This window comes from Eilatimonas milleporae (genome assembly GCF_003688555.1).
Lineage (GTDB): Bacteria > Pseudomonadota > Alphaproteobacteria > Sphingomonadales > Kordiimonadaceae > Eilatimonas > Eilatimonas milleporae.
This window is the reverse complement of the sequence record NZ_REFR01000015.1, coordinates 113,977-171,647: the sequence shown is the minus strand read 5'-3', so window position 1 is coordinate 171,647 and position 57,671 is coordinate 113,977. Positions and strand designations below refer to the sequence as shown.

54 protein-coding genes (2 of these 54 only partly in view) are annotated in these 57,671 nt (G+C 60.2%); 31 read left to right on the top strand and 23 right to left on the bottom strand.

The genetic code is table 11. The features are described from left to right. The 4 genes from BXY39_RS17015 to BXY39_RS19410 all read right to left on the bottom strand — a co-directional run. On the bottom strand, window positions 1-385 hold the 5' portion of the coding sequence (locus BXY39_RS17015; RefSeq protein ID WP_170163927.1) for an RES family NAD+ phosphorylase. The gene continues 215 nt to the left of window position 1, outside the view; 385 of the gene's 600 nt are visible here — the first part of the coding sequence; it begins with the start codon at window positions 383-385; the stop codon falls past the left edge of the window. After that, complete coding sequence (locus tag BXY39_RS17010) at window positions 382-936, bottom strand: excisionase family DNA-binding protein (RefSeq protein ID WP_121940088.1); 555 nt, start codon at window positions 934-936, stop codon at window positions 382-384. The genes BXY39_RS17015 and BXY39_RS17010 overlap by 4 nt, the downstream gene beginning before the upstream one ends. A gap of 120 nt (window positions 937-1,056) precedes the next feature. Then, entirely contained in the window at window positions 1,057-2,415 is a 1,359-nt protein-coding gene (locus BXY39_RS17005; protein ID WP_121940087.1) for a tyrosine-type recombinase/integrase, read from the bottom strand. Further along, complete coding sequence (locus tag BXY39_RS19410) at window positions 2,345-2,842, bottom strand: hypothetical protein (RefSeq protein ID WP_170163926.1); 498 nt, start codon at window positions 2,840-2,842, stop codon at window positions 2,345-2,347. The genes BXY39_RS17005 and BXY39_RS19410 overlap by 71 nt, the downstream gene beginning before the upstream one ends. Window positions 2,843-3,245: 403 nt before the next feature. Here BXY39_RS19410 and BXY39_RS17000 point away from each other — a divergent pair, with 403 nt between their 5' ends. From BXY39_RS17000 to BXY39_RS16965, 8 genes are all read left to right on the top strand, one after another. Continuing rightward, entirely contained in the window at window positions 3,246-4,634 is a 1,389-nt protein-coding gene (locus tag BXY39_RS17000; RefSeq protein WP_170163925.1) for an MFS transporter, read from the top strand. A 36-nt stretch (window positions 4,635-4,670) separates the two neighbouring features. Next, complete coding sequence (locus BXY39_RS16995; protein WP_170163924.1) at window positions 4,671-5,594, top strand: alpha/beta hydrolase family protein; 924 nt, start codon at window positions 4,671-4,673, stop codon at window positions 5,592-5,594. Between the two features lie 8 nt (window positions 5,595-5,602). After that, window positions 5,603-7,036, top strand: coding sequence for an FAD-dependent oxidoreductase (locus BXY39_RS16990; protein WP_121940084.1), 1,434 nt, complete (start codon window positions 5,603-5,605; stop codon window positions 7,034-7,036). A gap of 121 nt (window positions 7,037-7,157) precedes the next feature. After that, window positions 7,158-8,372, top strand: a complete 1,215-nt coding sequence (locus BXY39_RS16985) for a serine hydrolase domain-containing protein (protein ID WP_170163923.1) — start codon at window positions 7,158-7,160, stop codon at window positions 8,370-8,372. A gap of 17 nt (window positions 8,373-8,389) precedes the next feature. Further along, entirely contained in the window at window positions 8,390-9,550 is a 1,161-nt protein-coding gene (locus tag BXY39_RS16980; protein ID WP_121940082.1) for a serine hydrolase domain-containing protein, read from the top strand. 133 nt (window positions 9,551-9,683) lie between these two features. Then, window positions 9,684-10,886: an FAD-dependent oxidoreductase gene (locus tag BXY39_RS16975; RefSeq protein ID WP_121940081.1), complete on the top strand. Its 1,203-nt coding sequence runs from the start codon at window positions 9,684-9,686 to the stop codon at window positions 10,884-10,886. A gap of 15 nt (window positions 10,887-10,901) precedes the next feature. Then, a complete protein-coding gene (locus BXY39_RS16970; RefSeq protein WP_211332314.1) occupies window positions 10,902-11,693 on the top strand; it encodes a maleate cis-trans isomerase family protein in 792 nt (263 codons plus the stop codon). A 1-nt stretch (window position 11,694) separates the two neighbouring features. Beyond that, window positions 11,695-12,594 carry an isocitrate lyase/PEP mutase family protein gene (locus tag BXY39_RS16965; RefSeq protein WP_121940080.1) on the top strand — a complete coding sequence of 300 codons (900 nt, stop codon included), beginning with the start codon at window positions 11,695-11,697 and terminating at the stop codon, window positions 12,592-12,594. Between the two features lie 63 nt (window positions 12,595-12,657). Here BXY39_RS16965 and BXY39_RS16960 read toward each other — a convergent pair whose 3' ends face one another. From BXY39_RS16960 to BXY39_RS16945, 4 genes are all read right to left on the bottom strand, one after another. Continuing rightward, complete coding sequence (locus tag BXY39_RS16960) at window positions 12,658-13,578, bottom strand: polysaccharide deacetylase family protein (RefSeq protein ID WP_121940079.1); 921 nt, start codon at window positions 13,576-13,578, stop codon at window positions 12,658-12,660. Beyond that, a complete protein-coding gene (locus BXY39_RS16955; RefSeq protein WP_121940078.1) occupies window positions 13,579-13,893 on the bottom strand; it encodes a hypothetical protein in 315 nt (104 codons plus the stop codon). A 25-nt stretch (window positions 13,894-13,918) separates the two neighbouring features. Next, a complete protein-coding gene (locus BXY39_RS16950) occupies window positions 13,919-14,986 on the bottom strand; it encodes a class I SAM-dependent methyltransferase (protein WP_170163922.1) in 1,068 nt (355 codons plus the stop codon). A 165-nt stretch (window positions 14,987-15,151) separates the two neighbouring features. After that, window positions 15,152-15,937 carry a helix-turn-helix domain-containing protein gene (locus tag BXY39_RS16945; RefSeq protein WP_121940076.1) on the bottom strand — a complete coding sequence of 262 codons (786 nt, stop codon included), beginning with the start codon at window positions 15,935-15,937 and terminating at the stop codon, window positions 15,152-15,154. 204 nt (window positions 15,938-16,141) lie between these two features. On the opposite strand from BXY39_RS16945, the gene BXY39_RS16940 reads away from it, so the two are divergent. The 4 genes from BXY39_RS16940 (at window position 16,142) to BXY39_RS16925 (ending at window position 20,399) form a co-directional block, all read left to right on the top strand. Continuing rightward, window positions 16,142-17,263 carry a class I SAM-dependent methyltransferase gene (locus tag BXY39_RS16940; protein ID WP_170163921.1) on the top strand — a complete coding sequence of 374 codons (1,122 nt, stop codon included), beginning with the start codon at window positions 16,142-16,144 and terminating at the stop codon, window positions 17,261-17,263. Then, window positions 17,260-17,568 (top strand): hypothetical protein, encoded by a 309-nt coding sequence (locus tag BXY39_RS16935; protein WP_121940074.1) that lies wholly within the window; start codon window positions 17,260-17,262, stop codon window positions 17,566-17,568. The genes BXY39_RS16940 and BXY39_RS16935 overlap by 4 nt, the downstream gene beginning before the upstream one ends. Window positions 17,569-17,576: 8 nt before the next feature. Next, the gene (locus tag BXY39_RS16930) at window positions 17,577-18,830 is read left to right on the top strand and encodes an MFS transporter (protein ID WP_121940073.1); all 1,254 of its coding nucleotides are present in this window, start codon (window positions 17,577-17,579) and stop codon (window positions 18,828-18,830) included. Between the two features lie 84 nt (window positions 18,831-18,914). Next, on the top strand, window positions 18,915-20,399 hold the full coding sequence (locus BXY39_RS16925; RefSeq protein WP_170163920.1) for an aldehyde dehydrogenase family protein: 1,485 nt from the start codon (window positions 18,915-18,917) through the stop codon (window positions 20,397-20,399). Between the two features lie 83 nt (window positions 20,400-20,482). Here the strand turns inward: BXY39_RS16925 and BXY39_RS16920 are convergent, their stop codons facing one another. Both BXY39_RS16920 and BXY39_RS16915 read right to left on the bottom strand, forming a co-directional pair. After that, window positions 20,483-21,157 carry a PAP/fibrillin family protein gene (locus BXY39_RS16920; RefSeq protein ID WP_121940071.1) on the bottom strand — a complete coding sequence of 225 codons (675 nt, stop codon included), beginning with the start codon at window positions 21,155-21,157 and terminating at the stop codon, window positions 20,483-20,485. Between the two features lie 85 nt (window positions 21,158-21,242). Then, window positions 21,243-23,603 (bottom strand): TonB-dependent receptor, encoded by a 2,361-nt coding sequence (locus BXY39_RS16915; RefSeq protein WP_170163919.1) that lies wholly within the window; start codon window positions 23,601-23,603, stop codon window positions 21,243-21,245. 403 nt (window positions 23,604-24,006) lie between these two features. On the opposite strand from BXY39_RS16915, the gene leuC reads away from it, so the two are divergent. Together leuC and leuD are read left to right on the top strand one after the other, a co-directional pair. Further along, entirely contained in the window at window positions 24,007-25,434 is a 1,428-nt protein-coding gene (leuC, locus tag BXY39_RS16910) for a 3-isopropylmalate dehydratase large subunit (protein WP_245999404.1), read from the top strand. Continuing rightward, complete coding sequence (gene leuD, locus BXY39_RS16905; RefSeq protein WP_121940068.1) at window positions 25,431-26,042, top strand: 3-isopropylmalate dehydratase small subunit; 612 nt, start codon at window positions 25,431-25,433, stop codon at window positions 26,040-26,042. The genes leuC and leuD overlap by 4 nt, the downstream gene beginning before the upstream one ends. A gap of 107 nt (window positions 26,043-26,149) precedes the next feature. Here leuD and BXY39_RS16900 read toward each other — a convergent pair whose 3' ends face one another. The 4 genes from BXY39_RS16900 to BXY39_RS19205 all read right to left on the bottom strand — a co-directional run bounded on the left by BXY39_RS16900 (window position 26,150) and on the right by BXY39_RS19205 (window position 29,957). Then, a complete protein-coding gene (locus tag BXY39_RS16900) occupies window positions 26,150-26,920 on the bottom strand; it encodes an SDR family NAD(P)-dependent oxidoreductase (RefSeq protein ID WP_121940067.1) in 771 nt (256 codons plus the stop codon). Between the two features lie 3 nt (window positions 26,921-26,923). Next, window positions 26,924-28,243 carry a histidinol dehydrogenase gene (gene hisD, locus BXY39_RS16895; RefSeq protein ID WP_121940066.1) on the bottom strand — a complete coding sequence of 440 codons (1,320 nt, stop codon included), beginning with the start codon at window positions 28,241-28,243 and terminating at the stop codon, window positions 26,924-26,926. Between the two features lie 18 nt (window positions 28,244-28,261). Beyond that, window positions 28,262-29,209 (bottom strand): 3-hydroxyacyl-CoA dehydrogenase, encoded by a 948-nt coding sequence (locus BXY39_RS16890; protein ID WP_211332313.1) that lies wholly within the window; start codon window positions 29,207-29,209, stop codon window positions 28,262-28,264. Between the two features lie 457 nt (window positions 29,210-29,666). Beyond that, entirely contained in the window at window positions 29,667-29,957 is a 291-nt protein-coding gene (locus BXY39_RS19205; RefSeq protein ID WP_147453618.1) for a hypothetical protein, read from the bottom strand. A gap of 327 nt (window positions 29,958-30,284) precedes the next feature. Here BXY39_RS19205 and BXY39_RS16885 point away from each other — a divergent pair, with 327 nt between their 5' ends. Continuing rightward, window positions 30,285-30,617, top strand: a complete 333-nt coding sequence (locus BXY39_RS16885) for a helix-turn-helix domain-containing protein (RefSeq protein ID WP_121940065.1) — start codon at window positions 30,285-30,287, stop codon at window positions 30,615-30,617. A gap of 491 nt (window positions 30,618-31,108) precedes the next feature. Here the strand turns inward: BXY39_RS16885 and soxR are convergent, their stop codons facing one another. Next, entirely contained in the window at window positions 31,109-31,552 is a 444-nt protein-coding gene (gene soxR, locus BXY39_RS16880; protein WP_170163918.1) for a redox-sensitive transcriptional activator SoxR, read from the bottom strand. A gap of 95 nt (window positions 31,553-31,647) precedes the next feature. On the opposite strand from soxR, the gene BXY39_RS16875 reads away from it, so the two are divergent. The 4 genes from BXY39_RS16875 to BXY39_RS16860 all read left to right on the top strand — a co-directional run bounded on the left by BXY39_RS16875 (window position 31,648) and on the right by BXY39_RS16860 (window position 35,711). Continuing rightward, a complete protein-coding gene (locus tag BXY39_RS16875) occupies window positions 31,648-32,940 on the top strand; it encodes an MFS transporter (protein ID WP_170163917.1) in 1,293 nt (430 codons plus the stop codon). Between the two features lie 236 nt (window positions 32,941-33,176). After that, on the top strand, window positions 33,177-33,575 hold the full coding sequence (locus BXY39_RS16870; RefSeq protein WP_121940063.1) for a MerC domain-containing protein: 399 nt from the start codon (window positions 33,177-33,179) through the stop codon (window positions 33,573-33,575). 2 nt (window positions 33,576-33,577) lie between these two features. After that, on the top strand, window positions 33,578-34,261 hold the full coding sequence (locus BXY39_RS16865; RefSeq protein ID WP_121940062.1) for a DUF1826 domain-containing protein: 684 nt from the start codon (window positions 33,578-33,580) through the stop codon (window positions 34,259-34,261). Window positions 34,262-34,916: 655 nt separating this feature from the next. Next, window positions 34,917-35,711, top strand: a complete 795-nt coding sequence (locus tag BXY39_RS16860) for a hypothetical protein (protein WP_211332312.1) — start codon at window positions 34,917-34,919, stop codon at window positions 35,709-35,711. 20 nt (window positions 35,712-35,731) lie between these two features. On the opposite strand, the gene BXY39_RS16855 is transcribed toward BXY39_RS16860, so the two are convergent. Continuing rightward, on the bottom strand, window positions 35,732-36,577 hold the full coding sequence (locus BXY39_RS16855) for a LytTR family DNA-binding domain-containing protein (protein WP_170163916.1): 846 nt from the start codon (window positions 36,575-36,577) through the stop codon (window positions 35,732-35,734). Between the two features lie 112 nt (window positions 36,578-36,689). Between BXY39_RS16855 and BXY39_RS16850 the strand changes: the two genes are divergently transcribed. The 8 genes from BXY39_RS16850 (at window position 36,690) to ptsN (ending at window position 44,664) form a co-directional block, all read left to right on the top strand. After that, window positions 36,690-37,457, top strand: coding sequence for an outer membrane protein (locus BXY39_RS16850; protein ID WP_170163915.1), 768 nt, complete (start codon window positions 36,690-36,692; stop codon window positions 37,455-37,457). A 280-nt stretch (window positions 37,458-37,737) separates the two neighbouring features. After that, window positions 37,738-38,367: a ribonuclease D gene (locus BXY39_RS16845; RefSeq protein WP_121940059.1), complete on the top strand. Its 630-nt coding sequence runs from the start codon at window positions 37,738-37,740 to the stop codon at window positions 38,365-38,367. A gap of 20 nt (window positions 38,368-38,387) precedes the next feature. Beyond that, a complete protein-coding gene (locus tag BXY39_RS16840; protein WP_121940058.1) occupies window positions 38,388-39,161 on the top strand; it encodes a hypothetical protein in 774 nt (257 codons plus the stop codon). A 39-nt stretch (window positions 39,162-39,200) separates the two neighbouring features. Further along, window positions 39,201-39,758 carry an LptA/OstA family protein gene (locus BXY39_RS16835; RefSeq protein ID WP_170163914.1) on the top strand — a complete coding sequence of 186 codons (558 nt, stop codon included), beginning with the start codon at window positions 39,201-39,203 and terminating at the stop codon, window positions 39,756-39,758. 476 nt (window positions 39,759-40,234) lie between these two features. Then, window positions 40,235-41,029 (top strand): LPS export ABC transporter ATP-binding protein, encoded by a 795-nt coding sequence (gene lptB / locus BXY39_RS16825; RefSeq protein ID WP_425458915.1) that lies wholly within the window; start codon window positions 40,235-40,237, stop codon window positions 41,027-41,029. Between the two features lie 78 nt (window positions 41,030-41,107). After that, window positions 41,108-42,745: an RNA polymerase factor sigma-54 gene (rpoN, locus tag BXY39_RS16820; protein ID WP_121940055.1), complete on the top strand. Its 1,638-nt coding sequence runs from the start codon at window positions 41,108-41,110 to the stop codon at window positions 42,743-42,745. A gap of 392 nt (window positions 42,746-43,137) precedes the next feature. Next, window positions 43,138-43,761, top strand: a complete 624-nt coding sequence (hpf, locus tag BXY39_RS16815; RefSeq protein WP_211332311.1) for a ribosome hibernation-promoting factor, HPF/YfiA family — start codon at window positions 43,138-43,140, stop codon at window positions 43,759-43,761. 441 nt (window positions 43,762-44,202) lie between these two features. Beyond that, window positions 44,203-44,664, top strand: coding sequence for a PTS IIA-like nitrogen regulatory protein PtsN (ptsN, locus tag BXY39_RS16810; protein ID WP_121940053.1), 462 nt, complete (start codon window positions 44,203-44,205; stop codon window positions 44,662-44,664). Between the two features lie 81 nt (window positions 44,665-44,745). Here ptsN and truA read toward each other — a convergent pair whose 3' ends face one another. The 4 genes from truA to BXY39_RS16790 all read right to left on the bottom strand — a co-directional run bounded on the left by truA (window position 44,746) and on the right by BXY39_RS16790 (window position 48,033). After that, on the bottom strand, window positions 44,746-45,486 hold the full coding sequence (gene truA / locus BXY39_RS16805; RefSeq protein ID WP_121940199.1) for a tRNA pseudouridine(38-40) synthase TruA: 741 nt from the start codon (window positions 45,484-45,486) through the stop codon (window positions 44,746-44,748). A 19-nt stretch (window positions 45,487-45,505) separates the two neighbouring features. Continuing rightward, complete coding sequence (fmt, locus tag BXY39_RS16800) at window positions 45,506-46,444, bottom strand: methionyl-tRNA formyltransferase (RefSeq protein WP_121940052.1); 939 nt, start codon at window positions 46,442-46,444, stop codon at window positions 45,506-45,508. A gap of 33 nt (window positions 46,445-46,477) precedes the next feature. Continuing rightward, window positions 46,478-46,996 carry a peptide deformylase gene (gene def / locus BXY39_RS16795; RefSeq protein ID WP_121940051.1) on the bottom strand — a complete coding sequence of 173 codons (519 nt, stop codon included), beginning with the start codon at window positions 46,994-46,996 and terminating at the stop codon, window positions 46,478-46,480. Window positions 46,997-47,109: 113 nt separating this feature from the next. Further along, window positions 47,110-48,033: a LysR family transcriptional regulator gene (locus BXY39_RS16790; protein ID WP_170163912.1), complete on the bottom strand. Its 924-nt coding sequence runs from the start codon at window positions 48,031-48,033 to the stop codon at window positions 47,110-47,112. Window positions 48,034-48,230: 197 nt separating this feature from the next. Between BXY39_RS16790 and BXY39_RS16785 the strand changes: the two genes are divergently transcribed. Then, on the top strand, window positions 48,231-48,758 hold the full coding sequence (locus tag BXY39_RS16785) for a tetratricopeptide repeat protein (protein ID WP_170163911.1): 528 nt from the start codon (window positions 48,231-48,233) through the stop codon (window positions 48,756-48,758). A 211-nt stretch (window positions 48,759-48,969) separates the two neighbouring features. Here BXY39_RS16785 and BXY39_RS16780 read toward each other — a convergent pair whose 3' ends face one another. Further along, entirely contained in the window at window positions 48,970-49,308 is a 339-nt protein-coding gene (locus BXY39_RS16780; protein WP_170163910.1) for a DUF1491 family protein, read from the bottom strand. A gap of 148 nt (window positions 49,309-49,456) precedes the next feature. Beyond that, window positions 49,457-49,828 carry a PilZ domain-containing protein gene (locus BXY39_RS16775; RefSeq protein ID WP_170163909.1) on the bottom strand — a complete coding sequence of 124 codons (372 nt, stop codon included), beginning with the start codon at window positions 49,826-49,828 and terminating at the stop codon, window positions 49,457-49,459. Between the two features lie 276 nt (window positions 49,829-50,104). Between BXY39_RS16775 and BXY39_RS16770 the strand changes: the two genes are divergently transcribed. Beyond that, a complete protein-coding gene (locus BXY39_RS16770; protein ID WP_121940046.1) occupies window positions 50,105-51,586 on the top strand; it encodes a sigma-54-dependent transcriptional regulator in 1,482 nt (493 codons plus the stop codon). Window positions 51,587-51,754: 168 nt separating this feature from the next. Here BXY39_RS16770 and BXY39_RS19970 read toward each other — a convergent pair whose 3' ends face one another. Beyond that, complete coding sequence (locus tag BXY39_RS19970; RefSeq protein WP_121940045.1) at window positions 51,755-54,055, bottom strand: NADP-dependent malic enzyme; 2,301 nt, start codon at window positions 54,053-54,055, stop codon at window positions 51,755-51,757. Window positions 54,056-54,481: 426 nt separating this feature from the next. On the opposite strand from BXY39_RS19970, the gene mutS reads away from it, so the two are divergent. Beyond that, on the top strand, window positions 54,482-57,283 hold the full coding sequence (gene mutS / locus BXY39_RS16760) for a DNA mismatch repair protein MutS (RefSeq protein WP_211332310.1): 2,802 nt from the start codon (window positions 54,482-54,484) through the stop codon (window positions 57,281-57,283). Then, a protein-coding gene (locus BXY39_RS16755) for a [protein-PII] uridylyltransferase (RefSeq protein WP_121940044.1) crosses the window boundary here: on the top strand, window positions 57,280-57,671 show its 5' end (the start). Its footprint extends 2,425 nt past the window's final position; only the first 392 of its 2,817 coding nucleotides appear in the window; it begins with the start codon at window positions 57,280-57,282; its stop codon lies beyond the right edge, outside the window. The genes mutS and BXY39_RS16755 overlap by 4 nt, the downstream gene beginning before the upstream one ends.

Below are 57,671 nucleotides of genomic sequence, written 5' to 3'. Positions count from 1 at the left end.
CGTGGTTGCGGGCGTTGACTGCATCGGTCGGTGCGCCGAGGCGCGTGCAGCCATCCTTGCGGAGATCAACGAGCGAGAGCTTGGTGCGCGGCTTCGGCGAGATGAGCGCGGTGGACCGGAGCGTCACTTCCTTGAGCGCGATCTCGCGAACCTTCGTCCTTGTGAAGCGGTCGCGTACCACCACCTCGATGAACGCCGTTGCGAAATCGGGCGAGGCATAAAGGATCTTAAATCCCGAGTTGGCCGTGCAGAATCGGGAATCTGCGGGCGCCGTTCCGAGCGGCGTCTTGGCATGCCGTGTCGGAAATATCCGATAGCTGGGTGGAAGCTTGATCTGCGTCAGGAGCGCTTCCACCCGATCTTCGGGGTAGGAAGTCTTGGTCACGTAGTGGCTGTGCCGTAGGACGCGGCGGAACCGAGCACTTCTTCCACACGACCGTCCTTCAGCATATCGATCGGACGAGCGGTCCGATCGGCGAACGGGCCTTCGACGCTCAGGAATTCCCAAGCGAGCTCGGGATCCCCGATGATGTCGATCACTCCGTCGATCCCTTCAACGACGCGGCCTTCGCCAAGAATCTGTTCGGCCGGGATCGTCAGGCCCCGCTTGGTTCCCCGCCAAGCGAGGAGCGTGCCCTTCTCCGCCCAATCATAGACGGTGGTCCGTGAGACATTCAGCCGGGAGGCGGCTTCCGAAACGCCGATCAACTCGGTTCCGCGCGGCTTGACGACCACGAAGGGCTTGAGCGCGTCGGGCACGCCTTCGGTGTTCGCGGACTCGTCGAATTGGCTCGCCGCGGTCTCCAAGGCGACCTTGACGGCAAGCTCCGCCCGGTTGGGGTGCTGTTTGAGGAAGCGAGTGGCGGTCCGTGAGAGGCCGCTGAGGCCCTTGATCTGGAAGGCGCCATCCTGCTGCTTTGCTGCTGTTTCTGCCATATCGCTAACCCGTCTCTATGTGCCTTGCATCATATAGGCATAATGTTCAGTTTGTCCAGTATGTAGGGTGGCGGCGTAGGCGCCTTGCGTTGCTCGGCGGTCACGAAAAGGCGCCAGCGTCTATGCTGCTCGGCGCGAACTGACCTGGCCCTCACTCTCGCTCTCGCCCATCGCCTTTTGAAGGAACTGGGATAGGGCGGCTTTCCGGGAGGTCCGGTCGAAAGCGTAGGCGGTCTGCTTGAACTCGGCTCCGTCAAGGAGGCCTTGAATGTAGCCGGCAATCGTGTCCGCGGCCATGATCAAGACGGTGTCGAGCGTATGGATATACTTGCTGGTGATCGATCCCGTCGAATGGCCGACGAGGGCGGCAATCGTGCTCTCGGTGAAGCCGAGATCGTTTGCGAGGCTCGCGAAGCTGTGCCGCAGGACGTGGGCCGTGAAGTCGGGCAATTCGGAGCCGGAGAAAATCTTCGGCCACTGATTGGGAAAGCTGCCGAAAAACTCCGCGCCGCGTGTGCCGGGGAAGACGGCTTCTGTCGTCGCGGTTTCCTGAAGTTCTTCCAGCAACTCGATGACGGGCAATCCTATCGGACGGACGGACGCGCCCTCCTTGGAATCCGACAGCCGCAGACAGCTATTCTCGAAATCGACGTCGCTCCATTTGAGCGAGATGATTTCCCCGCGGCGGCATCCCGTAAGGGCCAGCAAGCGTGTGATGGCGATGGTCGCCGCAAGCTCGGGATCGTCGCTTGCCGCCTCAAGGGCTTTGCCGAAAATCCGATATTCCTCTTCGGTTAGCCGACGGTCGCGCACCTGATCCTTGGGCTTCCTTATTCCGTGCGCGACGTTGTGCTCGATGAGTCCCAGGCTGATCGCGTAGGTGAGCATGGAGCCCGTGAGGCCGACGCATTTGCTCGCCGTGCCGCGGCCGCCTCGCAGTATCGACTTGCCGCGCTTTTTCCCGGTCTTGCGAACGGCCTTCGTCTTCCCGGCGATGACATCATTCATCATCTTCGTGACATCGGCTTTGGTCAGTTCCTGGACGCGCCGCTTGCCGATCAGAGGAACGATATGACCGTGGATCTGGCCGATGTTGACCTCGATCGTCGAGGGTCGCTTCGGGCGTCCGCCTTTGCCGAGGATGAGACCGGCTTCCATCGCCTTGATGTACTGATCGGCCAGTTGTTTGACCGTCATGGCGTTGCGATTGAGCTGACGCTCCTCGGTGGGATTCTCTCCTTGTGCGACTTTTCCGAGTTGGACCCGCGCCTCCTTCCGGGCCGTTTCGGGTGTCCAGACCCCGTGCAACCCGATCGCGTAGCGCCGTGACCGGCCGGCGGATCGGTACTGGATGACGTAGCTGCGTTTGCCCGAGGCGAAGACGCGCAGTCCGAAGCCGGGCAGTTCGTCATCCCAGACGACGTAGTCTTTGTCGCGGATTTCGACCGCATCCACGAAGCGTTTGGTGAGCTTTGCCATCGGAAGGCAGACCTTTCCGGCCGGCCTCCGCGTAAGCCTCACGTAAGCACCACGTAAGCAGCCGGGCGGAAACTGCGGCCTGTTTCTGGATAGAAGCGTCGGCGCGCCGCCTTGAAAAAGCAATGCCAATCAGGGACTTATCGTGCTCCGGCGCGTTCTGTCGCGTTATTCGGAAAGGTGTTAGTAATTCCTCCGAAGGCAGAGGCCAGAGGTTCGAATCCTCTCGGGTGCGCCATTCCCGGTCAGAAAAGCGAACGTCATTCGGCGTGCAGTCCTTGGCCTGCATGGCGGCTGCAAGGGCGGCTTTCGAACCGGTGATGCTGATCTCGCTTGGGCTGACCTCAATCCTGTCGATCAGCAGTTTCAGATAGGCTTTGCGGAAAGCGGTAGGGCCTGATTTCAGAGTGTCACGGATAGCTTCCGCCATACGCTCAATCTGTTCATTGCTCAGCCGTTTCAGGGGCAGGGTTCAGGGGCAGGACCAGTTCCGCAGCACCACCCAGCCGCTTGCCAATCGCAATGTCACGCGCAGGGTCCGGTATCCGATGCCGGAGAATTCCGGGATGAAGGCAAAGCACCCTTGTCAAACCCGTCACAGTGCCGACACGCTTTGGTTTGCTTCAGATATTTGACGGCAGCACGGGCAACTTTGCCCTGGCCCGGATTTCCCTGGTCCGGTGTGCACCGTCAGCCATACACCGCATGCGCCGGTCGAGCGCCTGTTCACCTGTCGAAAAACGCAGGATTTCTCAACGCGACATCAAGAACCGTACCGTAATAATAGGATGGTGGGACAATCACCCAGCGTCCAGTGCATCGAGGGGGCACGTGTGAGCCAAGAGAAAGTTGAAAAGTTACCGGTCTCATTAAAGGCGGGCTGGGGTGTCGGCGCGCTCGGTGTCTCGGTTCTGATGAACGGTGTCGCGGGCGTCATCCTGTTTTATCTTGTCTCCATTGTGAAAATGGACCCGGCGGTCGCGGGCACCCTGATTTTTTCTTTTAAAATTCTCGATGTTATCACCGACCCTCTTATGGGGCGCATTTCGGACCGGACGGTGTCCGGCATGGGGCGCAGAAGACCGTACCTGTTGCTCGGATGCTTTGTATCAACCATTTCAATGCTGGTGCTGTTCAATGTGCCCGACTGGAACAGCGGCAATGCCGTGCTGGCCTATGTCTCCTTCGGGCTCCTGATTTACACGCTGGGCTACACGATTTTCAATGTGCCCTACATCACCATGCCGGCCGAGATGACGGACGGCTATCATGAACGGTCCTCCATTCATGGATACCGGGTCGTTTTCATTTCGCTTGGGTCCACTGTCGGCGGCGCGCTCGGCCCGATTTTGCTGCAAATGTACGGGCAGACGCGGGAAACATACTCGCTTATCGCGTCGCTCAAGGCGGTGATGATATTTGTAAGCATGCTGGCATGCTTCTATCTCACCAAAAAAGCCCGCAGCATCGTCCGCACCGAAGTGACGCCGAAGTTTTTGCAACAGGTTGCGCACATGCGCAAAAACCAGCACTTCCTGAAAATCCTGGCCGCCAAGCTGATCCAGCTGATCGGTATTTTCGCGACGCAGGCAGCGCTGTTCTTTTTCTTTCTGAATGCCCTGCAGGTGCCTGAGACCTACATTGTCGTCTACGGCATTTCGATGACGGTATCGTCCATCATATTCGCCCCGCTGCTCGTCCGCCTCTCCAAAAGGATCGGCAAGCCCAATGCGTACATCGTGTGCGGCGTCATCTATTCTCTGAATTGTTTAAGCTGGTATTTCTCCGGACCTGGCGAGAGTGTTTGGCTGATCGGACTGCGCGGCTTTATCACCGGTATCCCGTTCGCCGGCAACATCATGCTTGCCATGTCCATGCTGACGGACACGATTGAGTATGACGCGCGCAAAAACGGTGTCCGGCAGGAGGGTATTTTCACGGCAATGTACAGCTTTGTCGAAAAGTTTGCCGGTGCCTTCGGACCCCTGATTGTCGGGCTGTTGCTCTCTTTCGCGGGCTTTGACAAAAGCCTTGCGCCCAATGCCGGCCAATCGCCCGAGGTTGTCTCCGCGTTGTTGCTTGGCATGGCGGCCATTCCCGCGCTGACATCCTTCCTCAGTGTGTTGATCATAAGGACCTACACCCTTGACGAAGGGGCGATCGAGGCCGTCGCTCAGGGTGATGCCGGGCCGGCGAAACCGCTGGCCAGTCCGGCTGAATAATACATGCCTGCGGTGAGGCAACCGGACGCCGGTCTCATGAGGCTCACATGTGTGCTTCTCGTTGCTGTGTTTGCTTTTGCGCCGCGCGCCACAGCGTCCGACAGCCGATACCGGACCGTTTCTCTGTCCCTGGAAAGCGGCAGAACGGTCCTGTTGACGATTGGATCGCCAGCCGGTGCCCCGACAAGGCCAAAGGCGTCCATTGTCTTCTCTCACGGCGCGAATGCCGCACCGCTGAGATACAAGCGCCTGTTCGACCATTGGCTCGATGCCGGGTTCAGGATTATCGCACCGCTTCACCTGGATTCAGAAGAGTATCCGGGTGGCCCGTCCAAAGACCGGCCCCTGATTTTGCGCTCCAGACTGGAGGATTACGGCCAGTCCCTTGACTATGCCTTCGGCCCTGATGCGGAAAGCCCCGATCCTGAAACACGGGAACGGGGCAACGCAGCCACCCTCCCCGTTTATGCCGCGGGTCACAGCTATGGCGCTTACATTGCTCAGCTTGCCGGAGGCGCCACCATTGTCGTGGGCGACGCGAAACAGACCATAAAAACAACACGCGCCGTTGCCGGCGTTATCGCCATGTCCCCGCCCCCCGGTTATCCGGGCTTTTCGCCAAAAGGGTCCTGGTCATCCATGACGGCACCCATGCTGATACAGACCGGCACGGCTGACATTCTGCCCCCTTTTGTCGACAATTGGCGGCTGCGGCTTGACAGCCACGCGGAACGCCCGGCCGGCAAAAGCCATGCCGCCATCTTTTCCGGCGTTGATCATTATTTCGGCGGGGCGATCGGCCGTACCGGACCGGACCCGGCGCCAGCCATGCTGAACGCTCTTTCCGATTTTGTCGCGATCAGCACCGCCTTCATGAAATGGGGCGCCGCGGGCACCCCGGAAACGTTCGAACCGTCCGGGCACACACGCTTTACAGCGCTTGTACCGGTTCCCGAATGAGAGATTTCATGCGTGTAGAGGAACAACCCGCCAGCAGTTTTGACTATGCATTCCCGGTCGTTGTGGTCGGCGGCGGCGGATGCGGCCTGTCCGCCGCGCTGGCCGCGCGCGATCAGGGTACGGACGTCCTTGTCATCGAACAGGACAACCGGCTTCTCGGAACCACGTCCATGTCGACGGGGCTCATTCCTGCCGCGGGCACCAAAGAACAGACGGACGCCGGCATTGAAGACAGCCCTGAGCTGTTTGCCTCGGATATCCTGCGCAAAACCAACGGGGAAACCGATCCCGAAATCGCCGCGCATCTGGCCCGGGAATCGGCGGACACGGTGGCATGGTTGAGGGACAGGCACGATGTTGCCCTGTCCCTGTTGACCGACTTTCTGTATCCGGGTCATTCCGCCATGCGGATGTATGGCATGCCCAACCGATCCGGGGAAGAACTGATGGGGGCGTTGGAGTTGGCGGCCCAAAAAGCAGGCGTCGATTTTCTAACCGATGCCCGCGTGGAGACCCTTTTTCATGACGGACAGCGCATCACCGGAGTCGGCATCGAGCGGCCCGACGGCAGTACCGAACAGCTGGGCTGCCACGCGCTTGTCCTTGCCTGTTGCGGTTTTGCCGGCAACCGGCAGATGGTCGCGGACCTTATCCCCGAACTCAAACATGCGACATTTCACGGGCATCCCGGCAACAGGGGCCATGCCGTCAAATGGGCCGAAAAACTCGGTGTAAAACTGGCGGACATGCGGGCATACCAGGGCCACGGCGGTCTGGCCTACGGTCAGGGGGTGCCAATTCTGTGGCCCCTCATCATGGAAGGGGGCTATCAGGTAAACCGGCTGGGCCAGCGCTTCTCAAACGAAGCCGCGGGCTATAGCGAGCAGGCCGTGAAGGTTCTGGACCAGCCCGGGCATGTGGCCTGGATGATTTTTGACCGGAAGCGCTATGACCTGATGATGAAGTTTGACGATTTCCGTCAGGCCGTTTCATCGGGTGCCGTTGCACAGGCAGACAGTCTTGGCGCACTCGCCAACATACTGAACATCGACCCCTATGCATTGGGCAAGACAAACATGCATGTGGATCGGCTGCGCGGCAGCGATGACGCGGACAGCTTTGGCAGAAGGTTTTTCGGGACACTGCCGCTGGTGGCGCCTTATTACGGTGCAAAAGTCACCGGGGCCCTGTTCCACACCCAGGGCGGGATCGTGGTTGACCGGCACGCAAGGGCAATATCCCTGGATGGAACCGTGAAACCGAACCTTTATGCGGGCGGGGGGGCCGCACGCGGCATTTCCGGTTCCGGGGCAAGCGGTTATATGGCCGGAAACGGCCTTCTCACCGCCACGTCTTTTGGCAAGCTGGCCGGTCGCCATGCGGGAAGACACTTTGCCGTCCAGGCATGCAGTCCGGGTGAAAACAGCCATGAAAACATGTAAGGCCAGTGGCCGGCCAAAGCTGCCGGGACCGGATCGGTGCTTCAGGTCCGCAGTGCTGTCACTGCCGCTGCTGGCCGCAGCGCAAATTCCGGCCGGCGCAGCATCGGCTCAAGAAGCACCCGTGCAACCCGACCTTCCGCCATACACCGCTTTCAGCCCCGAGGAAGAAGCCGTCCATAACGCGCGCTTTCAGGCACTGGTGAAGGCTTTCAGCACGGGGACGGGCCTGGACAGCTATTCCCCGCTGGTGGCGGTGCCCGGCAAAGCACAAGAAGGTATCCCGAGACGAAACACCGCAGAAAACACCATCTCCGCAGACGCACTGCAGGCGATCACCGACTATGCGGCAAAGAACAATTCAGACGCACTGCTCGTCTATCGAGACGGCGCACTGGAGCATGAGATCTATTTTGGCGATACGACAAAAGACACGCTGATCAACGCACGCTCCATGGCCAAACCCGTCACCGCCCTTGCGGTCGGCCGCGCCATCAAGCTCGGTTATATCGGGTCGCTGGATGAACCCGTCTCCAAATACGTTACAGCGTGGCGGAACGACCCGAAGAAATCCAAAATCCTGGTCCGGCACCTTCTTGACATGCGCACCGGTCTGCTGCCGCAGGGGGCCGCATTCGATCCCAACCACGTTTTGAACCGCGCCTATCTGCACCCGCGCCATGACGAGGTGATCATCAGGGACTATCCCGCCCTTTACGAGCCTGGAACGCGGTATGGCTACTCCAACGCCACATCGGAGATGGTCGCGCCATTGATCGAGGCAGCCACCGGCCGCCGCTATGAAACCTTTATTTCCGAGGAGGTGTTCCGGAAAATCGGGGCCGCAGGGGGCAAAATCTGGCTCAATCGGGACGGCGGAACAGCCCATTCCGGGTGTTGTATCCTTTTGCCCACCGAAGATTACCTCAGGATCTCCCTCCTGATTTTACAGGACGGTATATGGCAAGGGAACACCCTGTTGCCCGCGGGATACGTTACTGAAATGAAGCAGGGCACAGCGGAAAACCCATATTATGGCCTCGGCCTTTGGGTGGCGGGCACCTATATCGAACGGCGAGGCGTGGCGCACCCGGACCGGGACTTTTACAAGGTTCTTCACAGCGAACCCTATGAAGCCGACGATCTGGTGCTGTTTGACGGCAATGGCAATCAGGTCAGCTACATCGTCCCCTCCGAGACGCTGATTATCCTTCGGCTCGGCAAACGCCCGCCAAAAGGCCGCGAATGGGACAACAGTTTCATGCCGAACACGGTGATCCGTGGCATTGTGAAAAACAGGGGCACCAGCAAACGCCAGCCCCCTCCCCAATCCAGGTAACCTGAAAGAGGTGTGGCATGACAGCCCGGGCCCGTTATTTTGGTATTTCGCTTTTACTTTTGGTTGCCGGGGTTTCCACCCCCGGCTTTGCCCAGGATATGCAGGAAAAACTCCGGGCGCTTCAAACCGCATCGATCGCCGACAGCCATCTTTACCGGCCACAGCAAACTGTCGACGGGTGTCCGGAAAATCGCGTAAACCGCGACCCCTCACGGCCGATTGCCGAAAAATTGCTCGCCGCCGCCGCACAGGCCCGCGACTACTCCAACGTGCATAACGGGCGCGCGCTTCTCATCATGCTGGATGGAAAAATCATTCATGAAAGTTATGAAGGCGGCACTGACAAAACCACACGGTTTGTAAGTTTTTCCTTACATAAATCCCTCGTCGGCATGGCAATTCATGCCGCCATTGATGACGGGATCATACCCTCATACACCGCCAGACTGGGGGCCCTGGTTCCGGCTTTGGCGGATGACCCCAAAAAAGACATCAGCCTGTCCAACCTGATGTCGATGGAGGGCGGCCTCAAACTCTATTCCATGTCGGGCGCGGGAAAGGAAGCAATGGCGCTGACCTTCGGCTCGGATATCGATGCAGCCACATTAAAGCTGCCGGTCGACGCCGAGCCGGAAGCGACGTTTTCCTACAATAACAGCAGCGCGCAGCTGGCGGGCATCGCGCTGGCGAATGCGCTGCGGTCTTATTCCGGTGAGAGTTACAGCGCGTATCTGCACAGAAGGATCTGGTGCCCCGTGGGCAACGCCGAAGCGTCATTGTGGCTCGACAGCGAAAACGGATCGCCGCGCTATTTCGCGGGCCTGCATGCAACCCTGCGGGACTGGGCTGAAATAGGCGAGGCCTTCAGGTCCGGATTGCCGGACGGCACGTCTTTTACCGCCCTGGAGCACCCCTCGGCCACCAACCCAAACTATGGCCGTATGGTTTGGCTGGGCGCACCCGAAAACGGTCAACGACGCTTCAGTGAGGAAAACCCGTTGGTCATACCCCACAGCGCGCCATACAAAACATCCGACATGGTGTTTTTTGACGGGTTTGGCGGCCAGCGCGTTTACATATCAAAATCAACCGGTTTGGTCATTGCGCGGTTTGGCGACATCAGCCTGCGATTTGACGATGCCATCATTCCCAACCTGATTTTAGGCGCTCTGGAATAGCCGCAGCCGCACTTTATCCGATAGCCGAACTTTCTGCCCGCGCCCGGATGCGCCTTCCGCGCACATCCTTACTCTGGCCCCGAAGTCTGGAGTGGTCCGCCGGTTCCATGGCTGGTCAAAGTGGGAAAAGGTAATGAAAAGAACTCAGGTTTTAGTCATCGGTGCTGGCCCCGTTGGATGCGTTGCCGCTTTTTACCTGGCAAAGCAGGGCATTGATGTCATCACTTGTGAGAAAGGGCCGGACTGTGCCCAGGATCTCAGAGCGTCCACATTTCACCCGCCCACGCTGGAGATGCTGGACACGCTCGGCATTACCAAAGAACTGATCGCCCGTGGCCTGAAAGCCCCTATCTATCAATGGCGGGAACGCGCAACGCACGACTATTACGAGTTTGATCTGTCGGAAATTGCCGATGCAACCCCCTTCCCCTATCGCGTCCAGTGCGAGCAATATCACCTGGCCGGTCTCCTGGCGGAAAAACTGGCAGCTGAAGACAATGCCGAGGTCTTTTTCAACCACCGGATGCTCGGCTATGAGGAAACGCCTGACGGTATTGTCGCCAGTCTGGAAACCCCTCATGACATCCGGAAGATAAAGTGTGACTATCTGATCGGGGCGGACGGCTCCAACAGCGTTGTGCGCAAACTCATGGGGGTTGAGTTTGATGGCTTTACCTATCCCGAGAAATTTTTGTGCCTGACGACAAACGAACCCCTGGAGAATTATTTACCCGATCTGTCGCTCGTCAATTATGTCTCCGACCCCAAGGAGTGGCTTGTTTTGCTGCGCGTTCCTTCCCTGTGGCGCGTTCTGGTGCCGGCGGGCAGCGATGACGAAGACAGCTTCCTGACCTCGGATGAAAAACGCGATCAGGTTTTTGAGGGCCTGATCGGCAAGAAGGGCGTCGAGACCGCCCACCGGACCATTTACAAAATGCACCAGCGTGTCGCTCAAAAATTCCGCGGCGGAAACATCGCCATCATCGGTGACGCCGCGCATTTGAACAATCCTCTGGGTGGTTTTGGAATGAACAGCGGCATCCATGACGCATTCAATCTGTGCGAAAAACTGGTTCGCATCATAAAAGATGGTGAGAAAAGCGACCCGCTTCTGGACCAGTTTGAGCGTGAACGCCGTCAACAGACCACCGAGTTTGTTCAGGAACAAACCAAGCAGAACATGGCTTACATGCAGCAGGGAACACAGGAGCAGCACCGGCTTCGTCGTGACAACATGGAGCGGTTGACCAAGGACCCGGAAGCGCGCCGCGACTATCTCTTGCGGCAATCCATGATCCAGTCCGTGCGCGCCAGCCAGCGGAAGCAAGTTGCCTGAAAGGGAAGATGAACGATGACAAATGCGAATGAGCGCTGGCCTTCGGACCCCATGCTTGCCGATCGGCCGGTTTTATCTTCACGACTGAAAATCGGCGTTGTCGGGCCATCCACCAATACGGTTGTTCAGCCTGACTTCGATGACATGCGCCCGGTCGGTGTCACCAACCATTACAGCCCCATTATCATTCAGAACCAGCAGGCCATATCGAACGAGACCTTTCAGGAAGGTGTGGAAATCATTTCCGACAATGTTCGGGCCGCGGTCAGTGCCTCGCTGAGCTGCAAGCCGGATGTGCTGTCCATGGGCATGTCCGCTGTCACCTTCTGGGGCGGTGCGAAAGGGGCGGAAAAATTCAAGCATGACATGGAAGAACTGTCAGGCCGTTCCATGACGTGCGGCTCGCTCTCCCTCATTGAAGCCTTCAATGCATATGGCGGCATCAGGCGCGTGTCCTTCATCTCGCCATACTATCCGGTGGCAAATGCGCAGGTTACGCGTTTCTTCGCTGACCATGGCGTTGAGGTCGTGCGGGACATCAGTCTCCAGTGTCCGTCATGGACAGCCATTTCCGAAGTGCGCGAGGAACATCTTCGCGAACGCCTCAAGGACCTTGATGGTGACACTGTGGATGCGCTTGTGCAGGTTGGCACGAACCTGTCCATGGTGCGTCTGGCCGCCGCAGCGGAAAAGTGGCTCGGCAAACCGGTGATCGCCATCAATACGGCAACATACTGGAGCGCGCTTCGCAACGCCGGAATCAAAGACAGGATTTATGGTTTTGGTCGCTTGTTAGAGGATTACTGATATGAAAAGCAGCGCCGATTTTGACGCAAAGCGTAAGCTGTTGCGTCAAAAATTGAGCCATCGTGAATTTTTTGTCGCTCCGGGTGTGTATGACATGCTTGCGGCGACCGTCGCAAACGATGTCGGATTCGATTTCGTGTATGGCAGCGGCTATTGGACCATCGCCTCGGCCCATGGTTTGCCGGACGCCGGGATCGCGACTTACTCCCATATGGTCGATCGCATGAGAACCATTGCAGGCGTCAGCAACGGCGGCCTGATCGCGGACGCTGACACCGGCTATGGCGGACTGTTAAACGTCCATCACACCGTTCGCGGATATGAAGACGCGGGCGTTATTGCCATTCAACTCGAAGACCAGGTGTTCCCCAAGCGCTGCGGCCACACACGTGGCAAGCAAGTGATCGGCGCCGACGAAATGGCCCAGAAAATCCAGGTTGCGGCCCAGGCACGTCAAAATCCGGACACCGTTATCATCGCGCGGACGGATGCCCTGGCCGTGGAAGGCTTTGAGGCGGCCCTCAAGCGCGCCGAGCTTTACGGCCGTGCCGGGGCTGACGTGTTGTTTGTGGAAGCGGTTTTGAACGATGCGGAAATGGCCGCGGTTTGTGACCGGCTGGAGCTGCCTGTGATGATCAATATGGCGGATGGCGGCGACACACCGATCAAAGACGCCAAAACGCTGGAAGACATCGGCTATGCTTTCGCGATATTCCCGGCCATCTGTAGTCTGCATGCCTGCGCGGCAATAGAGACGGCGTTGAAGTCGCTCAAGGAAACCGGCACATCGCTCAAGTCCGGTCTGACCATGTATGATTTCCAGAAGATCACCGGTTTGATCGGTTTTGACGAAATCTATGCACTTGATGAAAAATGGAAAAATATGAAAAAGCCGGTGTAACGCCGGCTTTTTCTGGATCAGGTACCGTGCAGGTATCCGGCCTGTGTTCCCGGTGCATCACCCCTAAGCGGTACCCTGACCTGGAATATGATCCTCGGCCACGGTCACATAATAATCCGCGATCTCTTCGCGGGTGGCCCACCAAACCCCCGTCAGGGTCCGTGCGTACTGGATGAACTCTCTCAGCGCCCGAATGGTGTATGCCCGCCCACTGACATGCGGGTGCAATCCCACATTCATGATGCGCGCCTGTGACGCGCCCTCTTCATGCAAAACACTCAGTTCCTCGATGAGCAGATCGCGATACTCATTGGTGGTGCGGGCATTTCGGGTCAGGATCGTGAAATCATTGATCACATTTGAATAGGGTGTCGAAACAAGCGGCCCGTTGCCTGTACGGATCATATAGGGTTGATCGTCATTCATGATGTCGCAGTAAAATTTGAAGCCTTCCTCGGCAAGAATTGAAGGCGTGTTCAAAGTGCCCCTTAAGGAGGATGAAAGCCACCCGACAGGTCTTTTGCCGACATGGTGTTCATAAACGGCGATTGACCGCTGAATGATATCCCGCTCCCGCTCGACATCATCGTGAAAATCTGTAAGCAGCTCTCCCTGTTCGTAATTGTGCGCCAACAGCTCCCAGCCTCGCTCAAGGCAGGCGTCGGTCATGTCCTTGCGGCGTTCAAAGGTGACGGCGTTGGTCGTGCAGCTGGCCTTCACACCCATTTGGTCAAACAGGTCAAACATGCGCCAGATGCCGACGCGCTGGCCATACTCGCGCCAACTGTAGTTTGGATAATCCGGAATACGCCCCGCAAGAGAATTGGGCAGCAATGCCGGTCCCCCGGCATAATAGGGCCGGTCTGTGTCCTTCACCAAATCCCAGGTTTCGAGATTGAAGGTAAAAATAAGTGCAACGCGTTTGTCACCCGGCCATTTCAACCGGCCCCGCTTGGGCAGGGGAACATAATCATACTCGAACATCTACTCATCCTGTTGCGCTTTAGGGGAAATGTTCGCCAGCGTGTTCAGAACTTCGGAAACCAGCTGGTTGCCCTGTTCACGCAGGGCATCGCGCATTTCACGGTCTGGCTGATAGGCTTCTATATCTTCACGAATATCGATGCCTTTTTCCGCCAAAACAGCCTCCATGACGGCCAACCGGTCGCGGATGATCCATATTTCCTTGGTAAGCGACAGAAGCGCGAGGCCAACACTGCCGATATCGGCGCCTGAAAGTGTTTCCCGACCGGGATTGTTGAAATCCCGCAGCGTCATGGATTCATAGTCTTTAGACATCGGCTCTCCTTCGCCAGCCTGAATTTCAGGCCTTCCGCGCATGAAGAACGTGCGGATACCTGTTTGGGCCCAGGTTTTGCGTTTTTGCGTCAGTAAATCCGGCTGACGCCGCCAGCGCCGCCAGGTCGAGACTAGCGGAGGCACGCCAATGGGGCTCGCCGCCAAAACGGGCCGCGGTATCGGCTTTCCATTCCTGCAGGCGATCCATGTCGCTGAAACGTGTCACATCGGCAAACAGGAGGTCACCGCCCGGCTCCAAAAGCCTGAAGGCTTCACCCATCAAATCGACGATCGCCGCTTCCGGCATCTCATGCAGCATTATGTATGAGGTCACGAGATCGAATGACCCTGACGCAAAGGGCGTTTTTTCAGCTGCGCACTGGTACAGTCGCCAGGCCCATCCGTTGGCATTCGCAAGGCGGTGAGCCTGTTCAAGCGTTCGGGGTGAAAGGTCGACACCGGTGATCCGTGCCTCGGGGTAAAGCTGGGCCAGCGCGACAGTGAAATACCCGGTGGAGCACCCCATATCCAGAATGCGTTCATAGCTGGAATTCGGTGCCAAGGCCGCCACGTCGCGACGCTGCCCGTACAGGTCCCCGAACATGTAGGCGACCATCTTTTTATGAATGATTTCAGAGTGGATAAAGCCCTGAAATTCATGGCCGTCCCACCCGCCCAAAGTACGGTGTATATCCACGCCCGACCAATAATCAGGCGCATGAAAGTCAGGGTCGAGCGTCAGTGTGGCCGGACCGTCATCCAGACACCGGAGTTTGCCTTCCACAAGGTCCCGCACTTGTTCGAACGCCTCCCGCGCCACCACCCCGTGCATGCGGGCATGATACTCATGCGTCAGCTTTTGCGTCCTGTAGGACGGTTCATTCACCAGCGCGGCCTCAACCTCGCGAAAGCGGGCCTCCAGGTCCTCGGGTAAAACGGACGGGTCCGGGACAATGGTCTCCATTGCCTCTGTCGCTGCCGCCACGACATCGCGGCCCGCACTTCTGAGCAGCGTGATAAAGTCAACCGAAGCACGCCCCCGCTGACGCAGTGCCAAGTCGACAGGATCTTTCGCCGCCCGATCTTTTGCCATATGAACTGTCATGCAATCCGCCTTGTTCAGCTACCCTGGCGCCAGTCGACACTATCCATGGGTTTCAATCAAGCGACCGCTCATCTCTGTTCAACCTTCGGATAAACAGTGCGGTATGGTCCCCTCCGGATACGGATCCCTGAACCGTGGCCGGCGCAAAACGCATCACTCGGCCAGAGCCGCGCCGATATCGTCCGCCAGCTCTTTCAAAGGTGCCAGGAAACTGTCGATGGCCTCCTGCATTTTGATCGCGGATGCAAAGAAAATCAGGCTTAGGCATGCTTCCAGTTTATCCCCGACAAACAATGGCACGGAAAACGAGGATGTTTTGCCGGGGTTGTTATTGGAGGTGCCCATGGCAAGCGGGGCATAGCCCTGTTCACTAATTTCAGCCATAACCGCTTCATCCGACAGGTAAATCATGGCCTGGCGGTCTTCAGGTCCGCTTTGCTCCGTCAGGTTTTCAAGGCCCCGCATGATGCGTTCGCGTTCTTCCGCCGGGCAGAATGCCAGATGTGCCCGACCGGATGCACTGTTCAACAGGGGCAGTGTGAAACCGGGGTAATAGTTGGTGAAAGTCAGCGTCGTCTTGGTATGGGTGGAGTGCTTGATCATCATCTTGCTGCCCACTCGGGTCGTCAGAGCGATGGGCCAAAGATATTGATTGGTAAAAGCCAGCATCTTATCGGCAGCGGCAGCAACGAGCCGGTCTTCGTTTTGAAAACCGACAGACAAGGCCTTGCACAACTCGGTAGGCCGATATCGCTTTTGATGAGGGTCCATTTCAATGATGCCCTCATGGATCAGGGTCTGCACAATCCTGAAAGTGGTCGGGTAGGGCAGGCCTTCTTCCCTGGTGATCTCCGAAAGTGTCGGCGCATCCAGCCGGTTAATCGCCTTGATAACATTCAGTGCCCGGCAGATCGCCCTGATCGGTAACCCCTTGTCCATACAAAAACTTCCCCGATTTCCCTGACCACCGAAAGCTAAAACGCCGATTTCCGCATCGTCAAGTTTGACAAACCCTTACTTTAGTCTGGGTAAGAAAATAGCATGCCCTGAGTTATTAATTATTCATCTGTCGAAGATTGCCGACAATGCGTTGGACCCGGCCACCGTTTCGGCCGAGTTATGAGAGCAGGTAGAAGGGGTGAGATGATGGGAAAAATCGAGTTCGCGCCGACATTCGCTGAACAAAGCCGCCAGTCTTTTGTCGCCAGCTTCAAGGGCTATGTGAATTCCGTTGTGGAAACAGGCCTGTCCGAGACCTATCACTCAAGTCTGGTCCCGCTCTTCGAAGACAAAAACGGCCGGCCGCCCGAGAATCGCTCTGAGGCCGCCGGCATGATCGAACCACACCCGCTTTTCAAGCTTTGGGCCAGCCTCACCTATCATAGCCAGAATCTGATGTGGCAGAGCGTCAATGATACCACGCAGCGGACGATCAACGATCAGGTCGCTGCTTTTACCGCGCTGGAGAGCAACCCGGAAAAACAGGGGTCGCTTGACCTTGCGGACAATCTTGAAATTCCGGCACCCGTGCGAACCACGGAAATCCATCGCCAGCCGGGCGGCTATTGGCGCGAATCACGCCCGAACGATATTGAAACCGCCCTGTCATACACCGGCACGGTCGATCTGTACCGCAATGCCAAGGGCATGGGGATCGGTGGGAAAATCGGGTCGGATTCCATGGGGCGCATGCTCGCCGCCATTGCTCAAAAAAGAGCGCCGGACCTAACGCCTTCGACAATCCTCGACCTGGGGTGCGGCACCGGAGAGCAGACGCTGGCGTACAAACGGATTTTTCCAGAGGCCGAAGTCCACGGTTTGGACGTGGCCCGCCCCTTCGTGCGGTATGCTCACGGCCTTGCCGAAAGCGAGGGACTGGCCCTTCACTTCAAAGAGGCGGATGCCGCAAGCACAGGTTACGGCGACGAGAGTTTCGACCTGATCGTATCCATCATCATGTTCCACGAAACATCCAACCGTCAGATCAAAAATATCTTCGGGGAATGCTGGCGCCTGCTCAAACCCGGCGGCATGGTTCTGCACCTCGACGTGCCCTACCAGCCGGACCGCATGCCGCTGGACAAGCAAGTGACCAACCACTGGCAGGTGAAGTATAATGGCGAGCCTTTCTGGACCGGGTTCGTTGAAACCGATATCCGGCGGGAGCTCCTTGCCGCGGGTTTCGAGGACGATAGCGCTTTTGCCGAATACGAAAGTTATGGACCCGTGACCTATTTCTTTTTTGGCGGAAGGAAAAAAGCGTGAGCAAGAAGGCGGACGGCACATTCCCCGAAGGCCCTCCGCCGGGGTTCCGGCACGACACATTTTTGGACGACCCCGTTCAGGACCATTTGCTGCGCGCGGTTCTGACACTGGCGATGGAACTCTCGGTCACCCGGGAACACCTGTCGGCGCTTCAATCGCTTGTGGTGGAAAAAGGTGTCATCGCCGACGATGACATGCTTCTTTTCAAGCCTTCCGAAACCATGGAAAAAAAGATGGCGGCGGACCGCGCCAGGCTTTTGGATGACTTGTTGGGTCCCCTGCTCGCCAGCGTACGGAAATCCTGAGCCTAAAGATGCCGGAAAATCCTTCCACCATTGCAAGGCAAGCCACCGCCGCGTCCGAGTTTTCCGGCAGGCGGCGGCTGGTTGCTTCTGCGGCTGTCGGGGTTGGCCTGGGACTGACCGGCATGGTCTTCTACACTCTCGGCCTGTTTTTCCTGCCCCTGTCAGCGGAATTTGGGTGGACGAGAGCCGAACTGTCCATCATTCCCATGGTTTTGACCGGTACCCTGATCGTGATGTCCCCCATCGTTGGCAGTCTTTCCGACAAATTCGGGGTCAGGCGCGTCGGATTGACCGGGCTGGTCGGTCTGACCCTGGGTCTGCTGCTCCTTTCCCAGGCGGGCCCTTCGCTGCGCAACTATTATTTAATCTGGCTGATTGTCAGTATCATGGGGGCCGGCACTATTCCGGTTGTCTGGACGAGAGCGATCAATGCCGCATTTCAGCGCCGGCGGGGGCTTGCGCTGGGGCTCACGCTTTGCGGGACAGGGCTGTCGGCGGCTATGGTTCCGCCACTTCTCGGCGGTGTTATCGAAATTCATGGATGGCGCGGCGGCTTTCTGGCCATGGCCTCCCTTATCCTGTTTGTCGGTTTGCCGATTGTGTTCCTGTTTTTTCACCAGGGAACGTCGCCCGGCAAAATCACCGCGCGGAACGGGTCTGAACACGATGCGCCGATGCCTGACGGCATGACATTCGCCCAGGCCCTGAACACCCGACATTTCTGGATGATCGCCATCGGCTTTTTGTGTCTCTCGTTAACCATCAGCGGGGTCATTGTACATATGCCGGCCCTTCTCGCGGATTCCGGGCTGAGCGGTGAACGCGCGGGAGCCATGGTCGGAATTGTGGGTGTTACCATCCTGGTTGGCCGCCTTCTCGTGGGGTTTCTTGTCGATCGCTATAACCCGCCGGTGATTGCCTTCATTTTTTTGAGCCTGCCGATACTGTCCTGCCTCCTTCTTGCGTCAGGCACGTCCGACATTCTGGTTTTGCAAGGTGCCGTTTTGCTGCTGGGGCTCTCCGCCGGAGCCGAAGTGGATCTGCTGGCCTTTCTGACCAACCGGAGTTTCGGTCTGCGCGCCTATGGCAGCATTTACGGCTTTTTATTGTCGTTTTTCTCAGTTGGGGCGGGACTGGGGCCACTGATCCTTGGGCTGGGGTACGACGCGAACGGATCGTACCAGGACGGACTGATTGTCATGACAGTTTGCACATTGGTCGGTTCCCTTTGCGTTTTAACCTTGCGCCAAGCCAGTGCCTGAAACCGCTGCAACGGCGTAAACCCGACCAGCATTGCTGGATTACGTACGGCCAATCGTCTGAAAGGAACCGGCATGGCGTCCCCCTTGCGTGACACAGTTGCGACACCTCTTCCCAAACCGGCACGGCCCGGCGCCGCGCCCTCCGCCGCATCGGCGCAAACCCTTGTCTTTGCCGGCAGCAAGCAGGCGTTTGCGCATGTCCCACACACAACCGGGGACGACCTTGAAGCCATCGTCCAGAGCGCACGAGCGCAATTTGAAAAAGGGGATTGGCGAAACCGGACGGCAAGCCAGCGTGCCGACACCTTGCGCCGCATCAGTACCCTGATACTCGAGCATGCGGACGAACTGGCCGATCTGCACACGCTGGAGACATCCATTCCCATCGGACAGGCGAAAGGCATGCATATTCCAAGAGCCGCCGAGAACTTTACCTTTTTCGCGGATGTTCTGGCCGGGCTCGCCGGGGAAACATATGACCAGTCCGGCCGGTATCTGGCCATTGTGACCCGCGAGCCTGTCGGCGTTGCCGTCCTGATCGCGCCCTGGAATGCACCGCTCGTGCTTTCTTCGATGAAAATGGCCGCCGCGATCGCGCTCGGCAACAGCATCATTGTGAAACCTTCGGAATATGCGCCTTTGGCGGTCCTGCGGCTGTGTGAACTCGTTCGCGAAGCGGGCGTGCCGGAGGGGGTCGTCCAGGTGGCTTTGGGCCCCGGGCATACCGTTGGAAAGACCCTTGTTCGCCACCCGGAAACTGACGTGGTCGGCTTTATCGGCGGTACGGAAACCGGCAAAAAAATCATGGCGGACGCGGCGTCGGGATTGAAGAAGGTGGGCCTCGAACTGGGTGGTAAATCAGCCAATATCATCCTGGAGTCAGCCGATATCGACCGGGCCATTGACGGCTCTTTGCTGGCGATATTCGCCGGCAATGGCGAACAATGTCTTGCCGGGTCCCGGATTATGGTGGAGCGGGGCGTGGCCGACACCTTCATTGAAAAGTTTGTGGCGCGCACCAGGAAGCTGAGGGTGGGCGATCCTTTCGCGCTTGAAACGGAAATAGGCCCGATGGCATTCGAGGCCCATTTTCAACGGCTGCTTGCCTTTGCCGCGACTGCAAAAAATGAAGACCGCTATGACGTGCTGACGGGCGCGGAAGCCGTGCCGGGGATGGACCGGGGATATTATTTCGCGCCGACGGTCGTGTTGGCAAAGGACAACGGAAACGACCTTTGCCAGGAAGAGCTTTTTGGTCCTTTCGCAACGGTCCAGATCGTCAGGGATCTTGACGATGCGCTCGAACGGGCCAACGACAGCGACTTCGGGCTGGCCGGTTATATCTGGTCTGACGACCTGCCAAGCGTCATGCGGGCGCGACAGGCGCTGAAGGCGGGCACGGTGTGGGTCAACACGCCCATGACCCGCGATCTGCGCGCGCCATTTGGCGGATACAAACAATCGGGCATCGGGCGGGACGGTATTCCCGGGTCAATCGACCTGTTCACCGAGGAAAAATCAACATTGATCCCCAACATGCCGCTGACGCTTCCGAAACTGGGCGCCTAAGCCAAAAAGAAGAGGCACCGGTCCGTCCCCTGGTGCCTCTATGATGCCTCTCTTGTCCGGTTACGGCTATCCCGGCACGGGGCTCAGGCAAAGCTGACTGACTTGCCTTCGCTGTGCAATCGGCGCAAGACATAGATACCGCCCAGACTGCCATAGTTGATGCGCATGTCGTCATCGCAATACACGACATCGGAATGGAGTTTTGGCGATCGCTTCAGGTCCCGGCGTAAATCGGAGCCGGGCTCCAGCCCATAAGCGGCGCGAAACGCATCCGGGTCGACACCCTCCTCATTGGGAACGAGCTCGACCGAGAAAAAGTCGACCACATAGCGCATGGGTTCCTCGGGCAGGAGATTATACCTGCCCCATACAATCAATGTGGCGGGATAGGTCCCGTCGACAGTCGTTATCTGACTGACATTGTTGTAGTGGTTGCCGTCAACCCGGATTTCCTGATCGATATCCTCCACCTTGATGGGGCTTTTGGGAAAGACCGAGAATGACTGCAATGCCAGGTTAGTCTCGTGTCTTATCGGCTTGCCTGCCGTGTGCCGGGGGCCAAACTGGGCATATTCGGAGCCCCACGGCGATTCTACATAGCCCTGATTTTCATACGGGCTGGGCGTCGGCGTATGTGGAACGACCTTTTCTATCAGTGCATGTATTTCGTCATATACGGCATCTTCATATGTTCCGTCGGGCCGGCAGTTGGAGATCGCTTCCCTCAGTCTGGTTTTAAGCGCTGTAACCTCAGACATTCCTGTGTTCCTTGTTACAATTGAGCAAAAGCCCCGGCGGATAAGGACGTGAAAGCGCCCTTGTCCGTGTCCATGGGGGTTCCCGTTAGAAACGGATGCCGCCACGCAAACCGAACACACGGCGCGGCGGCGCGTAGACATTGACCGCCCGGCCGAAGCTGGCGAGGTCAAAGTTGTTTTGCGCGGTCCGGACAGCGTCCTGGTTGGTCAGGTTCTGCACATATGCCTGCACCAGAACGTCCTCAAACTGGAGACCGACCTGCGCATCCATGTTCACAAAACTCGGCAGGGTTATCCGGTTGGCCTGCGTGAGGAAACGGGAGCCCTGATATTGCAGGTTGACGCCCAGCACGAGGTCAATGCCTTGCGACACTTCCGTCACATAGGAAAGGTTCGAGACCAGCTGATGCTTTGGTGCGCGCTCAAGCCGGTTGCCGTTATAGGTCACCTCGCACACATTGCTGTCCCCGACGGTGACCACCGTACAATTTGCCGCCTCGGTTACAACAAAACCGCTGTTGGACAGAATGGTGAAATCGGTGAATTCCGTATCGAGATAGGTGTATGCGGCGTCAATCGTCAGTCCCGGCACCGCCGAGGGGCGATATATGAAAGAGGCCTCGAAGCCGAGCACTTCAGCACCGCTGGCATTTTGAACCGTCGCCCTGAAACCGGCCGGCGCATCGGGATCCTCCAGCAGCTGGCTCACCTGCCGGTCCGTCCAGTCCATGTAGAATATGGCGGCGCTGTAAGCAAGCTGCCTGTCAGCCGTGCTGCCCTTCAGGCCAAACTCATAGTTCCACACTTTTTCCGCGTCAAACCGGCTGTCGGCGAGTTGCGACCCGAAGTCCAGTTCACTGACGCCGGCCGGCTTGAAACCTTTCGCGACAGAGGCATAGAGATTCAGATTGTCACCGGCGGCATAGGAAACGGTGAGTTTTGGCAAAAACTCCGCGTCATCGATGGATTCTTCCTGGACGCCATTGACGAACCCGGCCGGAATGGGCGCGAATGCCGCCTGTAGGAAGTCGGAGCGAATGACGGTCGTCGATTCGTCCACATAGCGGGACTCCGCACTGACGGTCAGCCGTTCCGTCAGATCATACTCGACCAGGCCATACACCGAGACGCTCTCGATATCGCGGCCAAAGGGTGATTCAGGAATAACCGAATTCAGGAAAATACTGGTTGGGGAGAAGTTGGCGATATCCGGTGAACCAGTGAATGGAAAGCCGGAAAAAGCCCGCAGGGAGCGGTTTGTCTGATCCATGTCGGAGGACCAGTAAAGCGCGCCGACCGCCCAGCGGAATGCATCTTCGCCAAAATTCTGCAGGCGGACTTCCTGGCTGTTGATTTCCACGGTGTTGTCAAAGTCGACCACATCGAAAATATTGAGCGGTTCCACCTCGCCGTCCGGGAAGCTTGCCAGCGGCAGGCCAAAGAAGTCACCGTCGTAAACCAGCCGCTCGTCCTGTTTGACATAACCGCCATTGTACACAAGTTCGGCGCCCTCAAGATCAACGGACACGTTGACCGTCACCGAGAAAATCGACCCGTCGGACCCCGGAAAATCCCGCCCTGTTCTGGGGTCGATGGAGTATCCCGTTACACCCGTGAACGACAGGTCACCCGCCGGCGGCACATTGGAGGCAAGCGGGAACTCAAGGACACCGCCCGCGACCGCCGCTGCCACGGCCTGGCCCTCGGGTGTGTCCGGTCCGGGGCGGGACACGCCCCCGGTAAATCCGCTTACATTCTGGATGGCGCGCTGGTCAGCTTCATATTCGGAGTATGAAACCCGTGCAAAGATATTGACGCCCTTATTGTCCAGTTCCAGGGCCGCAGATCCGCCCGTGTTCGAAAACCCGTTCAGATCCGCGCCCGTCACAGGGTTATCATAGTCGCCGTCAAATTCAGCATGTACCGCATTCAACCGGAAACCAAGTGTGTCCGAAATGGGCCCGCTGATCGCCCCACCGATATCAAAGGTGCCGAAGCGCCCGTATGAGGCGTTTACCTCACCCTCGAATTCATCACCCGGACGCTTGGTTACATAATTGACGGCGCCGGCGAAAGCGGCGCGCCCATACAAGGCTGACTGCGGTCCCTTGACGACTTCGATACGCTCCAGATCAAGCAGTCGCTGGTTCAACAGAGACCCGCCGCCGGCGTTTCCAAGCGACTCCGAACTGACATCGATACCGTCAAGCAGCACACCCACGGGCGGCCGGCCCCGTGTCGCCGGCAGGCCGCGAATAACCGGCCGTGTGTCCTGTAGGCTGATGCCCTGGTCAAACACCAGGCCCGACGTGAATTTCGCCACATCTTCCGTGGTGTTGATACCGCGCGCCCTGATCTGTTCGGCTGTCAGAACATCGACGGCAATCGGAACATCTTGCAGCGTCTCCAGGCGTCGCCGCGCGGAGACCGTGATTTCTTCCATCATAAACTCTTCAGAACCAGCCGGGGCCGAGCTCTGGGCCAAAGCGGCGCCTGTCGATATTCCAATCAGCGGCGCCAGCGCCGTTGTCATCAATAAAAAAGATTTCACAAGCCCCTCCCCGTGGGTCCAGTTAAGTAAAGCTCTCCTCTGGAAACAATTGGAACCGAACCGACCTGTGAATTCCTAACGAACAAGCTTTGAATTTTCGTCAGTCGAACAACAACTGTTCTGCACTGTCATTGGCGACCGCGCCTGTAATAAGCATCAAAACCAGCCGCCGATTTATGTGGGGCCAGCCGGCATATAGAGAAAAAACATTTAGCTAAAATATACAGTTATTTGATTTTTTGCCATGCCGGACCGGGCGACGAACGGCTCCCGTTCCGCTTGTCACTGCAGACACAAATTGACCAGGGAGGCGGTTTTGGCGGGCGCGACGCTTTACGAGAAAATTTGGGACGCACACGCCGTCCGCCACTATGACGACGGCGCGACTCTTCTCTATATCGACCGGCATCTGGTGCAGGAAGTTTCCACACCGCAGTCGTTTCTGGCGCTGGACACATCACGGGCGCGCATTCACCGTGCAGACGCACACCTCTGCGTTGCGGATCATGCTGTTCCAACGGACCGCGAGACACCGTCCCTGAAAGACGGGCTCGCCAGAAAGCAGGTGGAACGACTGATTGAAAACGCACAAAAATACGGTCTCAAATACCTGCCGCTTGACGGTGACCGTCACGGGATCGTCCATGTCATTGGTCCGGAGGTCGGGTTCACTCTGCCGGGAACCACCCTGGTGTGCGGCGACAGCCATACGAGCACGCACGGGGCATTCGGCTGTATCGCGTTTGGCATCGGGGCATCCGAATGCGTCAGCGTTTTCAGAACCCAGTGCCTGAGACTGACGCGGCAGAAAACCATGCGCGTCACCCTGTCGGGGTCGTTGCCGCATGGGGTTTATGCCAAGGACGTCATTCTTTCTCTGATAGCGCGCCACGGCACCGGGATCGGGATCGGCCATGCCATCGAATACGCCGGCCCGGCGGTGGCAGGGCTCTCGATGGAAGAACGCATGACGCTCTGCAACATGACGATCGAGGCCGGCAGCCGGATCGGGATCATAGCGCCGGACGGGAAAACCATCGATTACCTCAAAGGCAGGCCGCTTGCACCGCAAGGCGCCAATTGGGACCGGGCCGTAACCTGTTGGCGTTCGCTGAAATCGGATGACGATGCGGTTTTTGACCGGGAAATCGACCTGGATGTCCGCGAAATCGCGCCGCATGTCTCCTGGGGCACCAGCCCGGACCTCACCATAAACATTGATCAGAGAACCCCCGACCCGTCGGTCATTGCCGACCCGAAAGAGCGGGACCGCATTCGCAAAAGCCTGGCCTATATGGGCCTGGAGCCGAATACGCCAATTCAGAATGTTCCCGTTGACCATGTCTTTATCGGGTCCTGCACCAACGGCCGGCTGGAGGATTTGCAGGCCGCGGCCCGGATAATCGACGGCCGGAAAGTGGCCCGGCATGTCAAGGCGATTGTCGTCCCCGGTTCCATGGCCGTGCGAAAGGCCGCCGAGGAAAAGGGGCTGCATACCCTTTTTAAGGCGGCCGGTTTTGAGTGGCGTCATTCGGGGTGTTCGATGTGTGTGGGCATGAATGACGATCGGCTTCAGCCCGGACAGCGCTGCGCCTCGACATCGAACCGGAACTTTGAAGGGCGTCAGGGCGTTGGCGGGCGCACCCACCTGATGAGCCCGGCCATGGCGGCGGCGGCGGCCGTCAAAGGCTGTATCACGGACGTCAGGGAGCTCCTTGAACCATGAGCGCTGTTATTTCCTCGATTCCACTGCCACTCCTGGAAGACAATATCGACACCGATGTCATCTTTCCCGCGCGGTTTTTGCTGCTGCTGGAGAAATCCGGCCTGGGAAAATATGCCTTTTACGAACGCAGAACCGCCGAGCCCGACTTTGCGCTCAACAAGTCTGAATATGAAGGCCGGTCAATTCTGGTGGCCGGCCGCAATTTCGGTATCGGGTCCAGCCGTGAACAGGCCGTTTGGGCGCTGGCTGACCTGGGCATTCGGTGCATCATTGCCCGAAGCTTTGGGGAAATTTTCCGCCAGAACTGCCTGCGCAACGGTTTGCTCCCCATAGAGCCGACCGATGCGGAGATGGCCGAAATCGAAGCGCGTGCCCGTCAAAACCGCCGGCTTACCGTCGATATCGCAGCGGGCGAGCTGATCATTGCCGAGAATCGAAGGATCGGCTTTTCGCTAACGGACTATCACAAGAAAATCCTGATCCAGGGCCTGGATGAAGTGTCGATGATCGTGCGGGAGGATTATGCGGAAATCCTGGCATTTGAAGAGCGCCTCGGCCGGGCCATGCCCTGGATTTCAATTTCAAGGGCCCAGTTCGAGTCCCTGTAAAAGAAGCGTTGTCGTCCCCGTATAGGACATGATGGACAGAACGTTATGGGCAGGGCGTGATGGACCGGATCTCACCCCACCGGCGCGCCAGTATTGAGCGCCGCATCCTAATCCGCTGTCCAGCCGCCGTCGATCAGCATGCTGCTGCCCGTCATCAACGCCGAGGCATCACCGGCAAGAAAAACGACCGCCCCCATCACATCCTCGGGTTGCCCCACCCGACCCAGTTTAATTTTCCGGAGGACGCTTTCCCTGAAACGCGCGTCCTCAAGAAAGGGCTTCGTCAGGGGCGTTTCAACGAATGTCGGCGCGATGACGTTTGAGCGAATATTGTACGGGGCGAGATCCAGGGCAAACGCCTTGCTCATCCCTTCAATGGCCCACTTTGAAGCGCAATAGAGCGAGCGGTTTTGGCCCCCGACATGACCCATCTGCGAGCCCATATGGATGAGCGATCCGGCCTGGCGTTCTTCGATCAGTTTCCGGGCACAGGCCCGGGCAACGAAATAGGCGGACCTGACGTTGAGGCCCATGACCAGATCATAGTCATCCACGCCGACATCCCACATGGGTTTCGGGCGATTGGTGCCGGCATTGTTGACCAGAATGTGAAAAGGCTCATGACGCGCGAACGCGGCCTCAACCGCGCCGAGGTCCGTCACATCAAGCGTGACGGCTTCGGCGGACAGACCCGACGAGTTGAGACCTTCGGCAAGCGCATCGATTTCGTCGGTGCTGCGCGCGGCAAGGGCGACATGGGCTCCCGCTTCCGCCAGCGCCGTTGCCGCCGCCCGGCCAAGACCGCGCCCGGCGCCGGTTACGATCGCGCGTTTGCCGTCAAGGCGCATTGAAGGGGTTCGCGGGCGGACGTCGGTCATCGGTCATGCCCCTCGCGGTTCCGCGGCCCCCGCATATGGGATGTTGCGCCCGCCATAGCGGCGCACCCTCACATTGGCCTGCTCTCCATGCCCGGCAAAACCCTCGAGCGCGCACAGGCGGCTGCAATATTCGCCCATCAGTGCGGATGCCTCATCGGTCAAAACCTTCTGATACGTGCATGTTTTCAGGAATTTACCCACCCAAAGGCCGCCTGTGTAGCGCGCCGCCTTTCTGGTGGGCAGCGTATGATTGGTGCCGATCACCTTGTCGCCATATGCCACATTGGTGCGCGGGCCGATGAAAAGCGCGCCATAGTTGCGCATATTCCGAAGAAAATACTCATCGTCGCTGGTCATCACCTGAACATGCTCATTGGCGTAATGGTCGGCGACCCGGAGCATGTCCGCATGATCCTCGCACACAATGACTTCGCCGTATCGATCCCAGGCTTGGCAGGCAATGTTTCGGGTCGGCAGAATTTCCAGCAGACGCTCAACCTCCGACAGGGTGTCTCGCGCCAGCTTTTCACTGTCGGTGATAAAAATCGCGGGACTGTCCGGGCCGTGTTCGGCCTGCCCCAAGAGGTCGGTGGCACACATTTCCCCGTCCACGGTTTCGTCGGCAATGACCATGGTTTCAGTGGGTCCGGCGAACAGATCGATGCCGACGCGCCCGTACAATTGGCGTTTGGCTTCCGCCACAAAGGCATTGCCCGGCCCTACGAGCATATTGACGGAGCCGATTGCCTGGGTGCCCAACGCCATGGCCCCGATTGCCTGCACGCCGCCAAGCGCGTAGATTTCGTCGGCGCCCGCCATGGCCTGGGCCGCGACGATGGCCGGCGCGGGTTTGCCTTCAAACGGCGGCGCGCACGTTACCACACGCCCCACCCCCGCCACCTTCGCCGTGATCACCGACATGTGCGCACTGGCCAGCAAGGGGTATTTGCCTCCCGGCACATAACAACCGGCGGCATCGACAGGAATGTTTTTGTGGCCGAGGACGACGCCGGGCACGGTTTCCACCTCAATGTCCCTGATAGCGCCGCGCTGTTCCTCGGCAAAGTTCCGGACCTGCTTCTGGGCGAACTCGATATCCTGAATGGCCTGCCTGTCAAGACTGTCGATGCATTGATCGATTTCACTGTCGGACAGGCGGTAGTCCGGCCTGTCCCAGCCATCAAACCTGATGGAAAACGCGCGCACAGCTTCATCGCCGCGCTGTTCAATATCGGCCAGGATAGCCTCGACAGCGTCTCGCACCTTGCGGTCGTCTTCTTTTCGAACGTCGCCTGACACCGCCTTTTTCAGCCAGATGGCCATTGAATGTTCCTTTCAGATTTACGAACCGTCTTTTTTCCAGCGCTCATGGAGTTTGGAAATCTGCATCAGTTTCCTGTTTCGCCTTGCAAGCGCTTGCGCGCGGTTCGGACTTTTTGCCCCGCCCGCCAGTTCCCTCGCCAACCGTTCCGCCGTCGATAAGGACCAGGCTTTGGGCGCGCGCCGGGACAGGGCAATATTGTGGTACAGGGACGAAAGGCGGGAGGCGTAATCCCTAATGCCGTCCGGAGCATTGAGCGAGATCGTCTCAAACGGTCCCATGAACGCCCAGCGCCGCCCCAGGCCGTCCCGCACCGTGCGGTCGATGTCCGCCGCGCTGGCGTACCCCTCTTCATAGAGGGCCCAGGCCTCGTTCAGAAGCGCCCCTTGCAGGCGATTGAGAATAAAACCCTCTATTTCCCGGTTCACGACCACCGCGCTTTGTCCGAGCCTTTCCATCAGGCCGCGCAGCACGGGAATATTCGCGGTCTCCGACCAGGGAGCCGGAACAATTTCCACAACGGGCACCAGATGCGGAGGATTGACCGGATGCACCACATAAAACCGCTCGCGGTTTTTGAGGTCCGCCGTAAAGTCGGAAGCCGCAATACCGGAACTGGAGCTGCCGACAAGGGCGCGCGCGGACAAACAGCGGTCAATTTCCGCGCAGACACTCCATTTGACGTCGACCCGTTCCGGAACCGACTCCTGCACATAATCCGCCCCGCTTACCGCGCTTTCGATGCCGGTGGTCAGCGTTATTTTCGCTGAAACCGCATGAGGGTCGTCGCAAAGGCCTTCACCGGCCATATCCGAGAGAGCCTGGGAAAGCCGGGCATGGAATTGGGTCATCGTCCGGGGGTTTTTGTCATAGACGCGCACGGTCAGTCCGGCCATGGCAAAACGGATGGCCCAGCCCTGACCGATCAGGCCCGCACCGATGATCGCCACTGTTTTAATTCCGGACACCCGCATCATCTCCAGCCCCCGCCGCCAATGAGCTGTCGTCAGGCCAGGAAATTGCCGCAAGGGGCGTCAGACACCTTGGCCGTTTTTACCCGACAATCGTTCGGGCAGATCAACGATGTCCGACCCGGCAAACCCGCGGCCGTTTATCCTGACGAAGCTCGGATACGCACCAGGATATTCAAGGGCCGTTTTTTCTGAATGGTATTTGACGGCGTTATCCATCGTGCGAACTTATTGCCCCGATGTCCGGGCGTCCGCTTGCCTTTGAAATGCGGGCAGTCCAGATGAAGCGCGCCATTTCGCGATCATCGCCCGCCAGTCCTGTGCACACGATGGGCCCGGTTCACGCACGCTGTCCGATTGTCCGGTTTCCGCTTCGCATGTGCTGAGGCCAGGAAGGGGGCTCCCATTATTCATCCCGAATAACCGTCCAAATATATCTCGGATAAACCCCATCTTATCCAACGGTTTTGGATAATCTGGACTTAACGTAAATTTTCTCTAAAGGAATATTCGTTGCCTGAGCTATGTGGGCTATTCCTGGGGAATTAGTTTTGGGGTTAATAAACTTAACTCTTAGTACATTTTCTTTTTCATTATAGCTATCTATGGGGAAAACCTCTCCGGAATTTCCGTATTCAATAGCGACAGCTTCTTTCAATACTGCTTTAATATCCTCTGTATTTTTTACGTAATATTTATTACACTCAGTGATATACTCGTCATATTCACTGATTCTTATACTCATTTATCTAATTCCCAAAATCCACTCTGCCTTAAAAAGACTGCTCACTTATCGAAACTGGGCTTCTTTCAATCATTTTTCTGGCTGCTTTTTCAGCAAACGTGGTTTGGATTATTTGCTAAACAGGCGGGTTATTTACTGTTCCCGTTGATATGCAAACCGTTGATGAGCGCAGCGGCACGCTTGATACACGATATGGTTTTATCGTTCTCCCCTGACTAAGCGTGTCGTTATTCAGGGTGACGATATTTGCAAAGATTTACAATATATATTAATTTTTTGCAAGTGATATAATGGTATAGTTTACAAGTTAGCGGCAGATTCTGGTCCATGGACCAGAGAAAACTGTTAGGCGCTAATATACGGGCACACCGGGAAAAACGGGGCTGGAGCCAAGAAGAACTGGCGGGCAGGCTCCAGTGTTCCGTATTTACAATTTCCCATATCGAACGCGGAAAAGGCTTCCCAACACTGGATACGCTTTTCAAGCTGATGAAAGCATTTGCCGTTAGTGCGGATACGCTGTTAGGTGTGGTGCCAAACCTTGAAGAAAAAGATGAACAAAATGACAGGGTCTTAGCGCTTCTTCCACTTCTTCAGCAGCTTTCCCCCGTTGGGATCAGGATAGCAAAAAAACAGATAAAGGCTTTGATTGAAGGATAAAAGCCGCATCATAAAATATAAGATAACAAAAATACACAAAAATAAATCATATATGCGAATTTACTATAATATTATTTTAGAAAAACCAAAACAGCCGGAAATATTATATATTTTAAAAATATATGGATAGAGAAAAGACATATATACTTATATATCTATTCCATGAAGCGTCGCCACGCTCCGCATGAAGAGGGAAGCCATCCTTATGAAAATAGATATTATTCCTTTTATAAGCTGATAAGACATTCGTTGTTTAATCACGGTATTTACCATTATTCTTTTTCCGCTGCTTCCGCTGCCTGCCCGCGTTCTGTGCGGTTGATGCAACTGTATGCAGTAGCAGAAAGTAACTGTCGAATTCATTTCCGGTGCGCCATTTTTGTTTGCCGTTGGCCGCCTCGCCGACCCCAGCCGCGCAGCAATGGTTCCACGCTTCGCGTCTCCAATGTGCCGGTATTGTCTGACGGCGCCGCACGCGCCGGCGTGCGTCCTCAACCGGTTCCCGGCAGCCGGTGCGCGCCCGCGCCCAGTGCGGCAAGCCGGTCGTCCGCATTGACGAGCGGGCAGTTCTCCACGCTTAAACAGCCGCAGCCGATACAGTCGCCCAGATCGTCCCGCAGGGATGTCAGAAGCGCGATGCGGGCCTCGAGCCCCTGGCGCCACGCCGTCGAAAGCGCGACCCAGTCCCGGCCAGATATGGGCCGGTCCTTCGGCAGGTGGCTGAAGGCCTCCGCGATTTCCGCAAGGCTCACCCCCGCCTTTTGCGCGATCCGTATGATGGTGACGCGTCGGATGACGCTGCGCGGATAGACGCGGTGGTTCGCGGCACTGCGCTCGGATCGGATCAGGCCTTTGCGTTCATAGAAGTGAAGTGCCGAAACCGCGACCCCGGTCCGTCCGGCAACCTCGCCAATGGTGATCTCGGACACCGCCATGGTCTGTAAAACTCCCTTGACCTCAACTTAAGTTGAGGCATTAGGCATACCCGATGTCAAGATGTTTGGGATCAGACTGTTCAGGACCTCTAGGAATGTCACACGAAACCATAAGACCCGCCGCATGGATGCCGTCGCGGCGGGCGTTCACGGGCTTTGCGGGCGCGGTGGGACTGGCCAACACGGCCGACGGCATCGCGGTGCTCGCATGGGCGTGGACGGCGTCCCTTCTGACGCGCGATCCGGTTCTGATTGGGCTGCTGCCCGCCGCCCTGCGCGTGCCGTGGGTGCTTTTTGCCCTGCCGTCGGGAATTCTGGCGGACCGCGCGGACCGGCGACGGCTGATCGTTGCCTGCGACCTGCTCCGGACGGTCGGCTACGGCCTTGCCGGGGCCGCGATCCTGTTCAGCCTGCCGCTCGGCGATCCTGGAGCCGACGGCCCGGCGAACCGTGGTTTGTATGGGGTCCTTGTTGGCCTTGGGTGTCTCATCGGGTGTGCGGAAGTGGCGCGCGACAACGCCGCCCAGGCGATGCTGCCGTCGATCGTGCCGCCGCACCGGCTTGAATGGGCAAATGGTTGGCTCGCAAGCCTTGAGACGGTCGGCAACAGCATGCTGGGCCCGGCCGCCGGCGCCGTCCTCATCGCCCTGTTTCTGCCATTGCCCTTTTTCGCGGTCGCGGCCGCTTTTTTGTGTGCTGCCCTTGTCACGGCCTCGCTTTCGGGCCGGTTCAGGGCCGGCGGGCGGTGCAGAGCCTCGTGGCGCGCGGACCCCGGCGCGGGCGTTCGTTTCGTGGCCCGCCAACCGACGCTGCGGGTTCTGGTGCTGAACACCGGATTTTGGACCTTCTTCGCCGAGATGGCGCTCATCGCCCTGATCCTGCACGTTCAGGAAAACCTCAATGCGGGGGCGACGACCTACGGCCTGATCCTGGCGGCGGGGGCGACGGGCGGGATCGCCGTGTCACCGCTGCTGAAACGCTTTCGCGCCGCCGCTCTCGCCCAGTGGATGACCATGGCCTCGGCGCCGCTTTTTCTGCTCATCGCCTTTGCGCCGGACGCGGTCGCGGTCGCGGGGGTGATGTTCGTTTTCCATCTCATCGGTGTGGTCTGGAACGCGCTGTCCATTTCCTACCGTCAACGGGTCGTGCCGGACGACATTCGAGGGCGGGTCAACAGTGTCTACCGTCTGTTCGCATGGGGGATGATGCCGCTTGGGCTGCTTGCATCCGGCCACATCGTCAATTGGGGCGAACGATACCTGACACGGCATAGCGCTCTGACGCTGCCCTTCCTTGTCGCCGCGTTCGGGATTGCGCTTGTCGCCATCCTGTCCTGGAAGCCTCTCGGCACCGGATTTCGAAACCCCTCGTCCGACAGGGATGGATAAAGACACCCGGGTCGGTCTTTTGCCGCTGCCCCCACTGCGGTCCCGGTATGGTCCCGGTATGGTCCCGGTATGGTCCCAGTATGGTCACGCCATAGCGAACCGGCGTGCCTTGCCCGCCGTCTCTTTCCGGTTTGCCTTCATGTTGCCATGGGATATGTTCGTTATAACATAGCGCCTTAAATCGGGGCGGCGCTTTCTCAAAAGCCGGCCGCCCCGCCCCATGGGGAGTATATTGCGTGACGGATTTTGCCGTATCCCGCACAACACGGTCTTGGGATGTCGTCGGTGTTCTGCTGTCGACCGTTTGCCTGATCCATTGTCTGGCGGTGCCGGTCGGGCTGGCCCTGATACCGGCCCTGGCCGGGACGTTGTCCGAACAGGAATGGCTTCACCGATTGGTGGTCGTGCTGGCGTTCATGGTGGTCGCCATTGCTCTTGTCACGGGCATCAGGGCGCACCGCCGGTATGGGCCACTTCTCCCGGCATCCGTCGGTCTTGCACTGCTGACCCTTTCGCTCATTGTCGGGGAAGAGCACTGGGCCGAGCAGCTTGTCACCAGCGTCGGGGCCCTGATGACCGCCAGCGCGCATCTGTGGAATCGCGCGCTCCTCAAACGCGCACTGGCGGCACGGTAACAATGGTGCGGCACACTGCGGCGACGCGCCGGCCTGAACCGGTCATGCCGGTTTTCCAGGCGTCGTCCATGTCGGACCTGTGCCGGTTTCCAGCCCGTCCGGAACCGCTCGCACGGCTCGGGCGAAAGCCGCTTGACGGGGCCGAATCAGTCTTTGCTCCGCTTACACGAAAGCCCTTCGGCATCACCGCACGGGTCGGCAGGCAAAGCGCTCATGCCGACATCGAGGCCGCTCTCACGCGGGAAGTCCCAGGTCCTGTGCGGGGCATGCCGTTCATGGCTGTCTGGCTCAGGGATATGGTCGCCATCTGCCGGCTCTTCTGTGCCATGCTGGACAGTGAGGCGGTCGGTTTTCGCCTCGGCACACAGCGCACATGCCGGCGGTATCATATGGATGACGTGCCGTTCCGCCTGCTTGTAACCTATCGGGGCCGGGGGACCGAATGGCTGCCCGGCGAGGCCGTCGACCTGCACGCCTACGAGACCGGCGCCCCGAATGAGGAGATTGTGCGGGACCCCGACAATCTGGAGACCCTGAACCCTTGGGATATTGCCGTTTTTCGCGGCGCACCGAACGGGCTTTTGCACCGGACCCCGGAAGCGGCCCTGTCCGGCGGGTCCATACTCATGCGGCTTGACCCCCCGTCCTTTTGGGACCGCGTGCTGGCGCCGCATTTCAAGGCCTGATCATCGCACTGCCGCCTCTGGGCATCCCCGTGCCGCAGGTCCGCAAAAGGACACTGTTGCCCCGTTTGGCCCTGTGTTGCAATCGTCTGCCATACGGACGCGGTGCGGAGACAGCCGGTATATTGAGAAGACGCCTGACGCTCGCCGCAGTCCCTGGTCTGGCGGCTCAATACCGGGGGTCACGGATATCGGACACGGAACGGGCCCTGCATGATACGCGGCACCCGGTGCCGCAGCGGCCATTTACAGTCCGTCACACCCGACAGGCCGAGAGGGGCGACAGGCCATTTCTGTACCCTTTTGGGAAGTACAGTCCTAAAAGGGGTGTACCCCCCAAAAGGGTACCACTATTCCAAAAAGGTCCCGTATCCGAACCCGTCTCCCAACCGCACATCCATATCCGCGCCAGATTGCCCAGATTGTATGGAGTCCAACCGGCCTTGCAATGGGCCGGTTCGACGATTCGGGAAAACCGCCTGCACAGACAGAACACCGTCTGGGCTGACTAGCTGGCCGGCTGATTGACTGGTCAGTCAGTCAAGTCCCCTTATGGAGTACAATGAAGCCGATAGAACCTTCGGTAAATCCGGCGACAGAAAAATGCCTGTTTTCCAATAGGGTTTGCCCTTTTGCCCGGATTCGATACAATCTCTGAATGAATTCCCCTTTCCCGAAAGGTTACATGCGCTTCCGCCTGAACAATCGGCCAGAGCGGCAAACACGCCGTATCGCAAGGGTATCGGCCGCCATGCTTGTGCTGGCGGTGCTCATTGGGCCGGCGCACACACCCTTGCAGGCTGTCACGCTCAGACACACCCCGGCGGCCGTGCCCATATCCGTGACTGCCCCGGATCTGTGTATACGCCTTGCCATGTCGGCGCGCGCGCGGCCGTTGCAGAATATCTATCACAGCCTGATCACATATTTCCGCGAGGCGGGCCTGTGCGCCGAAATTGTCCGCGTCCCCAGCAACCGCGACGCGGACTATATGAAGGCCGGTACCGTCAACGCCACCCTGCGCATCGCCGCCTTCGACGGCCGCATGGGCGAAGACAGCGTCATGATCCGCCAGCCCGTTCTGGAAGTTCCGGTTTTTCTGGTCACCGCGTCAAATACGGTGACATCCCTTGCCGATACCCGCGGCCAGTATGTGGCCTATCCGCGCGGCTATCTTTATGCGGACCTGCTGATGCGCGGCCATGACCACGTTCTGGCGGCGGGGGCCGAAACCCTGGTGGATTTATACAACAGGGGGCGGGTGCCGCATTTCATCCTGGATGAAATCAACCTCAACAACAGCACCATCGAACGCCCGTATTTCAAACATGCCGTCAGTGTCCACAGGATCCATCTGTTCGTCACCCGGGCGCTGTATCCCCTGATCGCCGATCTGGAACAGCACGCCGCCGCCTTTCAGGCCGGCGGCACCAGCACGGCCGAACACCGATAGAGGGACAGCCCGGCCCCGTTTCAGGCGGCGGGTCCGATGGCTTTCTTGGCCGCCGCCAGGCGGCGCCGGCTGACCGGCAGTGTCAGGCCGGTATCCAGACAGCAGACCCAGCCGCCCCCGCGCTTCCTCAGACCCTTGCAATGCCCAAGCGCCACCCAGTGAGACCGGTGAATTCTGAACCCCAGACCCGGTGGCAACGCGGCGTCCAGCTCTTTCAGGGCACCGGGCACCATGGCTTCGCCCCTTGGCGTACGGACCCGCAGATACTGGGCTTCGCTGCTGATTGAGACCAGATCCGTGCCAAGACGGTCCGGCAGGCCCTGAAGCAGCGGCGGCAGATCCCGCATTTCGGAGACAAACACAGTGTCCCCATGGGCCACAGGGATGGAACGGCTCGCGGACAGTCTGGCAAGACCGTGGCGGGCCAGCAGAAAAAGTCCCCAGAAAAAAACGGCAATGGGTGTCACGGTGGCAAGCTCATCGCCAAGGGCAGGCGCGAACCCCACCGGAACATCGTCCATGTCCCCGACACCGAAGACCGCTTCCAGAAAAAGCGACACCACAGCCAGAACGACGGCCCCCGTCAGCGGTGGCAGGATCACGGGTATGAAGCGGCGAAAGCCGCGCGCGCCGTCCGGCTGCGGCAGGCACCGCCACACCGCCAGCATGGCCGTCCAGCTTGGCAGGGTGTGACCCGTCCAGAAAACAAGGCGTTCCAGGAAAGACAGGCCCGGAGCGGCCGCCGGCTCCAACAGACTCAGCAGAACGCCTGACGCCACCCCCAGAAGGCCGCAGAGCCGCGCCAACGGACCCCACGCAGGCACGACGTCGAACGAGACAACGGGCGAAGCATACCGTTCATTCACAAAAATAACCGTTCGTTCAGTCCCCGTGAACCGGAGGGTCGCGGCGCCACTATAGGCAATCATCGCAATGTTAAAACCCGCAACGCCAAAACCCAAGAGGGACCGAACCGACATGAAAGCCTTTTCCATGACCCCGTCCGGAAAAACCCTGCCCAAAATCACCGCCAAGACCATGGTCAGGACCACCGGCCATACGCCGACCCGCGCCCGTGCGGGGATCGCCGCCTGCACGCTGATCGTCGCGGCCGCCATGGGCCTGGGCGAAAATGCCCTCGCACAGGAGGATGACGCAAAAACGGACGGATTCTACGTCCGGGCCACGGGCGGCCTGAACATCCTGTCCTCGGGCGGTTATGAGGTGGAAACGGCGGACGGCACCGCCAATACGTCCGATGCCGACTATCAGACCGGCTATGCCTTCGGCGGCAGCGCCGGATATGAATGGGCAAACGGTCTCGCGCTGGAAGGCGAGATCATGTACCGGCGCAATGATTACAACGGCTTTGAAGCCACGGGATTGGGAACGGTCGCGTCAGGGGACCTGGCATCCCTGTCCCTGATGGGGAATGTCATCTACGCCTTTCCGGGTCTCGGCGGCAACGGCCGGCTGCGGCCCTATATCGGCGCCGGCGCCGGCATCGTTCAGGAAATCGATACCGACATCACCCTGGACAACGGCGATACCCTGACCCTGTCAGGGGACGGCTTTGCATGGCAAGCGATGGCCGGCCTGCGCTGGCAGTTCAGCCGGCGCTGGCGCGCCCGGGTGGAAGCCCGCTATTTCGATGGCAGCGATGCCGCGCTGACGGCGGATGCCGCGACACTGCGGCCGGATTACACCCCCCTGTCCGTCCTGCTGTCGCTCGGATATGGCTTTTAGGCCCCTATGACTTTTAGGTCCCGTGGATAAAGGCCGTATAAACGGCGCCCAACCAAAGTCCTGGCCATGGGGGTACGCAGTGCCGTGCCCCCTGCCTTTATAACCGACATGGATAATGATCCGGCACAGGCACACGGATGGTACGGACCCGCAATCGGGGGGGCGCCCGGAACCGTATCTTCGACCCTGTATCTTTATGGCACTGTGTCTTTGACGAAGGCCCCAAGCCTGTGCCAAGGAAGGAAAAACCGACCTGACATCAATAATGCGGAAATGCCAAATGACCATTCACCTGCATGACGGGGATTTGCCGGACGGTCTGGACCTGGGACCCGTTGTCGCCATCGACAGCGAGACCATGGGCCTGATCCCGGCGCGGGACAGGCTGTGCGTCGTACAGTTGTCCGCCGGGGACGGCGACGCCCATCTGGTCAAGTTCGCCAATCCGGCGGACGGCGGCGCATCCGTCTATGCGGCGCCCAATCTGAAACGGCTTCTGGCCGATGACGGGGTGCTGAAGCTGTTCCATTTCGCCCGGTTTGATATCGCCGTGATGGATGCCTATCTGAATATCATGGCACATCCGGTCTACTGTACCAAGATCGCCTCCAAGCTGGTGCGCACCTATACGGACCGCCACGGTCTGAAGGATTTGTGCCGGGAACTGATCGGCGTGGACCTGGACAAGCAGCAACAGTCCAGCGACTGGGGCACGGACACCCTGTCCGAGGCACAGAAGAAATACGCCGCATCGGATGTCCTGCATCTTCACCGGCTGAAAGAGGCGCTCGACCATATGCTGACCCGCGAGGGCCGCATGGATCTGGCCGAGGCCGCCTTCAGCTTCCTGCCGGCCCGGGCCAGGCTGGACCTCGCGGGGTTTGAACCGATGGATATTTTCTCCCACTGACCCGGAACGGAACGACTGCGGTGCATAAAGCGGACAATCACTATGCCAGCCCGACGGACGCCAAGCTGCGCGCCCGCGCGGCCCTGACCCCGCAGCCGGCAAAACCGGCCAGCGGGTCGTGGGACCGGTTCGTCGCCGCCATGCGCATAGTCCTGCCGGTTGCCGCCATTGTCCTTGGCAGTGTCACCGTCTTCTGGCCCCTGCTGTCGGATACCGAGGTCAGCTTTACCCTGTCCAAGGAAGAAGTCGCCGCCAGCGATGACAAGGTGCGCATGACCAATCTGCGGTATCGCGGCACCGACGCCGTCGACAGGCTGTTTACCATCACCGCCGCCTCGGGCATGCAGGATGATCCCGCCTCGCCCCGCATCCGGCTTGAGGATCTGAGCGCGCAAATGGACCTGGAACCGGGCCTGCCCGCGCGGGTCGAGGCCCGAACCGGCGTCTACCGGCTGAACGAGGGGCGCCTGTCCCTGGTCGGCGGCGTGGAACTGACCAGCGGCGCCGACTATGCCTTGACAATGTCAGGGGCCGAAGTCCAGATAAAATCCCGCGTCGCCACCGGTCACGGCAACGTGTCGGGCCGCTCGCGCCTCGGCACGCTGGAAGCGGCGCGGGTGGAAATCCGCATCGATGAATCCAAGGGCGTTTTCGACGGCGGCGTGGCCCTGCGCATCACACCGGCCCGTGCCCGGACCGGGGCGGAGAACGGGTCGGATGCCAAGCCAAGTGACAGGCCAAATGAAGGCCCGAATGACAGACCGGACAACGGGACGGCCGGTAACCGGGATTAGGACCAGACGACGGATATCATCCGTGAACAGGGGATCATTGTGTTTCGCGCGTCTCTCATATTGGCATCGGTTCTTCTGTGCGCATCCGTGACGGGCATAGCGCCCCCCGGCCATGCCCAGTCCGTTTTGAAGGATCATGACACCTATCAGCCGATTGATATCACGGCCGACCGCCTGGAATTGAAACAGCGGGAAAGCCGCGCCGATTTCACCGGCAATGTCCGCGTTATTCAGGGCCAACTCACCATGACGGCGGAAAACCTGACGGTCTTCTACGAAACCGTCGACGGCACGAGCGACCCGGAAATCCGCCGCCTCGATGTCACCGGGGGCGTGCGTCTGGCATCCCGGACCGAAACCGTCGAAGGGGAATGGGGTGTGTATGATGTGGACAGGCGGCTTGTCACCATCGGCGGCAATGTCCTGATGACGCAGAATGACACCACGATTCGCGGTGATCGGCTGGAACTGGACCTGGTCTCGGGACTGACCAAGCTGGACAGTGTTGAAGACGCCGAGGAGGGCCGCGTGCGCGGCCGGTTCGGCATCCCCGCAAGAACGGGCGAAAAAGACAGCACGGACGGGCCGGGACGCTGACGGACCCAGGGCGGGGATAACCGGCATGGTATTGTCCGGCAGGTTATTTTTTGGCCAGCGATTTTTTGGCCAGTGATTTTCTGGCCAGTGATTTTCTGGCCAGTGATTTTCTGGCCAGTGATTTTCTGGCCGGCGACCCCCTGGCGGAACATGTGCCGACTTGGGATATCCGGCATGGCGCGTATCCGGAAGCGGTCTTTTTTTGTCGCATTGTCTCGACAGCGTCACGATATGATGCAAGAATCCCGCCAGTTAGTAGTTCATTAAAACTTTCACGGTTTAATACCCGTCACTGCCGGTCCGGTCCGACAGGCGGGAAACACCCCGGACACACCGCCAGGGTCTGACTTTGGACGGACATATCCGGGAAAGAAGCACCGAAGGCCACAACCACATGCGCGCACACCATGAACAGACTGCCTGACACCGATGGCGCCACGGGCCAGGCAGGGCCGTATCCGGCGGGTGCCCTGACCATGGGCGGTCATAACACCGACAGTCAGAATAGCGATGCCGATACCGGCCTTGGGCCGATCCCCGCCATTGAACAGGAAGGTCTGCGGGTGGACGGCGTGGGCAAGGCCTATGGCGGACGCCCGGTTCTGCGCGATGTGTCCCTGTCGGTTCACCGCGGCGAGGTGGTCGGCCTTCTCGGGCCGAACGGTGCGGGCAAGACCACCTGTTTTTACAGCATCACCGGCCTGATCGCGCCGGATCACGGACGGGTGGTGCTGGACGGGGTCGATATCACCCATCTGCCCATGTACCGCCGGGCACGCTTGGGCATCGGATACCTGCCGCAGGAAACATCGATTTTCCGGGGCATGACGGTGGCCGAAAACATCAAGGCGGTTCTCGAAGTGGTCGAACCCGACCGGGCGCTGCGCAACGCCATGCTGGATGAACTGCTGGAAGAATTTTCCATCACCCATCTGCGCGACACCCCGGCCCTGGCCCTGTCGGGGGGCGAGCGGCGGCGCTGCGAAATCGCCCGGGCACTGGCGGCCCGGCCCAATTTTGTCCTGCTGGACGAACCTTTTGCCGGCATTGATCCGATCGCCATCGCCGATATCCGCGATCTGACGGCCCATTTGAAGGATCGCGGCATCGGGGTTCTGATCACCGATCACAATGTCCGCGAAACCCTGGACATCATCGACCGTGCCTTCATCATCCATGACGGCACGGTTCTGTTTGAAGGCACCGCCGAACAGGTTCTGAAAGACCCGGACGTGCGGCGCGTCTATCTGGGTGAAAAATTCAGTCTGTAAACACGGACTGGCTGTAGACACGGACTGGCTGTAGAACGGGTACACCCGTTCGCCATAGGTTAAGGAGGGTCCATATCCATGGCGCTGACGCCACGGCTTGATCTGAGACAGAGCCAGCAACTGGTGATGACACCCCAGTTGCAGCAGGCGATCAAGCTGTTGCAGCTCAGCAATATGGATCTTGCCGACTATGTCGCCGGCGAGGTGCAAAGCAACCCGATACTGGAAATGGGCGAACGCGGCGGGGACGATCCGGCCGCCGCGCCGGGCGGCGAAGGCGGCGGCACGGCCAGCGATGAGGGCCTGCGCGAGGGCGGCGGCCGCGACGACACCGACTGGGACGCCGGTACCGCCGGCGCGGACGCGAAGGTCGATGACGGCCTTGTCGCCACGGACCGCAGTCTGGAAAGCGGATTTGACACCTCCGGCTCCAGCGACGCGGCGCTTGATACCGACTATGACAGCAATGTGTTTCAGCATGACAGCGTGGCGGATGCCATCGACAATGCCTCCAACCAGGCGGTCGGCAGCGACAGCGGGCTCGGCCTGGACGGTGCCGGTGCGGTCAAGGGCATGGGCGGCAGCGCGGTCAGCGATGAACGCGGCCTCGACCAGACGCTGGAGGACGGTGAAAACCTGAAGGATTTCCTGACCCGTCAGATGGCCGTGCAGATCACCGAACCCGCCGAACGTCTGATCGCGGCCCACCTGATCGATCTGGTGGATGAAACCGGCTATGCCGCGTCCGACAGTGTGGAGGATGTGGCCGGCCAGCTGGTGTGCGACACCGGACTTGTCGAGACGGTGCTGGTGAAACTTCAGACGCTGGAGCCGTCCGGCGTTTTCGCGCGCGATCTGTCGGAATGCCTTGCCATACAGCTCAGGGAACGCGACCGGTTCGACCCCTGCATGCAGGTGCTCGTCGACAATCTCGACCTTCTCGCCCGCCAGGAGCTGGGACAGTTGAAAAAACTGTGCCGGGTGGACGACGAAGACCTGTCCGACATGATCTCGGAATTGCGCACGCTCAACCCCAAGCCGGGCCTGTCCTTCGCGGCGGACACCGTCCAGCCCGTGGTGCCGGATATTTTTGTCCGCAAGGACCGCGCCGGCCACTGGACCGTGGAACTGAACAGCGACACCCTGCCGAAGGTCCTTGTCAACAGCCAGTATGTCGCCGAACTGACGACGGTCGGCGATGACAAGGACGTCAAGGCCTTTGTCTCGGAATGCGTTTCGAACGCCAACTGGCTGGTCAAGGCGCTGGACCAGCGGGCCAAGACCATCCTCAAGGTCGCGACCGCGCTGGTCAAAAAACAGGATATCTTTTTCGAACAGGGCGTCCGTTTTCTCAAACCCCTGACCCTGAAGGATATTGCCGAGGAAATCGGCATGCATGAGTCCACCGTTTCCCGTGTAACCAGCAATAAATTCATGTCATCGCCGCGCGGGCTGTTCGAACTGAAATATTTCTTCACATCCGCCATCGCCTCCGCCGACGGCGGCGATGCCCTGTCGGCGGAGGCAGTGAAACACCGCATCAAGGAACTGATCGATGCCGAGGATCCGAAAAAAATCCTGTCCGATGACAAACTGGTCGCCCTTCTGAAAGCGGACGGAATGGATATCGCCCGGCGGACGGTCGCCAAATACCGCGAGGCCCTTCGCATCCCCTCGTCCGTGCAGCGGCGCCGGCAAAAGGCCCTGACCGCCTGAGTCGGAGCCGCCGCACCGGATCGTCTTTTTTTCACAGCGTATTTTTTCCGATACTTTCCAGCGCTTTAAGACCACCCGCCACCGGCTTTTGACGGCACCCGCACCATATGTGATAGCCTTGAAAAGCTTGGGAAAGGATCAATGCCTCCGCCGAATGTCAGGGTTTGATTTTTATCAGGGTCGCCAGGCGGAAAAGGCGCTTCCATAAGCCGTGAGGGGACATCGGAACGGGCCCGGTGGGACACCGTGGTGCGCCTGCCTTGAAACCGTCTTATATGCGGCCCGAAATCGGCCCGTTTGGATGGCTCCCTCCATACCATCCGCCGGCGTGCTTGCGGGCATCCGCGTCCGCGGGAAAACAGCCGCCGGCCAATAAGGGACGAAAGGGACCTATGGAAATCAATGTCACCGGACGGAAAATGAATGTAGGAGACGCGTTGACGCGTCATGTGGAAGACCGTCTTTCGCTGGTCGTCGATAAGTATTTTTCGCGATCCATCGAGGCTTCCGTGACCTTTTCCAAAGAAAATCACCTGATCCGCGTCGATGTCTCCCTGCACGCCAATCAGGGCATCACGCTTCAGGCCCGCGGCGAGTCGGACGACCCCTATAACGCCTTCGAACTGGCGGCGGACAGGATCGAAAAACAGCTGCGCCGCTACAAACGCCGCCTGAAAAACCATCACCACGTTCCCAGCCGTGAAATCGCCATGGAACTGGCACAGGAAAATGTGCTGGCCCCCACTCCTGAAGAGGACGGTGCCGACGACGGCGGGGCCATGAACGGCCACGGTGATACGGGCGAGGATCAGCCCATCATCATCGCCGAAAGCCGGCGGCAGATCCCGCGCGTCAGTGTCGGGGACGCCGTCATGCTCATGGATCTGGCCGACGCCACCACCTTCATGTTCCGCAACACCAAAAGCGATCTGCTGGAAGTGGTGTACAAACGGCCTGACGGCAATATCGGCTGGATCAGCCCTGAAACAGAACACACTGCAACCGAAAGCCCCTGATATGCAGTATATGGGCGAATCAGGTTCCTGAGAACACACCCGTCCGGCGGGGCGCGGTTGTCCGCCGCCCCGCCGGACGACACTGCCTGTCGGAAGCCTTCTTCCCATACGGGCACACGCCGATGAAGTGAAAAACCGGCGTTTGCATTCGGCAAACATCGGTGCATTGTTTTCCCGGTGGCTGTTTGCAACTGGGCACGCCGCGTCATAGTGGGTTGACGACAGGGCGTGGGGACTGATAGGGCACAGGCGCGCAGCGGGGGGAAATCCCGGTGCCTCTTATGAGGCGATAACCGGAATACGGGTCCAGACCGGTGCTTTAAGATGACAAGCACATGCGGGCCCGATCATAACAGGGAATGGCCGTCTTCATGACCGGCCGGGACCGGAACGCCGTAACTGTAATCGAAACGCCGTAACGGAGTGGCGAGGAGCAACCCGATGGAGATCAACGATCTTCTCGAAGGCAATCATGTGATTGCGGACTTCAGAACCTCCAGCAAGAAACAGGCTTTGCAGCAACTTTCCAAAACCCTTGCCGAATCTTTCGGTATCGATGCGCGGGACACTTTTGCCGCCCTGATGGAACGCGAACGCCTGGGCAGTACGGGCGTCGGTCGCGGCGTGGCGATTCCGCATGCCCGCATTGCCGGGGTCGATCATATTGCCGGCCTGTTTGCCAGACTGTGCCAGCCGATCGATTTCGACAGCATTGACGACCGGCCCGTGGATCTGGTGTTTCTGCTGCTGGCACCGGAAGAAGCCGGGGCCGACCATCTGAAAGCGCTCGCCCGTGTGTCCCGCCTTCTGCGCGACGACGCTATGTGCGACCGCTTGCGCACGGCCAGCGACGCGGCGGCCATTTACGCCCTGCTCAGCCAGCCGGCCAGCGCCGCCGCTTAAAGCCGGCCATCCCATTTTCGTTGTCCGACAGCCGCATTTTCCAACAGCGGCGTTTTTCCGGCAACCGCGCCGGCGGTGCGGTTAATACTCCACCTTCATGAAATACAGGCCGTCGGGCGGCGCGTTCAGGCCCAGTGCCGCCCGGTCCCGTGCATCCAGGGCATGGCGCAGGTCACGGCGCGTCCATTTGCCCTCTCCGACAAGTTTCAGCGTTCCGGTGATGGACCGGGCCTGATGGTGCAGAAAGGACCGGGCGCCCGTTTCCAGACGGATGTCCTCGCCGTCACGGGTGACCCTTATGTAATCAAGGGTTTTGACAGGGCTTTTCGCCTGACACTGGCTGTGGCGGAACGTGGTGAAGTCATGCCGGCCGACCAGCGCCTGTGCCGCGTCATGCATGGCATCCGCGTCCAGCGGCACAATCACATGCCAGGCAAGGCCCCGGTCAAAGGTCAGCGGCGCGCGCCGGTTCACGATACGGTACCGGTAATGGCGCGCGGTGGCGGAAAAGCGGGCATGAAAATCCGCCGCCGTCTCCTCGGCCGCCAGCACCGCCACGGGATGGGGTTTCAGATGATAATTCAGGGCACCCTGTACCGTGTGGGCATCGATGGCGCGCGGCAGGTCCAGATGCGCCACCTGACCACGGGCATGCACACCCGCATCCGTACGGCCGGAGCCCGTCACGGCAAGCGGTGTGCCACCGCACAACATGCCCGCGGCCTGTTCCAGGACCGCCTGTACGGACAGGCCGTTTTCCTGACGTTGCCAACCCACAAAGGGCCGGCCGTCATATTCCAGCGTCAGTTTGAAGCGCGGCATGGTCTGCCCCGATGCGGTCTCATCCCGGCTCCGGCCCCCCGGCCCGGCTGCCGGCCGGCACGGAAAATCCACGCAGCAGCACCTGCCGTTCCATGACGGCCTTACCGGCACGCTGCGCACGCTCGATCCTCAGCGCCCCGTCACCACAGGCAATCAGCAGGTCGTCATCCAGCACCGTGCCCGGCGCTGCCGCACGCCCATGGGCGCTTTCCGGCCGCGCCAGAAGGATTTTGACACGCTCGCCGCCAATCCGGGTCCACGCCCCGGGAAAGGGGCTCAAACCACGGATCTGCGCGTCCAGACGGTCCGCCGGCAGGCTCCAGTCCAGACGGGCTTCTGACTTGTCGATCTTGTGGGCATATGTCACACCGTCCGCCGTCTGGCCGCGCGGCTCCAGCCGTCCGGCCAGCAGGTCGGGCAAGGCGTTTTTCAAAAGGTCGGCGCCCAGACCGGCCAGACGGTCATGCAGGTCGGCGGCGGTGTCGCGCGGACCGATAGGCGTCCGGACCTCCGCCAGCACCGGCCCGGTGTCCAGACCGGCCTCCATCTGCATCAGGTCGACACCGGTCTCGCGGTCACCGGCCATGATCGCCCGCTGGATCGGCGCCGCCCCGCGCCAGCGCGGCAACAGCGAGGCATGCAGGTTGACGCAGCCCCGCCTTGGTGCGCTCAGCACGGCCTTGGGCAGGATCTGCCCGTAAGCCACGACCACCGCAAGATCCAGGTCCAGTGCGGCGAATGCCTCTTTTTCCACGGTGGTTTTCAGACTGTCCGGCGTCCGGACGGCGAGACCGGCGTTCTCGGCGCGCGCCGCCACCGGGCTCGGCGTCGGCTTTTTGCCACGACCGGCGGGGCGCGCCGGCTGGCTGTAGACAGCCACGATATCATGGCCGCTGTCGATCAGGACATTCAGCGCCGGAACGGCGAAATCGGGCGTGCCGAGAAAAGCAAGGCGCATGGGCCGCCCTCCATCTCTGTCTCTGGTCTGGCGTTACAGGATGACGGCGTCCTTGTTCGCCTTGACCACTTTTTTGATGATCATGTTGCGGCGCAGCTTCGACAGGTAATCGATAAACACCACCCCGTTCAGATGATCGATTTCATGCTGGACACAGGTGGCGAGAAGACCGTCCATCTCCTCCTCGCGCGGCTTGCCGTCATAATCCAGGTAGGACACGCGGATTCGCTCGGGGCGTTCCACCTCGGCATAATGTTCGGGGACGGACAGACAGCCTTCATTATAGATGCTGCGCTCGTCCGAGGCCCACACCACCTCCGGATTGACGAGAAAACGCGGCTGGCGTTCCCCTTCCGTGTCGGCGACATCGACCACCAGCAGACGCTTCGGCACGGCCACCTGAATGGCGGCCAGGCCGATGCCGGGCGCGTCATACATGGTCTCAAGCATGTCGTCCATCAAACCGCGCAGCGCATCGTCCACCTGGGCGACCGGCTCCGAGACCGTCTTCAGCAACGGGTCGGGGACATTGATAATCGGAAGCTTGCTCATGAATTTCTCCCGCGCTCTTTCCCGCCGGGTCCCGTCCTTGACATGCACACTCACTGACCGCCTTACCTATGGTCACGGGCCCCATGCGTCAAGGTGGGGACGCTGGACAAGGCCTATTTGGCGGTTTTCAGCAGCACGGTTTCGGCCGGTCCGCCAAGAAACAGCGGCGCCTCGCCGGCCAGGGTTTCCTTCAGATAATCGTAAAGCAGCCTGACACGGGCGTTGCGCCGCAATTCCGCATGGGCCACCAGCCACAACTCCCCCTTGGCGATCAGGGTTTCCGGCATAAGCCGGCACAGACCCGGCATGCTGTCGCCCTGAAAACAGGGCAGGGCACCGATGCCGAGCCCTTCCCGCATGGCCAGCCCCAGACCCGCCATGTTGTTGGTGCGCATGACAATGCGGTCCCGGATCGGCAGCGCCCGGAACAGGGATGCGTCGGACATGGTCAACATGTCCTGCGACGGCACCACGAAACGGTGCGCCGGAATGTCGCCAAAACCCTCAAAGGGGCCAAACTCCCGCATATAGCGCTCACTGGCATACAGGCCCCAGCCGACATCCGCCGCCTTGCTGGCGATCAGGTCGGCCTGGGCGGGGCGAAACATGCGCATGGCGATATCCGCCTCGCGGCGCAGCAGGTCGGCAACGGCGGCGTCGACCTGCACATGAACAAGAATTTTCGGATAGCGCGCCAGAAAACCGGGCAGACGGCGCACCAGCCAGTCATCGCCAAGGGTACCCGGCGCCGTCACGATGACCCGGCCGGCGGTCCGGCTGTCATCCCCGCTGGACAGACGTTCAACGGCGAAGGCATCTTCGCGCATGGCACGGATGGACGGCAAAAGCTGCTGGCCCAAAGCCGTCAGTTGCAGACCGCCCTTCGTGCGTGCGAACAGGCTGTTGCCCAGACTGTCCTCCAGCGCGCTGAGCCGCCGCGACAGGGTCGGCTGGCTGATTTTCAGTTTTCTGGCCGCCGCCGACAGGCTGCCTTCCTCACTGATGGCCAGAAAATACCGCAGATCGTTCCAGTCCATGAATGCAGGCCCCCGCAAGGCATATCTATTCATTTATGGATATTCTAAATCCGAATTTTCGCAATTCCTATTCATTTTTATCGAATCTACTCTGTGTATCGCAGCATGGTCCGAAAAGCACGGCTGCTCAAAATACCGGAACCGGATACCGGAAACGAACTGCCCTGAGATCACTGTTTTGGAGACCATCCATGATCATGAACAGGATACCAAGCCCCGCCGCCCTGCCGAAAGCGGCCTGCCTTGCCGCCATGATGGCCGGTACGGTCATGGCCGCCACCGGCGCCAGCCTGGGCGATACCGGCTATCTTCTGCGGGGCAGCCGCGTGGACGCCGGACAACAGGCCCTGGAACAGGGCCGGTACGCTGATGCGGCCCATCATTACCGGACGGCCCTGCGGCATGGGCTTCGGGGGACGCGGGCACGAGCCGTCAGGATCAATCTGTGCGCGGCGGAACGCGCCGCCGGCGCCTATGAAAAGGCCGTGACGGCCTGCACCGAGGCCCTCGCGGCGGATGCGGACGCCTGGCAGGCGCTGGTTCACCGCGGCCTCGCCCTGAAACAGCTCGGCCGTCCGGCGCGGGCGCGCGGCGACCTTCAGGCCGCCCTCACCCGGCTTGAAGACGGCATCGCACCGGGCCCGGAAAAAACGGCGGCAGCGCTGGCGGAAACCTTGGCGGCAGCCCTGGACAGCCTGCCGCCGGTTGTCACCGCCGCCAGATAAGGACGCCCTGTTTCAAACACGCTTCCCCCTTCCCCGGACCTGCCACATGAATTCGGGGAATGGCGGCGGCAGCCGGGGACCGCACCCCCGGCTGCCGTTTGGTCATAAAGGGATGATCGGGGCAATTCCCGCCCGGTGACAATTCACACGGCTCGGTTCATGACAATATGGCGACGGTGCGGTCCACGCGCCGTCGCATACCGCCTGTGGGCTAAAGGGCGTCTTCCACCGGATCGTCCAGGGGATACACACCCTTTGGGTCTTCAATTTCCAGAACCCACATATCGCCGTCCACCGCCCGCCGCCGGCGCAGCCGGTCGTCCATATCGGTCTCGGCCGCCCCGTCCGCAGGTCCGATCGGACGCCAGACCGTGCGGCCATCCATATCGGTCGTCCGTTCCAACAGCCGGGTCCGATAGCCCGCGCCGACAAGTTTGAGGACAATGCCCCCGCGATCCTCATCGCCCCGCGCGGCCATATAGGCGCCAAGGCCAAGGCCGGTGGCACGGCGCAGAAGACTGTCGGCGACAAGGCCGGATTTCAGCCGCATGGGCAGCGTCCATTCTTTGCATCGGGAATCACGGTCGGTACATGGCAGGCATAGCATGACACCGGCAAAACCGCATGGATGAAATACCCGGCGGGGGACCGCCTGCACAGGGAAAACGGATGGGGGAATACGGGAATACGCGGCGCCGTCAGGTCAGGCCCAGCGTTTCCAGGGTATCCCGGAACATGGCGCGGACCTGGGCCGGCGGCAGGCCGAAATCCAGACCCAGACTGTCCTCGCCGCACCATACGACCAGGGCGGGAATTTCCCCTCTGCCCGGCACATGCAGGGTGACGGCGGCACCGTCTCTCAGGGGCAGGTCCAGGCGGATGCGCGCGCCAGACAGGGACAGGTTGAGGATGTGACAGTCAAATCGGTGACGGCCGGTTTCCAGAACCGCCGGCCACAGCACCGACCGGCGCGGATGCCGGCGCCGGTCCGCATCCCCGCTTTCCGTTTCCGCCGGGCTGTCAGGAAATGCCTGACCGGCCCGGTCAATATTGTCCGCCCGTGGTGCCATCGCGCGACCCGCTGTTGCAAAATGAGAGTATGGCTTCTGAAAATAATGCCAGCCCGTCACGCAAGCCTTAAGGAATGTAGAGAAAATAAGGAAAATTTGCCGAAAATCCCCTGTCCCGTCCGACCCCGTCGGCAGGGTCCCGCACCGCCGCGCCGGCGCCTGCATGGACCGCCAATCTTGTCGGCGGGCGGTTTCTTCGCTACGAAGAAAGGCCGAGGGGTCGGACGGACCGAGGACGCGCAAGACGGACAGGCCGCCGCAACGGGTGGAAACAATATGGCCGACACCGAAACGGCGACAATTCTAATCGTCGAGGACAGCCCGACCCTGGCGCTGACCTATGAGACCTATCTGACACCGCTCGGCTATCCGATTACCCAGGCCCACACCGGCAAGGTCGCCCTCAACCATATCGAGAATCAAACCCCTTCGGTCATCCTACTGGACCTGAAACTGCCGGATATGGACGGGCTCGATATTCTGCGGCGGGTCTCGGCCGACGGTCTGCGCAGCCGGGTGATCGTCATCACCGCGCACGGCTCTGTCGCCACCGCCGTCGCGGCCATGCGCGAAGGCGCCGCCGACTTCCTGGTCAAACCCTTCAGCGCCGAACGTCTGACGACCACGGTCAACACCGCGCTGGAAGTGGTGCGCCTGACGGAACTGGTGGACGAATATCGCGGGCGGGGCCGCTCCTTCGGGGATTTTATCGGCGAAAGCGCGCCGATGCAGGCCGTCTACAGCATGATTCAGGATGCCGCGCCGTCACGGGCCAGCGTGTTCATCACCGGCGAATCAGGCACCGGCAAGGAATTGTGCGCCCAGGCGATCCACCGCGCCAGCCCCCGCACGGAGGCCCCCTTCATCGCCCTCAACTGCGCCGCCATTCCGGCGAACCTGATCGAAAGCGAGATTTTCGGCCACGTCAAAGGGGCCTTCACGGGCGCCACGGAAAACCGCGACGGCGCGGCGGTCAAGGCCTCGGGCGGGACCCTGTTTCTCGATGAAATCTGCGAAATGCCCCTGGACCTGCAAGCCAAGCTTCTGCGCTTCATCCAGACGGGACAGGTGGTGCCGGTGGGCAGCAATGACGCCCGCACCGTCAATGTGCGCTTTGTCTGCGCCACCAACCGCGACCCGTGGGAAGAAGTGGCCGAGGGCCGCTTCCGCGAGGACCTGTATTACCGCCTGCATGTCATCCCCATCCATCTGCCCCCGCTCAGGGATCGCGGCGACGACGTGCAGAAAATCGCGCAAAGCCTGCTGCTGCGCTTCGCCGGCGAGGAGGGCAAGGCCTTTCACGGCTTTTCAGACGACGCTGTCAGCCGCTTGAGGACCCACAACTGGCCCGGCAATGTGCGCGAACTCAGCAATGTCATTCAGTCCGCCGTGGTGCTGAATGACGGCGATGTCGTCAACGGTGCCATGCTGCGCCTGCCGGTCCGCCAGGCCGGCGACAGGGGAACCGCCGAAAAGGGCATCGGCGACCGGGAAACCGGCGACCGGGCCGCGACCCCTGCCGGCATGCCGCCTGTCGCGGAGACCGCACCGGACCACGTTGCCATGAATGGCCTGGCCGCACATGACCTGCCCACCATGGAAGAGGAGATCGAACCGCTGGAAATCGTCGAGCGGCGCACGATCGAGCACGCGATCCGCCTGTGCGGCGGCAGCGTGGGACGCGCCGCCCGCAGGCTCGGCGTCGATCCGTCCACGCTCTACCGCAAGATCAAGGGCTGGCAGAAGGCCGCATCCTGACACACCGCAACCCGGCCCCATCAAAGGTCAGGAAGGTCAGCCCGGAAAAGCCCGCACGGGAAAAACCATCACGGGGCGAATTACACGTCCGGTCGGTCGGCGCAAGGTCGCCTGGACAGGATCGCCCGGTGCAGGGCACAGCCGCGCCCCGCACCGGCTTTCATCCGATCACGACTCGTCCGTTTTACCCGTATTCTGATCCAGGGCATTGGCGATGCTGGCGGACAGGGCCGCCACACTGACCAGCTCGGACGCGGTGGCCGTCATGCGCGCGATCTGGATCGAACTGCGCATGCCCAGCAACAGCGGCCCGATCAGCCGCGCGTCGCCCAGCTCAGCCAGCATTTTATAGGCGATATTGGCCGAATGCAGGGCCGGCATGATCAGCACATTGGCCGGACCCGAAAGCCGCATGAAGGGATACAGCTCCATCAGGTTCCTGTTCAGCGCCACATCCGCCTGCATTTCGCCGTCATACTCGAAATCCACCTTGCGCCTGTCGAGAATGCACACAGCCTCGCGCAGATGCTCGGTCTTGTCGGACGGCGGATTGCCGAAATTGGAGAAGGACACGAAGGCAACGCGCGGGTCATGTCCCAGCCGGCGCACGAAGAAAGCGGCGGACTGGGCGATATCGGCCAGGTCTTCCGGTGTCGGCCGTTCATTGACCGTGGCGTCGGCGATGAACACCGTCCGCCCCTTCGTCACCAGAATGGACAGGCCGAAGGGCTTGAGACCCGGCAGGGGATCGATCACCCGGCGGATGTTTTTCAGGGACCGCCAGTAATGGCGCGTCACGCCGGTGATCATGGCATCGGCATCGCCCGTCGCCACCATGCAGGCGGAAAACACGTTACGGTCCCGGTTGACAAGGCGTTGCACATCGCGCAGCAGAAAGCCCCGCCGGTTCAGCCGGGCGTAAAGATAATCGATATAGGCCTCGCGCCGGTCGGTCTTGGCGGCATTCCAGATTTCGAAACTGCCGGGGTCCTCGACGCCCATGTCATGCAGCTTTTCACGGATCGTGTCCTCATAGCCGACCAGCACGGGAATGCCGTATCCCGCCGCCTTGAAACCGATGGCGGCCCTCAGCACGCGGTCTTCCTCGGCTTCCGAGAAGACGACGCGGCGCGGCGGCCGGCGCTTCAGCTCCTCGAACATGGCGGACAGGGTGTCCACGGTCGGGTCCAGCCGCGCCGACAGGGCCATGCAGTAGGCCTCCATGTCGTCGATCGGCTGACGGGCGACGCCGGTCTCGATGGCGGCCTGGGCCACGCGCGGCGGAATGCGCCGGATCAGGCGCGGGTCGAACGGCGCCGGGATGATGTAATCGGGGCCGTAATGGGGGTGGGCGCCGCCGTAAGCCACAGCCACCTCGTCCGGCACATCCTCCCGCGCCAGTTCGGCCAGCGCCTGCGCGGCGGCGATTTTCATCTCTTCATTGATGGTGCGCGCCCGCACGTCCAGCGCCCCGCGAAAGATATAGGGAAATCCCAGAACATTGTTGACCTGGTTCGGATAATCCGACCGTCCGGTGGCGATGATGGCATCGTCGCGCACTTCGCGGACCGCTTCGGGCGTGATTTCGGGGTCCGGATTGGCCATGGCGAAAATGATCGGCGTTTCGGCCATGGCTTTCACCATATCCTGTGTGATGGCACCGGCCGCCGACAGGCCGATGATCGCATCGGCGCCGACCATGGCCTCTTCCAGGGTGCGCACGTCGGTTTTCACCGCATGGGCCGATTTCCACTGGTTCATGCCCTTTTCGCGGCCCTCATATATGACGCCGGTGCGGTCCACCATGACCACATTGTCATGGGGCACGCCCATGGCCTTGATCAGCTCGATACAGGCGATGCAGGCCGCACCCGCGCCGAGGGCGACGATCTTGGTCGTCTTGATGTCGCGGCCCGTCAGGTCGAGGGCGTTGATGAAACCGGCGGCGGTAATGATGGCGGTGCCGTGCTGGTCATCGTGAAAAACCGGAATGTCCATCGCCTCGCGCAGGCGCTGTTCGATGATGAAACATTCCGGCGCGCCGATATCCTCCAGATTGATGCCGCCGAAGCTCGGGCCCAGCAGCTTGACGCAATTGACAAATTCGTCGATGTCGCAGGTATCCACCTCAAGATCGATGGAATCCACATCGGCAAACCGCTTGAACAGCACGGACTTGCCTTCCATGACCGGCTTCGAGGCCTGCGCCCCCAGATTGCCCAGGCCCAAAATGGCCGATCCGTTGGAGATCACCGCGACCAGATTGCCCTTGGTGGTGTAATCATAGGCCAGATCGGGATTTTCGGCGATGCGCTCCACCGGAACCGCGACACCGGGGCTGTAGGCCAGCGACAGGTCCCGCTGGGTCGCCATGGGCTTGGACGGTACGATTTCCAGCTTGCCGGGACGTCCGGCCGCATGAAACCGCAGCGCTTCTTCATCGGTGAATTTGGACGATTTTGCCGTCATTTCGACCCCATTCCTCTATATCTGGTGCGTATTCCGCCGGTTGCTCTGCGCTCTGCCGTCCGGATGGCCGTATCCATCCACTCTGAAAACAGTTCCTGTTGAGACGGCCTGATAAGGCATGCCATAAAAAATATTCAGAGGGTCCCTCCCCTCCGCTAACGGGGTACAACGGCCCGCACAGCTTGACAATGCGAAAGTCTTGGATGCCGCAGTGACAGGAAAGGTTTCAGGCCGGACGCCAGACCCTGTGGACACATCGGAGTCTCGTCTGCATATCATGCCGGGCCGCCCCGGCGGCAGGACACCGGCGACCCGCTGGTGAAAACCGGCCCGTGCACTTACCTATTCCCGTGGACCGCGTTATCATCGCGACGGAGATGCCGGCCCGCGATGCAAACCGTCGGCAATATGGAGTTTTGAACCGTAATGGAAGCCGCCCTTCCGTCCAAGAAGACACAAGAGAGCCGCGATAGCGCCGCAAGCTCCACGGACACCGCGGCGCGGCCGGTCGGCCACGCGGACCGGACGGGGAGCGGGCAACCGGACAACAAATGGTCCCGCGCCGCGAAAAGTCCCGGCGTCACCCCGATGATGGCCCAGTTTTTCGAGATCAAGGCCGCCTACAGCGACTGCCTGCTGTTCTACCGCATGGGCGATTTCTACGAGCTGTTTTTCGAAGATGCCGAGCAGGCAGCGGCGGCACTGGACATCACGCTGACCAAACGCGGCAAACATGACGGCAAGGATGTCGCCATGGCGGGCGTGCCGGTCCATGCCGCGGAAAGCTATCTGGCCCGGCTGATCCGCAAAGCCTTCCGGGTGGCCGTCTGCGAACAGGTCGAGGACCCGGCCGAGGCCAAGAAACGCGGCGCGAAATCCGTGGTGCGGCGGGAAGTGGTGCGGCTGGTCACTCCCGGCACGCTGACCGAAGACACCCTTCTCGATGCTCGCGTGCACAATTATCTCGCCGCCCTTGGCCGGGCCGAGGGCCATCTGGCCCTGGCCGTGGTCGACATATCCACCGGCGAATTCCTGATTGCACCGACCCTGCCCGGTCGGCTGAGCGCGGAACTGGCCCGCTTCACCCCGAGCGAACTGCTGCTGCCCGACAATCTCGGCGACGACACAGCCGTGCAGGACGCGCTCGCCGACTGGCGCGACATACTCAGCCCCCTTGGCGCCGCCCGTTTCGACAGCGGTCACGGGCGCTGGCGGCTGGAAGAACTGTTCAATGTCGCCACACTGGACGGATTTGCCAGTTTCGGCCGGGCCGAGCTGTCGGCGGCGGGCGCCCTGGTCGACTATCTGGAAGACACGCAAAAAGGCAAACTGCCGCGTCTGGCGCCGCCGAAACGGCTGCCGCCGGACGGCGCCATGATGATCGACGCGGCCACGCGCCGGTCGCTGGAGTTGACGCGCACGCAGGGCGGCGACACCGCCGGCAGCCTGCTTGCCACCATCGACCGCAGCGTGACCGGCGCCGGCGCACGCCTGATGGCAAAACGTCTGTCAGCCCCCCTGACCGATCCGGTGCGCATCAACGAACGGCTTGATATGGTGCAATATATGCTGGAACGCACCAGCCTTCGGCAGGACATGCGCATGCTTCTGAAGGCGACGCCGGACATGGAACGGGCGCTGGCGCGTCTGTCACTGGGGCGTGGCGGCCCGCGCGATCTGATGGCGATCCGTCTGGGGCTGGATGCGGCACACAGCGCGCGCGAGGCCCTGGCGGCATCCGGCGACGGCCTCGGCGCCCTGCCGGACGACCTGGCGGCCGTTCATGACAGACTTGGCCGGCATCACGACCTGGCCGGAACCTTGAAACGCGCCCTGGTCGAGGAACCGCCGCTGAGCGTGCGCGACGGCGGGTTTATCGCCGCCGACTATGACGCCACCCTGGACGAATTCCGCACCCTGCGCGACCAGAGCCGCCGCCTGATTCTGGAGCTTGAGGCCGATTATCAACGCCTGACCGCCATCGCCAGCCTGAAAATCAAGCACAACAATGTCCTCGGCTATCATGTGGATGTCACCGCCAGACACGCCGACAAGCTGATGGCCCCACCGCTGAACGAAACCTTCATCCACCGGCAGACACTGGCCAACGCCGTCCGCTTTTCGACGGCTGATCTTTCAAAACTCGCGGGCAAGATTTCGGAGGCCGGCGACCGCGCCCTGGCGCTTGAACAGGATATCTTCACGGCACTCACAGGTCAGGTGATGGACACCGCCGCCACCATCAGCGAGGCCGCCCTGGCCCTGGCCGAACTGGACGTGGGGGCGGGCAATGCCACGCTTGCCGCGGAATGCGGCTATGTCCGGCCGGATGTGGACGACAGTCTTGCCTTCACGGTCCGCAACGGACGCCATCCGGTGGTCGAGTCCGCTCTTGCCGGCACGTCGGACAGCTTTGTCGCCAATGACTGCCAGCTGGAGGAAAACGGACGCCTCTGGTTGCTGACGGGGCCGAACATGGCGGGCAAAAGCACATTCCTGCGCCAAAACGCCCTGATGGCGGTCATGGCGCAGATGGGCGGCTATGTACCCGCCGCCCATGCCCATATCGGCGTGGTGGACCGTCTGTTCAGCCGGGTGGGCGCATCGGATGATCTGGCGCACGGCCGGTCCACCTTCATGGTGGAAATGGTGGAAACCGCCGCCATTCTCAATCAGGCGGGACCGCGCTCGCTTGTCATACTGGATGAAATCGGGCGCGGGACAGCCACATATGACGGGCTGTCCATTGCCTGGGCGGCGGTCGAACATCTGCACAACATCAACCAGTCACGGGCCCTGTTCGCCACCCATTATCATGAGCTCACCGCGCTGAAGGAAACGCTGGACGCCCTGGCCCTGCGGTCGATGAAGGTCCGGGAATGGAAGGGCGAGGTGATTTTCCTGCATGAGGTGGCCAAGGGTGCTGCCGACCGGTCCTACGGCATTCAGGTCGCCAAGCTGGCCGGCCTGCCGCCCCGCGTCATCGCCCGCGCGCGGCAGGTTCTGGACCATCTGGAATCCCAGGACACCGGCGCCGGCGCGCACGGTCCGGTACATGACCTGCCGCTGTTTCAGGACATTCCCGCCCGCAGCCCGGAAAAGGAGGATAAAAACCCGCTGGAACAAGCCCTTGAAGACATCAATCCGGACGATCTGTCGCCGCGGGATGCCCTGACTGTCCTGTACAAATTGCAGGATATACTTCGCGGTCGGGACTCTTCGGGATGACGCTTCAGGCCATCCCCAACCGGCGGGCCATCATCCACCGCCGCGCATTGATCGCCGATCTGGAGACGGTATTCGACACCGTGCCCCGCGACAGCTGGCAGGCGGACATCACCGCACGGCTGAAGCAGGCCCACAAAACCGGCCTGACCGAGGTCCGACGCCGGTTCGAGGATGAACATAACGGGCGGCGCGCGGCACGGGCCCTCAGTTTTCTGATGGATCAGCTTCTTCTCACCCTCTATGAGGTGGTGACGGTCCGGCTGCTGCCTGTGGCCAATCCGACGGCCAGTGAACGGCTGTGTCTGGTGGCAACGGGCGGGTACGGACGCGGCGAGCTGGCCCCTTTCTCCGACATCGATCTTCTGTTTCTCGTGCCGTACAAGGCAAC

Bases quoted from the DNA above. Each gene is read 5' to 3' on its own strand.
- BXY39_RS17010 (WP_121940088.1), bottom strand. From the start codon at position 936: ATGGCAGAAACAGCAGCAAAGCAGCAGGATGGCGCCTTCCAGATCAAG.
- BXY39_RS17005 (WP_121940087.1), bottom strand. From the start codon at position 2,415: ATGGCAAAGCTCACCAAACGCTTCGTGGATGCGGTCGAAATCCGCGAC.
- BXY39_RS19410 (WP_170163926.1), bottom strand. From the start codon at position 2,842: ATGGCGGAAGCTATCCGTGACACTCTGAAATCAGGCCCTACCGCTTTC.
- BXY39_RS16995 (WP_170163924.1), top strand. From the start codon at position 4,671: ATGAGGCTCACATGTGTGCTTCTCGTTGCTGTGTTTGCTTTTGCGCCG.
- BXY39_RS16990 (WP_121940084.1), top strand. From the start codon at position 5,603: ATGCGTGTAGAGGAACAACCCGCCAGCAGTTTTGACTATGCATTCCCG.
- BXY39_RS16980 (WP_121940082.1), top strand. From the start codon at position 8,390: ATGACAGCCCGGGCCCGTTATTTTGGTATTTCGCTTTTACTTTTGGTT.
- BXY39_RS16975 (WP_121940081.1), top strand. From the start codon at position 9,684: ATGAAAAGAACTCAGGTTTTAGTCATCGGTGCTGGCCCCGTTGGATGC.
- BXY39_RS16970 (WP_211332314.1), top strand. From the start codon at position 10,902: ATGACAAATGCGAATGAGCGCTGGCCTTCGGACCCCATGCTTGCCGAT.
- BXY39_RS16965 (WP_121940080.1), top strand. From the start codon at position 11,695: ATGAAAAGCAGCGCCGATTTTGACGCAAAGCGTAAGCTGTTGCGTCAA.
- BXY39_RS16960 (WP_121940079.1), bottom strand. From the start codon at position 13,578: ATGTTCGAGTATGATTATGTTCCCCTGCCCAAGCGGGGCCGGTTGAAA.
- BXY39_RS16955 (WP_121940078.1), bottom strand. From the start codon at position 13,893: ATGTCTAAAGACTATGAATCCATGACGCTGCGGGATTTCAACAATCCC.
- BXY39_RS16950 (WP_170163922.1), bottom strand. From the start codon at position 14,986: ATGGCAAAAGATCGGGCGGCGAAAGATCCTGTCGACTTGGCACTGCGT.
- BXY39_RS16945 (WP_121940076.1), bottom strand. From the start codon at position 15,937: ATGGACAAGGGGTTACCGATCAGGGCGATCTGCCGGGCACTGAATGTT.
- BXY39_RS16940 (WP_170163921.1), top strand. From the start codon at position 16,142: ATGATGGGAAAAATCGAGTTCGCGCCGACATTCGCTGAACAAAGCCGC.
- BXY39_RS16930 (WP_121940073.1), top strand. From the start codon at position 17,577: ATGCCGGAAAATCCTTCCACCATTGCAAGGCAAGCCACCGCCGCGTCC.
- BXY39_RS16920 (WP_121940071.1), bottom strand. From the start codon at position 21,157: ATGTCTGAGGTTACAGCGCTTAAAACCAGACTGAGGGAAGCGATCTCC.
- BXY39_RS16915 (WP_170163919.1), bottom strand. From the start codon at position 23,603: ATGATGGAAGAAATCACGGTCTCCGCGCGGCGACGCCTGGAGACGCTG.
- leuD (WP_121940068.1), top strand. From the start codon at position 25,431: ATGAGCGCTGTTATTTCCTCGATTCCACTGCCACTCCTGGAAGACAAT.
- BXY39_RS16900 (WP_121940067.1), bottom strand. From the start codon at position 26,920: ATGACCGACGTCCGCCCGCGAACCCCTTCAATGCGCCTTGACGGCAAA.
- hisD (WP_121940066.1), bottom strand. From the start codon at position 28,243: ATGGCCATCTGGCTGAAAAAGGCGGTGTCAGGCGACGTTCGAAAAGAA.
- BXY39_RS19205 (WP_147453618.1), bottom strand. From the start codon at position 29,957: ATGAGTATAAGAATCAGTGAATATGACGAGTATATCACTGAGTGTAAT.
- BXY39_RS16885 (WP_121940065.1), top strand. From the start codon at position 30,285: ATGGACCAGAGAAAACTGTTAGGCGCTAATATACGGGCACACCGGGAA.
- soxR (WP_170163918.1), bottom strand. From the start codon at position 31,552: ATGGCGGTGTCCGAGATCACCATTGGCGAGGTTGCCGGACGGACCGGG.
- BXY39_RS16875 (WP_170163917.1), top strand. From the start codon at position 31,648: ATGTCACACGAAACCATAAGACCCGCCGCATGGATGCCGTCGCGGCGG.
- BXY39_RS16865 (WP_121940062.1), top strand. From the start codon at position 33,578: ATGGTGCGGCACACTGCGGCGACGCGCCGGCCTGAACCGGTCATGCCG.
- BXY39_RS16860 (WP_211332312.1), top strand. From the start codon at position 34,917: ATGAATTCCCCTTTCCCGAAAGGTTACATGCGCTTCCGCCTGAACAAT.
- BXY39_RS16850 (WP_170163915.1), top strand. From the start codon at position 36,690: ATGAAAGCCTTTTCCATGACCCCGTCCGGAAAAACCCTGCCCAAAATC.
- BXY39_RS16845 (WP_121940059.1), top strand. From the start codon at position 37,738: ATGACCATTCACCTGCATGACGGGGATTTGCCGGACGGTCTGGACCTG.
- lptB (WP_425458915.1), top strand. From the start codon at position 40,235: ATGGGCGGTCATAACACCGACAGTCAGAATAGCGATGCCGATACCGGC.
- rpoN (WP_121940055.1), top strand. From the start codon at position 41,108: ATGGCGCTGACGCCACGGCTTGATCTGAGACAGAGCCAGCAACTGGTG.
- hpf (WP_211332311.1), top strand. From the start codon at position 43,138: ATGGAAATCAATGTCACCGGACGGAAAATGAATGTAGGAGACGCGTTG.
- ptsN (WP_121940053.1), top strand. From the start codon at position 44,203: ATGGAGATCAACGATCTTCTCGAAGGCAATCATGTGATTGCGGACTTC.
- truA (WP_121940199.1), bottom strand. From the start codon at position 45,486: ATGCCGCGCTTCAAACTGACGCTGGAATATGACGGCCGGCCCTTTGTG.
- fmt (WP_121940052.1), bottom strand. From the start codon at position 46,444: ATGCGCCTTGCTTTTCTCGGCACGCCCGATTTCGCCGTTCCGGCGCTG.
- def (WP_121940051.1), bottom strand. From the start codon at position 46,996: ATGAGCAAGCTTCCGATTATCAATGTCCCCGACCCGTTGCTGAAGACG.
- BXY39_RS16790 (WP_170163912.1), bottom strand. From the start codon at position 48,033: ATGGACTGGAACGATCTGCGGTATTTTCTGGCCATCAGTGAGGAAGGC.
- BXY39_RS16785 (WP_170163911.1), top strand. From the start codon at position 48,231: ATGAACAGGATACCAAGCCCCGCCGCCCTGCCGAAAGCGGCCTGCCTT.
- BXY39_RS16780 (WP_170163910.1), bottom strand. From the start codon at position 49,308: ATGCGGCTGAAATCCGGCCTTGTCGCCGACAGTCTTCTGCGCCGTGCC.
- BXY39_RS16775 (WP_170163909.1), bottom strand. From the start codon at position 49,828: ATGGCACCACGGGCGGACAATATTGACCGGGCCGGTCAGGCATTTCCT.
- BXY39_RS16770 (WP_121940046.1), top strand. From the start codon at position 50,105: ATGGCCGACACCGAAACGGCGACAATTCTAATCGTCGAGGACAGCCCG.
- BXY39_RS19970 (WP_121940045.1), bottom strand. From the start codon at position 54,055: ATGACGGCAAAATCGTCCAAATTCACCGATGAAGAAGCGCTGCGGTTT.
- mutS (WP_211332310.1), top strand. From the start codon at position 54,482: ATGGAAGCCGCCCTTCCGTCCAAGAAGACACAAGAGAGCCGCGATAGC.